Annotated in this window: 50 protein-coding genes, 1 pseudogene and 1 riboswitch (1 of these 52 running past the window's edge); of the genes and pseudogenes, 32 read left to right on the top strand and 19 right to left on the bottom strand. The window is 60.9% G+C overall.

Annotated features, from left to right (window positions below; genetic code table 11):
• From AD666_RS20925 to AD666_RS20910, 3 genes are all read left to right on the top strand, one after another.
• On the top strand, window positions 1-365 hold the 3' portion of the coding sequence (locus AD666_RS20925; RefSeq protein ID WP_053156116.1) for a thioesterase family protein. It extends 112 nt beyond the left edge of the window; 365 of the gene's 477 nt are visible here — the last part of the coding sequence; the start codon falls outside the window, past its left edge; it ends in the stop codon at window positions 363-365.
• Between the two features lie 14 nt (window positions 366-379).
• Window positions 380-1,543, top strand: a complete 1,164-nt coding sequence (locus AD666_RS20920) for a gamma-butyrobetaine dioxygenase (RefSeq protein ID WP_053156113.1) — start codon at window positions 380-382, stop codon at window positions 1,541-1,543.
• Between the two features lie 371 nt (window positions 1,544-1,914).
• Window positions 1,915-2,178, top strand: coding sequence for a hypothetical protein (locus AD666_RS20910; RefSeq protein WP_053156105.1), 264 nt, complete (start codon window positions 1,915-1,917; stop codon window positions 2,176-2,178).
• A gap of 111 nt (window positions 2,179-2,289) precedes the next feature.
• Here the strand turns inward: AD666_RS20910 and AD666_RS20905 are convergent, their stop codons facing one another.
• Both AD666_RS20905 and AD666_RS20900 read right to left on the bottom strand, forming a co-directional pair.
• Window positions 2,290-3,393 carry a GlxA family transcriptional regulator gene (locus AD666_RS20905; protein ID WP_053156102.1) on the bottom strand — a complete coding sequence of 368 codons (1,104 nt, stop codon included), beginning with the start codon at window positions 3,391-3,393 and terminating at the stop codon, window positions 2,290-2,292.
• A 460-nt stretch (window positions 3,394-3,853) separates the two neighbouring features.
• Window positions 3,854-5,230 carry an L-serine ammonia-lyase gene (locus AD666_RS20900; RefSeq protein WP_053156099.1) on the bottom strand — a complete coding sequence of 459 codons (1,377 nt, stop codon included), beginning with the start codon at window positions 5,228-5,230 and terminating at the stop codon, window positions 3,854-3,856.
• Window positions 5,231-5,646: 416 nt separating this feature from the next.
• On the opposite strand from AD666_RS20900, the gene AD666_RS20895 reads away from it, so the two are divergent.
• The 3 genes from AD666_RS20895 (at window position 5,647) to choV (ending at window position 8,678) form a co-directional block, all read left to right on the top strand.
• Window positions 5,647-6,594, top strand: coding sequence for a choline ABC transporter substrate-binding protein (locus AD666_RS20895; RefSeq protein WP_053156096.1), 948 nt, complete (start codon window positions 5,647-5,649; stop codon window positions 6,592-6,594).
• A gap of 63 nt (window positions 6,595-6,657) precedes the next feature.
• On the top strand, window positions 6,658-7,503 hold the full coding sequence (gene choW, locus AD666_RS20890; RefSeq protein WP_053156093.1) for a choline ABC transporter permease subunit: 846 nt from the start codon (window positions 6,658-6,660) through the stop codon (window positions 7,501-7,503).
• The gene (gene choV / locus AD666_RS20885) at window positions 7,500-8,678 is read left to right on the top strand and encodes a choline ABC transporter ATP-binding protein (protein ID WP_053156090.1); all 1,179 of its coding nucleotides are present in this window, start codon (window positions 7,500-7,502) and stop codon (window positions 8,676-8,678) included. Before choW ends, choV begins: the two co-directional genes overlap by 4 nt.
• A 69-nt stretch (window positions 8,679-8,747) precedes the next feature.
• Here choV and AD666_RS20880 read toward each other — a convergent pair whose 3' ends face one another.
• On the bottom strand, window positions 8,748-10,280 hold the full coding sequence (locus AD666_RS20880; RefSeq protein WP_172679661.1) for a BCCT family transporter: 1,533 nt from the start codon (window positions 10,278-10,280) through the stop codon (window positions 8,748-8,750).
• A 361-nt stretch (window positions 10,281-10,641) separates the two neighbouring features.
• On the opposite strand from AD666_RS20880, the gene betI reads away from it, so the two are divergent.
• From betI to yccS, 9 genes are all read left to right on the top strand, one after another.
• Window positions 10,642-11,262 (top strand): transcriptional regulator BetI, encoded by a 621-nt coding sequence (gene betI / locus AD666_RS20875; RefSeq protein WP_053156087.1) that lies wholly within the window; start codon window positions 10,642-10,644, stop codon window positions 11,260-11,262.
• Window positions 11,263-11,342: 80 nt separating this feature from the next.
• Window positions 11,343-12,815 carry a betaine-aldehyde dehydrogenase gene (gene betB / locus AD666_RS20870; RefSeq protein WP_053156084.1) on the top strand — a complete coding sequence of 491 codons (1,473 nt, stop codon included), beginning with the start codon at window positions 11,343-11,345 and terminating at the stop codon, window positions 12,813-12,815.
• A gap of 143 nt (window positions 12,816-12,958) precedes the next feature.
• Complete coding sequence (betA, locus tag AD666_RS20865; protein WP_053156081.1) at window positions 12,959-14,662, top strand: choline dehydrogenase; 1,704 nt, start codon at window positions 12,959-12,961, stop codon at window positions 14,660-14,662.
• Window positions 14,663-14,982: 320 nt separating this feature from the next.
• Complete coding sequence (locus tag AD666_RS20860) at window positions 14,983-16,425, top strand: TldD/PmbA family protein (protein WP_053156078.1); 1,443 nt, start codon at window positions 14,983-14,985, stop codon at window positions 16,423-16,425.
• The gene (locus AD666_RS20855) at window positions 16,425-17,762 is read left to right on the top strand and encodes a TldD/PmbA family protein (protein ID WP_053156075.1); all 1,338 of its coding nucleotides are present in this window, start codon (window positions 16,425-16,427) and stop codon (window positions 17,760-17,762) included. The genes AD666_RS20860 and AD666_RS20855 overlap by 1 nt, the downstream gene beginning before the upstream one ends.
• Before the next feature lie 121 nt (window positions 17,763-17,883).
• Window positions 17,884-19,311, top strand: a complete 1,428-nt coding sequence (gene mdtD, locus AD666_RS20850) for a multidrug transporter subunit MdtD (protein WP_053156073.1) — start codon at window positions 17,884-17,886, stop codon at window positions 19,309-19,311.
• A 138-nt stretch (window positions 19,312-19,449) separates the two neighbouring features.
• Complete coding sequence (gene dbpA, locus AD666_RS20845) at window positions 19,450-20,787, top strand: ATP-dependent RNA helicase DbpA (protein WP_256222748.1); 1,338 nt, start codon at window positions 19,450-19,452, stop codon at window positions 20,785-20,787.
• Between the two features lie 154 nt (window positions 20,788-20,941).
• Entirely contained in the window at window positions 20,942-22,120 is a 1,179-nt protein-coding gene (locus AD666_RS20840; RefSeq protein WP_053156070.1) for an NAD(P)/FAD-dependent oxidoreductase, read from the top strand.
• A 244-nt stretch (window positions 22,121-22,364) separates the two neighbouring features.
• Window positions 22,365-24,548 carry a YccS family putative transporter gene (gene yccS, locus AD666_RS20835; RefSeq protein ID WP_053156067.1) on the top strand — a complete coding sequence of 728 codons (2,184 nt, stop codon included), beginning with the start codon at window positions 22,365-22,367 and terminating at the stop codon, window positions 24,546-24,548.
• Between the two features lie 14 nt (window positions 24,549-24,562).
• Here yccS and AD666_RS20830 read toward each other — a convergent pair whose 3' ends face one another.
• A complete protein-coding gene (locus AD666_RS20830; protein WP_053156064.1) occupies window positions 24,563-25,300 on the bottom strand; it encodes an ABC transporter substrate-binding protein in 738 nt (245 codons plus the stop codon).
• A gap of 251 nt (window positions 25,301-25,551) precedes the next feature.
• On the opposite strand from AD666_RS20830, the gene AD666_RS20825 reads away from it, so the two are divergent.
• Entirely contained in the window at window positions 25,552-26,004 is a 453-nt protein-coding gene (locus AD666_RS20825) for a GNAT family N-acetyltransferase (protein WP_053156061.1), read from the top strand.
• Window positions 26,005-26,097: 93 nt separating this feature from the next.
• On the opposite strand, the gene AD666_RS20820 is transcribed toward AD666_RS20825, so the two are convergent.
• From AD666_RS20820 to AD666_RS20810, 3 genes are read right to left on the bottom strand one after another with little or no spacing between them, the layout of a single operon-like run.
• Window positions 26,098-26,394, bottom strand: coding sequence for a helix-turn-helix domain-containing protein (locus tag AD666_RS20820; RefSeq protein ID WP_053156058.1), 297 nt, complete (start codon window positions 26,392-26,394; stop codon window positions 26,098-26,100).
• Window positions 26,395-26,398: 4 nt separating this feature from the next.
• The gene (locus tag AD666_RS20815) at window positions 26,399-26,902 is read right to left on the bottom strand and encodes a M48 family metallopeptidase (protein WP_053156468.1); all 504 of its coding nucleotides are present in this window, start codon (window positions 26,900-26,902) and stop codon (window positions 26,399-26,401) included.
• 40 nt (window positions 26,903-26,942) lie between these two features.
• Window positions 26,943-29,066 (bottom strand): bifunctional diguanylate cyclase/phosphodiesterase, encoded by a 2,124-nt coding sequence (locus AD666_RS20810; protein ID WP_053156055.1) that lies wholly within the window; start codon window positions 29,064-29,066, stop codon window positions 26,943-26,945.
• A 319-nt stretch (window positions 29,067-29,385) separates the two neighbouring features.
• Here AD666_RS20810 and AD666_RS20805 point away from each other — a divergent pair, with 319 nt between their 5' ends.
• The 4 genes and pseudogenes from AD666_RS20805 (at window position 29,386) to AD666_RS20790 (ending at window position 32,422) form a co-directional block, all read left to right on the top strand.
• Entirely contained in the window at window positions 29,386-30,054 is a 669-nt protein-coding gene (locus AD666_RS20805; protein WP_053156052.1) for a polysaccharide lyase family 7 protein, read from the top strand.
• Window positions 30,055-30,304: 250 nt separating this feature from the next.
• Window positions 30,305-30,973 (top strand): polysaccharide lyase family 7 protein, encoded by a 669-nt coding sequence (locus AD666_RS20800; RefSeq protein WP_053156049.1) that lies wholly within the window; start codon window positions 30,305-30,307, stop codon window positions 30,971-30,973.
• 661 nt (window positions 30,974-31,634) lie between these two features.
• A pseudogene (locus tag AD666_RS20795) lies at window positions 31,635-31,920 on the top strand (fructose-bisphosphate aldolase).
• A 211-nt stretch (window positions 31,921-32,131) separates the two neighbouring features.
• Window positions 32,132-32,422, top strand: a complete 291-nt coding sequence (locus AD666_RS20790) for an I78 family peptidase inhibitor (protein WP_053156046.1) — start codon at window positions 32,132-32,134, stop codon at window positions 32,420-32,422.
• Window positions 32,423-32,482: 60 nt separating this feature from the next.
• Here AD666_RS20790 and fba read toward each other — a convergent pair whose 3' ends face one another.
• The 6 genes from fba to tkt all read right to left on the bottom strand — a co-directional run bounded on the left by fba (window position 32,483) and on the right by tkt (window position 38,844).
• The gene (gene fba / locus AD666_RS20785) at window positions 32,483-33,547 is read right to left on the bottom strand and encodes a class II fructose-bisphosphate aldolase (RefSeq protein ID WP_053156043.1); all 1,065 of its coding nucleotides are present in this window, start codon (window positions 33,545-33,547) and stop codon (window positions 32,483-32,485) included.
• A gap of 244 nt (window positions 33,548-33,791) precedes the next feature.
• Window positions 33,792-34,124, bottom strand: coding sequence for an MliC family protein (locus AD666_RS20780; RefSeq protein WP_053156040.1), 333 nt, complete (start codon window positions 34,122-34,124; stop codon window positions 33,792-33,794).
• Window positions 34,125-34,181: 57 nt separating this feature from the next.
• Entirely contained in the window at window positions 34,182-34,403 is a 222-nt protein-coding gene (locus AD666_RS20775; RefSeq protein WP_053156035.1) for a hypothetical protein, read from the bottom strand.
• A 31-nt stretch (window positions 34,404-34,434) separates the two neighbouring features.
• On the bottom strand, window positions 34,435-35,598 hold the full coding sequence (locus tag AD666_RS20770) for a phosphoglycerate kinase (protein ID WP_053156034.1): 1,164 nt from the start codon (window positions 35,596-35,598) through the stop codon (window positions 34,435-34,437).
• A 28-nt stretch (window positions 35,599-35,626) separates the two neighbouring features.
• Window positions 35,627-36,697, bottom strand: coding sequence for an erythrose-4-phosphate dehydrogenase (epd, locus tag AD666_RS20765; protein ID WP_053156031.1), 1,071 nt, complete (start codon window positions 36,695-36,697; stop codon window positions 35,627-35,629).
• A gap of 149 nt (window positions 36,698-36,846) precedes the next feature.
• Complete coding sequence (gene tkt, locus AD666_RS20760; RefSeq protein WP_053156029.1) at window positions 36,847-38,844, bottom strand: transketolase; 1,998 nt, start codon at window positions 38,842-38,844, stop codon at window positions 36,847-36,849.
• Window positions 38,845-39,110: 266 nt separating this feature from the next.
• Between tkt and AD666_RS20755 the strand changes: the two genes are divergently transcribed.
• Both AD666_RS20755 and metK read left to right on the top strand, forming a co-directional pair.
• Window positions 39,111-40,106 (top strand): metalloregulator ArsR/SmtB family transcription factor, encoded by a 996-nt coding sequence (locus AD666_RS20755; RefSeq protein WP_053156026.1) that lies wholly within the window; start codon window positions 39,111-39,113, stop codon window positions 40,104-40,106.
• A gap of 19 nt (window positions 40,107-40,125) precedes the next feature.
• The gene (gene metK, locus AD666_RS20750) at window positions 40,126-41,316 is read left to right on the top strand and encodes a methionine adenosyltransferase (protein WP_053156023.1); all 1,191 of its coding nucleotides are present in this window, start codon (window positions 40,126-40,128) and stop codon (window positions 41,314-41,316) included.
• Between the two features lie 91 nt (window positions 41,317-41,407).
• Here the strand turns inward: metK and AD666_RS20745 are convergent, their stop codons facing one another.
• Window positions 41,408-42,028, bottom strand: coding sequence for a LysE family translocator (locus tag AD666_RS20745; protein ID WP_053156020.1), 621 nt, complete (start codon window positions 42,026-42,028; stop codon window positions 41,408-41,410).
• 205 nt (window positions 42,029-42,233) lie between these two features.
• Here AD666_RS20745 and ligB point away from each other — a divergent pair, with 205 nt between their 5' ends.
• Together ligB and AD666_RS20735 are read left to right on the top strand one after the other, a co-directional pair.
• A complete protein-coding gene (gene ligB / locus AD666_RS20740; protein WP_053156017.1) occupies window positions 42,234-43,907 on the top strand; it encodes an NAD-dependent DNA ligase LigB in 1,674 nt (557 codons plus the stop codon).
• A gap of 101 nt (window positions 43,908-44,008) precedes the next feature.
• Window positions 44,009-44,404: a DUF1090 domain-containing protein gene (locus tag AD666_RS20735; protein ID WP_053156014.1), complete on the top strand. Its 396-nt coding sequence runs from the start codon at window positions 44,009-44,011 to the stop codon at window positions 44,402-44,404.
• Between the two features lie 10 nt (window positions 44,405-44,414).
• Here AD666_RS20735 and AD666_RS20730 read toward each other — a convergent pair whose 3' ends face one another.
• Window positions 44,415-44,864 (bottom strand): cytochrome c, encoded by a 450-nt coding sequence (locus AD666_RS20730; protein WP_053156010.1) that lies wholly within the window; start codon window positions 44,862-44,864, stop codon window positions 44,415-44,417.
• A 123-nt stretch (window positions 44,865-44,987) separates the two neighbouring features.
• Here AD666_RS20730 and AD666_RS20725 point away from each other — a divergent pair, with 123 nt between their 5' ends.
• Window positions 44,988-46,172, top strand: coding sequence for a murein transglycosylase A (locus AD666_RS20725; RefSeq protein ID WP_053156007.1), 1,185 nt, complete (start codon window positions 44,988-44,990; stop codon window positions 46,170-46,172).
• A 51-nt stretch (window positions 46,173-46,223) separates the two neighbouring features.
• Here the strand turns inward: AD666_RS20725 and AD666_RS20720 are convergent, their stop codons facing one another.
• Together AD666_RS20720 and AD666_RS26495 are read right to left on the bottom strand one after the other, a co-directional pair.
• Window positions 46,224-46,607: an MAPEG family protein gene (locus AD666_RS20720; protein ID WP_053156004.1), complete on the bottom strand. Its 384-nt coding sequence runs from the start codon at window positions 46,605-46,607 to the stop codon at window positions 46,224-46,226.
• Window positions 46,604-46,786 (bottom strand): hypothetical protein, encoded by a 183-nt coding sequence (locus AD666_RS26495; protein ID WP_156315971.1) that lies wholly within the window; start codon window positions 46,784-46,786, stop codon window positions 46,604-46,606. Before AD666_RS26495 ends, AD666_RS20720 begins: the two co-directional genes overlap by 4 nt.
• A gap of 203 nt (window positions 46,787-46,989) precedes the next feature.
• Here AD666_RS26495 and AD666_RS20715 point away from each other — a divergent pair, with 203 nt between their 5' ends.
• Window positions 46,990-48,159 (top strand): MFS transporter, encoded by a 1,170-nt coding sequence (locus tag AD666_RS20715; RefSeq protein WP_053156001.1) that lies wholly within the window; start codon window positions 46,990-46,992, stop codon window positions 48,157-48,159.
• Here AD666_RS20715 and AD666_RS20710 read toward each other — a convergent pair.
• Together AD666_RS20710 and AD666_RS20705 are read right to left on the bottom strand one after the other, a co-directional pair.
• Complete coding sequence (locus AD666_RS20710; protein ID WP_053155998.1) at window positions 48,110-48,991, bottom strand: formate/nitrite transporter family protein; 882 nt, start codon at window positions 48,989-48,991, stop codon at window positions 48,110-48,112. The two genes, AD666_RS20715 and AD666_RS20710, sit on opposite strands and share 50 nt — an antisense overlap.
• 97 nt (window positions 48,992-49,088) lie before the next feature.
• Entirely contained in the window at window positions 49,089-49,490 is a 402-nt protein-coding gene (locus AD666_RS20705; protein WP_003206420.1) for an acyl-CoA thioesterase, read from the bottom strand.
• 188 nt (window positions 49,491-49,678) lie between these two features.
• Window positions 49,679-49,784, top strand: a riboswitch (S-adenosyl-L-homocysteine riboswitch).
• Between the two features lie 23 nt (window positions 49,785-49,807).
• Here AD666_RS20705 and ahcY point away from each other — a divergent pair.
• From ahcY to AD666_RS20675, 6 genes are all read left to right on the top strand, one after another.
• Entirely contained in the window at window positions 49,808-51,217 is a 1,410-nt protein-coding gene (gene ahcY / locus AD666_RS20700) for an adenosylhomocysteinase (protein WP_053155995.1), read from the top strand.
• Window positions 51,218-51,390: 173 nt separating this feature from the next.
• Entirely contained in the window at window positions 51,391-52,236 is an 846-nt protein-coding gene (gene metF / locus AD666_RS20695; protein ID WP_053155992.1) for a methylenetetrahydrofolate reductase [NAD(P)H], read from the top strand.
• An 80-nt stretch (window positions 52,237-52,316) separates the two neighbouring features.
• Window positions 52,317-53,399 (top strand): hypothetical protein, encoded by a 1,083-nt coding sequence (locus AD666_RS20690; protein ID WP_053155989.1) that lies wholly within the window; start codon window positions 52,317-52,319, stop codon window positions 53,397-53,399.
• Between the two features lie 55 nt (window positions 53,400-53,454).
• Complete coding sequence (locus AD666_RS20685; protein ID WP_156315970.1) at window positions 53,455-54,207, top strand: ABC transporter substrate-binding protein; 753 nt, start codon at window positions 53,455-53,457, stop codon at window positions 54,205-54,207.
• A 261-nt stretch (window positions 54,208-54,468) separates the two neighbouring features.
• Entirely contained in the window at window positions 54,469-56,322 is a 1,854-nt protein-coding gene (locus tag AD666_RS20680; protein ID WP_053155985.1) for a DEAD/DEAH box helicase, read from the top strand.
• Between the two features lie 376 nt (window positions 56,323-56,698).
• Window positions 56,699-57,661, top strand: coding sequence for an IS110 family transposase (locus AD666_RS20675; protein ID WP_053147561.1), 963 nt, complete (start codon window positions 56,699-56,701; stop codon window positions 57,659-57,661).
• Window positions 57,662-57,671: the final 10 nt, after the last annotated feature.

Raw genomic sequence — 57,671 nt, 5'->3', positions numbered from 1 at the left:
TGATGGACCTGCTCGGCATGGATAGCCTGAACCGTGACGCCAGCGGCCATTCGCTGTTCACCCTCGAACTGCACCTTAACTACCTGCACGAAGTGAAGGTGGACGTCGACGTGGAAGTACGCACGCAAATCATCGGCCATGATGCGAAGCGCCTTCACCTCTACCACAGCCTGCACCTGGCCGGCGGGGATAAAGCGCTGGCGGGTAATGAGCAAATGCTGCTTCACGTCGACCTGGCCGGGCCGCACTCGGCGCCTTTCACGGAACCGACCCTGGGCAAACTCAAGGCGTTGCTCGAGGCTCAAGCCGACCTGCCGCCCCCGGCCTACATCGGTCGGGTTATCGCCCTGCCCCCTGCCCGATAGGACTGGAGACCGTCATGAACACCGCCGCCGCGTTTGCCGACTTCCGCCGTTACCCATTGGTTCAGGCACTGACCGCTGCAACGTCTCTGGCCGACCGGGTGCAGGTCACCTGGGCCGATGGCCGGATCAGTCCGTTTCACCATCAATGGTTGCGGGACAATTGCCCTTGCCCTCTATGCGTCTACACCGTCACCCGCGAACAGGTGTTGGAAATCGTCGATGTGCCTGAAGACCTGGCACCGACCGCGACACGCCTCGACGACGAAGGCTGCCTGTGCGTGGATTGGCAGGACGGTCACCAGAGCCGCTTCGATCCAGGCTGGCTGCGCGCCCATGCCTACGACGACCAGTCCAGGGCCGAGCGCCTGGCGAACAGGCCCCGGCGCCAGCTCTGGCAGCGCGATTTGCAAATACCGGTATTCGATTACCAGGCCCTGATGGACGATGCCGGCGCCTTGCTGCAATGGCTGCTGGCAGTACGCGACATCGGCCTGACTCAGGTGCGCGGCGTCCCTACCGAGCCCGGTTCGCTGAAACGGGTCGCCCAGAAAATCTCCTTCATTCGAGAGAGCAACTTCGGCGTGCTGTTCAACGTGCAATCGAAGGCCGACGCCGACAGCAATGCCTACACCGCTTTCAACCTGCCCCTGCACAGCGACTTGCCGACCCGCGAATTGCAGCCGGGCCTGCAGTTCTTGCATTGCCTGGTGAACAACGCCGAGGGCGGCGAGAGCATTTTTGTCGACGGCTTTGCCATCGCCGAGGCCTTGCGCCAGGAAGACCCGGAGGCCTTCGATGCGCTGTGCCGGATCCCGGTGGAGTTTCGCAACAAGGACCGCCACAGCGACTACCGCTGCCTAGCGCCCATCATCGCTTTGGATGCCCTGGGACAGGTTGCCGAAGTCCGTATGGCGAACTTCCTGCGCGGGCCGTTCGACACGTCGGTCGAGCAGATGCCGAGACTCTATCGCGCCTATCGCCGCTTCATCGCCCTGACCCGCGAATCACGATTCCGAGTCATGCAGCGCCTGGAGCCTGGCCAGCTCTGGTGCTTTGACAACCGCCGCACCCTTCACGCACGCAATGCCTTCGACCCGGCTACCGGAGGCAGGCATTTCCAGGGTTGCTATGTGGATCGGGATGAGCTGTTGTCGCGGATCCTGGTGTTGCAACGCTAGACCGCGTAACGGCGATTCGCGAGCAAGCCCGCTCCCACAGGAGTACGCTTTTCAATGTGGGAGCGGGCTTGCTCGCGAAAACGGTCTCAGCGACGCCACCTCAACACCTGATTCACCCAGGCAAAAAAATCCCCGATCAAGCCGTGACAGGATCGGGGCAGGTTGCGTTACTGGAGGAGCTTTCCCGCGAGGGTGACCAAACCATCGTGATCCAGCTTGAGGCCAGTGTGCCCCAGTCGCCGCCGTGAGGAGTTAACCGAAAACGACCTGTTCATAGGTATCCGTGCCATTGCGACAATCTACCCTTGCCGCCGCTTCGGGTGGCTACCAGAATCGAGGCAGACCCCAATCCCCGAACAAGGAAAAGCGTCATGATGTACGCCGATTTGATCGACCAGGAAGACCTGTTGGGCCACCTCAAGTCCCTGGGCCTGCAGATACCCAACGGCTACACCGCCGAGCAGGCCTGCCTGTGCGCCGTGCGCGGCCTGGACAACGCTCGCGCCAACGACCTGCGTCGTATGGTCAGGGACATGTACACCAGCAGCGCAACCATACTGCCGGCCGTTCGCCAGGCGATCGAAGAGCAGTTGTTGCCGGCATTGGCGGATTACCAGAAAAACCACAACACCTGAAACCAATCGCGAGCAGGCTCGCTCCCACAGGGGACTTTGCGGATGCAACAGATAGTGTGCACACCGCAGATCCTGTGGGAGCGAGCCTGCTCGCGATGAAAGCGCCTCGGTCTACAGCCTCACACTGGCAAACGTCGATTCATTACGCGCCTGGCTCAACGCCGACAGCGGGCCGGACAACGGCGATAGCACCATGGCCTGTGGCAGCGGCACCATGGCGACCTGTTGCGTGGTGTTGGAACCGACGCGCTCGTCCCGTGGCGGAATGCCGAAGTATTCGCGGTAGCACTTGGAGAAGTGCGGCGTGGAGACGAAACCGCACACCGAGGCCACTTCGATGATCGACATCGGCGTCTGCTTGAGCAGTTGCCGTGCCCGGATCAGCCGCAGCTTGAGGTAATAGCGCGACGGCGAGCAATGCAGGTATTTCTGGAACAAACGCTCCAGCTGACGCCGGGACACGGCGACATACACCGCCAGTTCATCGAGGTCGATCGGCTCTTCCAGATTGGCCTCCATCAGCGCCACGATTTCCTGCAGCTTCGGCTGGTTGGTGCCGAGCATGTGCTTGAGCGGCACGCGTTGGTGATCCTGTTCGTTGCGGATGCGCTCATAGACGAACATTTCGGAAATAGCCGCCGACAGCTCGCGACCATGATCGCGACTGATCAGGTGCAGCATCATGTCCAACGGCGCGGTGCCGCCAGAGCTGGTGAAGCGGTTGCGGTCGAGGGTGAACAGACGAGTACTCATCGACACCCGCGGGAAAGCTTCCTGCATCGCGGCCAGGCATTCCCAGTGCACGCTGCAATCGAAGCCGTCCAGCAGGCCGGCGCAGGCCAGGGCCCAACTGCCGGTGCAGACCGCGCCCAGGCGACGCGATTGGCGGGCCTGGCCTTGCAACCAGGACACGTGCTCACGGGTCACGGTGCGCTGGATGCCGATACCGCCACACACGATGACAGTGTCCAGGTGTGGTGCTTTGTGCATGGAGGCATCGGGGGTGATCTGCAGACCGTCACTGGCCCAGACTTGCCCGCCGTCGACGGTGAGGGTGGTCCAGCGATACAGCTCGCGACCGGATAACTGGTTGGCCATGCGTAGCGGTTCTACCGCGGACGCCAGGGAAATCAGCGTGAAATTGTCCAGCAGCAAAAAGCCGATGGATTGAGGCGCACGGTTCTGGGGTTGGGCCCCGGAGTTGGACGTCGTCATCGCGGTATCTCCTCACACAAAGCGGGTGATGGCCTCAGGCGGAGGCTCTTGTTATTGCCATCGTCCTGTTGCCAGAGACGGGCTTTTTGGTGATAGAGCAATTGCCGTGCCTAAAGTTGAATGTGTGTTCAATAACTCCTGAAAACGACATCGCGTCCCGTCTAAACAAGGCGCGCATCAAGTATGGATATCAGCACTATTCTCGGCTGGCGACGGCTGTCACGGTGGACGGTGAGCAGTTCGGTAGCACTTGTGGGAACTGGGCTGCGCCGCTTGCGCAACCGGTATCACCACAGGACGGGTGACGAACGGTCGGGCGCCGTAAAACGGCTGGCCCGACAAATGGCGTCTTGTCTGTTAGCGACGCGCTAAAAGGTGGCGTGTTTTCGACTTGCTGCTCATTTTTCGAGCGATTTGCAGATCACCATCAGGACCGGTGAAGGCTTTCTGTGGCGTGTTGTCAGCACTCCACCGCACTCACCGCCAACCCGCCCCGCGAAGTTTCTTTATATTTGTCATGCATGTCGGCGCCGGTATCACGCATGGTGCGGATCACCCGATCCAGGGAAATGAAATGCTGGCCGTCGCCGCGCAGGGCCATCTGCGCAGCGTTGATAGCTTTCACGGCGGCAATGGCGTTGCGCTCGATGCACGGCACCTGCACCAGACCACCCACCGGATCGCAAGTCAGGCCAAGGTTATGCTCCAGGCCGATTTCCGCCGCGTTGCACAGTTGTTCCGGCGTAGCGCCCAGCACCTCCGCCAGCCCTGCCGCGGCCATGGCGCAGGCCGAGCCCACTTCCCCCTGGCAGCCGACTTCGGCGCCGGAGATCGACGCATTCTTCTTGCACAGAATGCCCACCGCCGCCGCACCGAGGAAATAATCCACCACGTTGGCGTCGGTGACGTCCTCGCTGAACTTCATGAAGTAATGCAGCACCGCCGGAATGATACCCGCCGCGCCATTCGTCGGCGCCGTTACCATGCGCCCACCGGCAGCGTTCTCCTCGTTGACCGCCAGGGCGTACAGGTTGACCCATTCCATCGCGCTCAAAGTCGAGCCGATGACATTGGGCTTGTTCAGCTCCTGCAAACTGCGGTGCAATTTGGCCGCACGCCGACGCACGTTCAAACCGCCGGGCAGAATGCCTTCGTGCTTGAGGCCATGCTCGACGCATTCCTGCATGGCTCGCCAGAGTTTCATCAGGCCGCTGCGAATTTCTTCTTCCGAACGCCAGACCTTTTCGTTGGCCATCATCAACTCGGCTACGCGCAGGTTGTGGGTGCGACACAGCTCAAGCAACGCTTCGGCACTGGAAAAATCGTAAGGCAACTCGGTAGTGTCCAGGTCCACCACGCCGCTGGACGCTTGGGCCTGATCGACCACGAAGCCGCCGCCAACCGAATAATAAGTGTCACGGTGCAACTCGCCGTCGTCGCCTTCGGCCACCAGCGTCATCGCGTTGGGGTGGAACGGCAGGTTTTCATCGATCAGGCGCATGTCCCGTGCCCAGACGAATGGCACCGACAGGCGATTATCCAGCAGCAGGGTTTCGGTTTCGCGCAGCCGCTCGATGCGCGGGCCGATCTGCGACGGGTCGATTGCGTCCGGCCACTCTCCCATCAAGCCCATGATCACCGCGTTGTCGCTGCCATGGCCAATACCGGTGGCCGACAACGAACCGTATAACTGCACTTCGATCCGGCGCACTTTCTCCAGAAGCGACATACCACGCAGCGCCTCAACGAACAGCGCCGCGGCGCGCATGGGCCCCACGGTGTGGGAACTGGACGGACCGATACCGATTTTAAACAGGTCGAAAACACTGATTGCCATTGCCTAGAACCTCCAGAACGGGCACCGGAGCGCCCAGTGACGGAGCTGCTACGCTCAACGCCGGGATGGCCGCATCATCCGGCTTTTGCCTTGGGGTTCGACGTCTGACACCGACGCAATCATGCCCACCAACGTCGCCCGGTTTACGACAGGCTCCTGCGCCGTTTTTTTGCGTGTCAGAGGCCGACCAAGGGCGGAAAAAATCTGTAAACGACGTCACCGACACTGGATGCGACCATCCCTGTACTGGATACGACCCACCCTGTAGGCGACAGATTTGCACTGGTACATGATCGGTTACGGCTCGTTTTCAAGGCCGCGTGTCGAGACAGTGTTCACGCGCCACCAACCGCAACACTCATACAAAGCGCGGATGTCCGACCGGACACCGCCGATAAAACACCAGGAGTCCACTCATGAAAGGTTCCAAGCCGTTGTTGTTGGCCGCCATGCTGAGTCTTCCGATGCTGGCCAACGCAGCTGAACCCGAGCAATGCAGCACCGTCAACTTTTCCGACGTCGGCTGGACCGACATCACCGTGACCACCGCTACCACCAGCGTGATTCTCCAGGCCCTGGGCTACAAGACCAAGACCACCATGATTTCCGTACCGGTGACCTACAAGTCCCTGGCCGACGGCAAGAACATGGATGTATTCCTCGGCAACTGGATGCCGACCATGGAGAACGACATCAAGGCCTACCGCGATGCCGGCACCGTGGAAACCGTGCGGACCAACCTCACAGGCGCGAAGTACACCCTGGCGGTTCCCGAAGCCTTATATGAAAAAGGGCTCAAGGATTTCAAAGACATCGCCAAATTCAAGAAAGAACTCGACGGCAAGATCTACGGCATCGAGCCGGGCAACGATGGCAACCGTCTGATCCAGAGCATGATCGACAAGAACGCCTTCGGTCTGAAGGACGCCGGCTTCAAGGTCGTCGAATCCAGCGAAGCGGGCATGCTGTCGCAGGTTGAGCGGGCGTCGAAACGCGGCACCGACGTGGTGTTCCTCGGCTGGGCACCGCACCCGATGAATACCCGCTTCAAGATCCAGTACCTGACCGGCGGCGATGATTTCTTCGGTCCGGACTTCGGCGCGGCCACTGTAGCGACCAACACCCGCAAGGGTTACACCCAAGAATGCAGCAACGTCGGCCAATTGTTGAAGAACCTCGAGTTCACCGTCGACATGGAAAGCAAACTGATGGGCAACGTGCTCGACGACAAGATGAAGCCGGAGGCCGCCGCCAAGGCCTGGCTGCAGAAAAACCCACAAGTACTCGATACCTGGCTCGCTGGCGTGACCACCATTGACGGTAAACCTGGCCTGGAAGCCGTGAAAGCCAAGCTCGCCCAGTAATCGTTATGCCGGGCAGGTTCGCCCGCCCGGGCTGTTTATCCCTTGCATGCGGACGTTCATACCATGCTGATTGATCAGAAAATACCATTAGGCCAGTACATCGCGAGCTTCGTCGAATGGCTGACGCAACACGGTGCCAGTACCTTCGATGCCATCGCCGCGTCACTTGAAGCGATGATCCACGGCGTGACATTTGCGCTGACCTGGTTCAACCCGCTGGCGTTGATCGGCCTTATCGCCCTGCTGGCACACTTCATCCAGCGCAAATGGGGCCTGACGGTATTCGTCATCGCGTCGTTTCTACTGATCCTGAACCTGGGTTACTGGCAGGAAACCATGGAAACCCTCGCTCAGGTGATGTTCGCCACCCTGGTTTGCGTAGTGATCGGCGTGCCGCTGGGCATTGTTGCCGCGCACAAGCCGATGTTCTACACGATGATGCGTCCGGTGCTCGATCTGATGCAGACCGTACCGACCTTCGTGTACCTCATTCCTACCCTGACCCTTTTCGGTCTGGGTGTGGTCCCGGGCCTGATCTCAACGGTGGTGTTCGCGATTGCCGCGCCCATCCGCCTGACCTACCTGGGCATCTGCGACGTTCCGGAAGAACTGATGGACGCCGGCAAGGCCTTTGGCTGCTCCCGTCGCCAGCTCCTGTCGCGCATCGAACTGCCCCATGCGATGCCCAGCATCGCGGCCGGTGTCACCCAGTGCATCATGCTGTCGTTGTCGATGGTGGTGATCGCCGCGCTGGTGGGCGCCGATGGCCTGGGCAAACCCGTGGTCAACGCACTGAACACCGCCGATATCGCCCTGGGCTTCGAAGCAGGCCTGGCAATCGTACTGCTGGCGATCATGCTCGACCGAATCTGCAAACAACCCGACGCAAAAGCAGGGGGTGACGCATGAGCATCATTCGTTTCGAAGACGTCGATGTCATTTTCTCCAACCGCCCCAAGGCCGCACTGGACCTGCTGGACAAAGGTTTTTCGCGTCCTGAGATCCTGCAGCAGACCGGCCTGATCGTCGGCGTGGAAAAAGCCAGCCTGTCCATCGAGAAAGGTGAGATCTGCGTCCTGATGGGCCTTTCCGGGTCCGGCAAATCCAGCCTGCTGCGCTGCATCAACGGCTTGAACACCGTCAGTCGTGGCAAGCTGTTCGTCGAGCACGAAGGGCGACAGATCGACATCGCCTCCTGCTCCCCCGCCGAACTGAAGATGATGCGCACCAAGCGCATCGCCATGGTGTTCCAGAAGTTCGCCCTGATGCCTTGGCTGACAGTGCGCGAGAACATCAGCTTCGGCCTGGAAATGCAGGGTCGTCCCGAGAAGGAACGGCGCAAGCTGGTGGATGAGAAACTCGAGCTGGTGGGCCTGACCCAGTGGCGCAACAAGAAACCCAACGAGCTGTCCGGCGGTATGCAGCAACGGGTCGGCCTGGCCCGTGCCCTGGCGATGGACGCCGACATCCTGCTGATGGACGAACCCTTCTCGGCCCTCGACCCGCTGATCCGCCAAGGCCTGCAGGATGAGCTGCTGGTACTGCAACGCAAACTGCAGAAGACCATCGTGTTCGTCAGCCATGACCTGGACGAAGCCCTGAAACTGGGCAGCCGTATCGCGATCATGAAGGACGGCAAGATCATCCAGTACAGCAAGCCGGAAGAGATCGTGCTGAACCCGGCGGACGACTATGTGCGCACCTTCGTCGCCCATACCAACCCGCTCAACGTGCTCTGCGGTCGCAGCCTGATGCGCACCCTGGACAACTGCAAGCGCATCAACGGTTCGGTGTGCCTGGATCCGGGCGGCGACTCCTGGCTCGATCTGGCCGAAGGCAACACCATCAAGGGCGCACGGCAGAATGGCGCCACCCTGGACCTGCAGAATTGGGCGCCGGGCCAATCGGTCGAGGGCCTGGGCCGTCGCCCGACGCTGGTGGATTCCAACATCGGTATGCGCGATGCCCTGCAGATCCGCTACCAGACCGGCAACAAACTGGTGCTCCACGACAACCAGAAAGTGGTCGGGATCCTCGGCGACAGCGAGCTGTACCACGCGCTGCTCGGCAAGAACCTGGGCTGAGCCCGCCACCAACAAAAACGCCGCGAGAGATCGCGGCGTTTTTGTTAGTGCTGAAGATGGGCCGATGCCTCAGGCAGCGGCACGGCTCCCTTGCAGTACCACGGAGTCCTGCTCGATCTGCACGTCCCGGCGCATAGCCTTGTGCAAGCCAAACATGAAGAACACCAGCACCACCGAGAACGGCAATCCGGCCAGCACCACCATGGTTTGCATGGCTTCGAAGTTACCGGCAAACAACAGACCGATGGTCACCAGCGTAATCACCACCGACCAGAAGATCCGCAGCCAATGTGGCGCATCTTCATCCACGGTGCCGCCCTTGCACGAAAGGTTGGCCATCATCACTGCACCGGAGTCCGCCGGTGTCAGGAACAGTACGAAACCCACAAAGATCGACACACCGATCACCACTTTCGACGCCGGGTAATGTTCGAGCAATTGGTAGATCGCCATGGACGGCTGTTCCAATGCCGTCTTGCCCAGTTCCACGGCGCCCTGGTTCATCACCAGGTCCAGGGCCGAGTTACCGAAGATCGACAGCCAGGCCAAGGTAAAACCCAGGGGAATCAACAACACGCCGGCCACCAGTTCGCGCACCGTGCGGCCACGGGAAATACGCGCAATGAACATGCCCACGAATGGCGCCCAGGAAATCCACCAGGCCCAGTAGAACAGGGTCCACAGGCCCAGCCAGCGGTCGGCCTCGGCGCCGTCGCCCTGATACACATACAGGTCGAAAGTCTTCAGTACCACGCCGTTGAGGTAATCGCCGATGTTCTGCACGAAGCCGTTGAGCAGGTGCAGGGTCGGACCGAACAGCAAGACGAAGATCAGCAAGCAACTGAACAGCACGATGTTCAGGTTGGACAGCCGGCGGATGCCGTTTTCCACGCCGGACACGGCCGCGATGGTCGCCACGGTGCTCATGACGATGATCACGATCAGCAGGTTGGTGTTGCTGTGTGCCATGCCGAACAGGTTTTCCAGCCCGGACGCGACCTGCAGGGAGCCGATTCCCAGGTTAGTCACCAACCCCAGCAGGGTCACGAACATGCCGAAACCGTCCACGGCGTGTCCGGCAGCGCCCTTGACCCAGCGCTCGCCCACCAGCGGATACAACGCCGAACGCAAAGCCAGTGGTTGGTGATGCCGGTAGGCGAAATACGCCACGGCCAGGCCGACCAGGGCGTAGATCGCCCAGCCGTGCAGGCCCCAATGCAGGAAGGTCAGCTGCACCGCCTGACGCGCCGCCTGATGAGTACCGGCCGCACCCTCCGGCGGATTGAAGAAGTGATCCAACGGCTCAGAGGCGCCGAAGTACAGCAGCGAAATGCCGATGCCCGACGAAAACAGCATCCCGGCCCAGGCCCCGTAGCTGAAGTCCGGCGTATCGTCCCGGCTGCCCAGCTTGAGCTTGCCGTAGGAAGAAAAGGCCAGGCCGACCACGAAGACCAGATAGGCCGCAATCACCACCATGTAGTACCAGCCGAAGCTGCGGGACAACCACGCCTGGGCGATGCCGAGCAACCGACCGGCCTCCTGCGGCGTGGCGATCAGGACGGCGGTCAGCAGCAGGATCAACACGGTGGAGGTGTAGAACACCCAACCGTTGACCGTCACCTTCTGCGGTGGGTTTTTTATTAGAGAGGCAGAACTCATTGCACGGATGCTCCAGGCAGTGCGAGAGAAGGACAGGACACGCAATCCCCGACCAATCGGTAAGTGGGCAGCCGACCGGCGGGTGTTATAAAGACACCCACAAAGCTCCTGCCCCGCAAATCGTGGGTCACAGGCTTCGGATGTCTTGTTTCTGCGCCATTTACTCGTAGGAAATTTCGGTAAATCGCGACGAATTGTCGCAGAGCTTATTCTTTGTTGATTGAACGTTCAATCAAAACAAAATAGACTGGCCCTCGATGGCTGGACGTGACCCGTCCGCCGGATGGCCTAAGGAGATGTGCAGATGCCCAAGGTCGGTATGCAACCCATACGCCGCCAGCAATTGATCGAAGCCACGTTGCAGGCTGTCGATCAGGTCGGGATGGGGGACGCCAGCATTGCGCTGATTGCCCGCTTGGCCGGTGTCTCGAATGGCATCATCAGTCACTACTTTCAGGACAAGAATGGCCTGATCGCGGCCACGGCCCAGTACCTGATGACTGTCCTGAGCGAGAACGTCACCGCACGCCGTCAGGCGCTGGAGGATACGAGCCCGCGGGCGCACCTCAAGGTGATCATCGAAGGCAACTTCGACGCCAGCCAGGTCAACGGCCCGGCAATGAAAACCTGGCTGGCCTTCTGGGCCACCAGCATGCATCACCCGTCTTTGCACAGGTTGCAGCGGATCAACGATCACCGTCTGTATTCCAACCTGTGTTGCCAGTTCCGTCGCGTGTTGCCCGTCGATGAGGCGCGCAGTGCGGCACGGGGCCTGGCCGCTCTGATCGACGGGTTGTGGCTGCGCGGCGCGCTGTCGGGAGACGCGTTCGACACCGCCCAGGCACACCGGATCGCTTACGAATACATGGATTTCCAACTGGCCAAGTCAGGGGCGCCAGAGCACACAGAACCGCTCGGCTCCTGAACCGCCACCGACCCGCGTAGTCAGCTGTAAAGGACGCGCCCGGTGGATACGCCAACCACTTATGCACTTGCGAGGACTTTATGGCCCGTTTCGAACTGCAAAAACTCTACATCGATGGCGCGTACAGCGATGCCAGCGGCGACGCCACTTTCGAAGCCATCAACCCGGCCAACGGTGAAGTGCTCGCCCTGGTGCAACGCGCGACCAAGGAAGACGTCGAGCGCGCCGTGGTCAGCGCCGAAAAAGGTCAGAAAGTCTGGGCGGCCATGACCGCCATGCAGCGCTCGCGCATCCTGCGCCGCGCCGTGGACATCCTGCGCGAGCGCAACGATGAGCTGGCTGCCCTGGAAACCCTGGACACCGGCAAGGCTTATTCCGAAACCCGTTACGTGGACATCGTCACCGGTGCCGATGTGCTGGAGTACTACGCCGGCCTGGTACCCGCCATCGAAGGCGAGCAGATCCCGCTGCGCGACACTTCGTTCGTCTACACCCGTCGCGAACCCTTGGGCGTGGTGGCCGGCATCGGCGCATGGAACTACCCGATCCAGATCGCCCTGTGGAAATCCGCTCCGGCCCTGGCGGCCGGCAACGCGATGATCTTCAAGCCAAGCGAAGTGACCTCGCTGACCACCCTGAAACTGGCCGAGATCTATACCGAAGCGGGCGTCCCGGCAGGTGTGTTCAACGTCCTGACCGGCAGCGGCCGTGAAGTCGGTACCTGGCTGACCGAACACCCACGCATCGAGAAAGTCTCCTTCACCGGCGGCACCGACACCGGCAAGAAAGTCATGGCCAGCGCTTCGAGCTCTTCGCTCAAGGACGTGACCATGGAACTGGGCGGCAAGTCGCCGTTGATCATCTGCGACGACGCCGACCTGGATCGCGCCGCCGACACCGCGATGATGGCCAACTTCTACAGTTCCGGCCAGGTCTGCACCAACGGCACCCGCGTGTTCGTACCGAGCCATCTCAAGGCTGCATTCGAAGCCAGGATCGCCGAACGCGTGGCGCGCATCCGCGTGGGCAATCCAGAGGACGAAAACACCAACTTCGGCCCGCTGGTGAGCTTCGCCCACATGGAGAGCGTGTTGGGCTACATCGAGAAAGGCAAGGCCGAAGGCGCACGCCTGCTATGCGGCGGCGGTCGCCTGACCGACGGCGAGTTTGCCAAGGGCGCGTTCGTCGCTCCAACGGTGTTCACCGACTGCACCGACGACATGACCATCGTGCGCGAAGAAATCTTTGGCCCGGTGATGAGCATCCTCACCTATGACACCGAGGAAGAAGTCATCCGCCGCGCCAACGATACTGATTTCGGCCTGGCTGCCGGTGTCGTGACCCGCGACCTCAACCGCGCCCACCGCATCATCCATCAACTGGAAGCCGGTATCTGCTGGATCAACGCCTGGGGCGAATCCGACGCCAAGATGCCGGTCGGTGGCTACAAGCAATCGGGCGTGGGCCGCGAGAATGGGATCAGCTCGCTGAACAACTTCACGCGCATCAAATCGGTACAGGTCGAGTTGGGCGATTACGCGTCGGTGTTCTGAATCGGCGTCGCCCATGCGGCCGTCATCGCGAGCAGGCTCGCTCCCACGGGAGTCCCCATTCAATGTGGGAGCGAGCCTGCTCGCGATGGAGTGCAAAGCACTCCTCGGCCCTGACCTGAACCCATTAACAGAGGGTGCATTTCATGTCCCAAGAATTCGATTACATCATCATCGGTGCCGGCTCGGCCGGTAACACCCTGGCAACCCGCCTGACCGAAGACGAAGGCGTCACCGTCCTGCTGCTCGAAGCCGGCGGTCCGGACTATCGCCTGGACTTCCGCACCCAGATGCCCGCCGCCCTGGCGTTCCCACTGCAAGGCCGGCGCTACAACTGGGCCTACGAGACCGACCCGGAGCCGCACATGAACGGTCGCCGTATGGAATGCGGTCGCGGCAAGGGCCTGGGCGGCTCTTCGTTGATCAATGGCATGTGCTACATCCGGGGCAACGCCCTGGACTATGACAACTGGGCCAAGCTACCCGGCCTGGAAGACTGGACCTACCTGGACTGCCTGCCGTATTTCCGCAAGGCGGAAACCCGTGACATCGGCCCGAACGACTACCACGGCGGCGACGGTCCGGTCAGCGTGACCACGCCCAAGCCCGGCAACAACCCGTTGTTCCAGGCCATGGTCGAAGCCGGCGTCCAGGCCGGTTACCCACGCACCGAAGACCTCAACGGCTATCAGCAGGAAGGCTTCGGCCCGATGGACCGCACGGTCACGCCGAACGGTCGTCGCGCCAGCACCGCCCGCGGTTACCTGGACGTCGCCAAGAAGCGCTCGACCCTGACCATCATCACCCATGCCCTGACCGACAAGATCCTGTTCGAAGGCAAGCGTGCCGTGGGCGTGCGTTACCTGGTAGGTGCCGCTGAAGAGCGCGTCGAGGCCCGCGCCCGCCGGGAAGTGCTGCTGTGTTCCGGCGCCATCGCCTCCCCGCAGATTCTGCAACGCTCTGGCGTCGGTCCCGCCCAGTTGCTCAAGAGCCTCGACATCCCGGTGGTCCACGACCTGCCGGGCGTCGGTGAGAACCTGCAGGATCACCTCGAGCTGTACCTGCAATACGCCTGCACCCAACCGGTCTCGCTGTACCCCTCGCTGCTCTGGTACAACCAGCCGGCCATCGGTGCCGAGTGGCTGTTCAACGGCACCGGCATCGGCGCCAGCAACCAGTTCGAGGCCGGCGGTTTCATCCGCACCCGCCCGGAATTCGATTGGCCGAACATCCAGTACCACTTCCTGCCGGTGGCGATTAACTACAACGGCAGCAACGGTGTGAAGGAACACGGCTTCCAGGCGCACATGGGCTCCATGCGCTCGCCGAGCCGCGGGCGGATCCGACTGAAGTCCAAGGACCCGCGCCAGCATCCGAGCATCCTGTTCAACTACATGGCCACCGAGCAGGACTGGCAAGAATTCCGCGACGGCATCCGCCTGACCCGCGAAATCATGCAACAGCCGGCGCTCGATGCGTTCCGCGGCCGCGAGATCAGCCCGGGCATCGACGTGCAGACCGATGAACAACTGGACCAGTTCATCCGCGAACACGCCGAAACCGCGTTCCACCCGTCCTGCTCGTGCAAGATGGGCACCGACGACATGGCCGTGGTAGATGGCGAAGGTCGCGTGCACGGTCTGCAAGGCTTGCGTGTGGTGGATGCTTCGATCATGCCGATCATCACCACTGGCAACCTGAACGCGCCGACGATCATGATGGCCGAGAAAATCGCCGACAAGATTCGCGGCCGCCAGCCCCTGCCCCGCAGCACCGCGCCGTACTACGTGGCCGGCGACGCCCCCGTGCGTGGCAAGCCATTGCGGGAAGTCGGCCCTACCGCGCAGTAACTGTCACACCGCCATCGCGAGCAGGCTCGCTCCCACAAGGAATGGTGTCGGGTACAAATCTTGTGTCCGACACCGATCAAAATGTGGGAGCGGGCTTGCCCGCGAAGAGGTCAGCACATTCAACGTCTTCACCGCCTGTCACACCGCCCTTCGCGAGCAAGCTCGCTCCCACAGGGATCTGCGGTGAACACTAATCCGGTGCCGCCCTGACATCCACACCCCCTTGCTCCTTGATCCCTCCCCCACCCCAGGCCTAATCTAGAGCCGCCGCGTCAATGCGCCACACCTCGCTGCACCGTCACTTCCAACAAGGAGGTTCCATGTTCGACTTCCACCCCCAGCTCAAGCAGCGCTTCGCTGCCTTGCGCACGGGCGCCGAATTTTTTTCCCTGCGTTATGTGCGCGAGTCCGGCCAGCATCTGTCGGTACGCAAGAACATCGCCGAACCGCCCAGCCTGAACCGTGACGAAGGCGCGATGCTTACCGTCCGGGTGAACGGTGTCGAGGCTTACGCGGCCACCAACGACTTGTCCCAGGCCGGCCTGCAAGCGGCGCTGGAGCGGGCCGAGCAGCAAGCCCGCCGACTCAAGCCCCATGCCTTGCTCGATCTGCGCGAACAAAGGGCGTCCACCGATCGCGCCGATTACTTCTCGCCCCATTTCGACCAGGCGTTCCCCTCGCTGAGCGATTGCTTCCAACTGCTGGGCGACGAATCGGCAGCGGTCCCCCGGGACGAGCGCCTGGTGAACTGGCAAGTCAGCATCGGCCTGACCCAGGTCGAGCAGATCTACCTCAACAGCGCCGGCGCCGAACTGCGCCAGGCCCAACGTTTCATCTACCCGGCCCTGGCAGTCACCGCCTTCGACGGCCATGACAGCCAGACCCGCACCCTGGGGCGCGAGAACTTCGGCCAGCAGGGCGGCTTCGACGTCATCCAGCGTTGCGGCCTGGTCGGCGCCGGACCGAAGATCGCCGACCAGGCCCTACAACTGCTGCTGGCACCGAACACCCCGCAAGGCCCTCGGGACCTGTTGCTGATGCCCGACCAGATGATGCTCCAGATCCACGAATCCATCGGCCATCCACTGGAGCTGGACCGGATCCTGGGAGACGAGCGCAATTACGCCGGCACCAGCTTCGTCAAGACCAGTGATTTCGGGCACCTGCAATATGGCTCCAGCCTGCTGAACGTGACTTTCGACCCGGACATTCCCGAGGAACTGGCCAGCTACAGCCATGACGATGACGGCAGCCCCGCCAGCAAACAGTTCCTGATCCGCGAAGGCCTGCTGCTGCGTCCATTGGGAGGTGCGCTGTCGCAATTGCGTGCTGGCCTGGACGGTGTCGCCAACAGCCGCGCCTGTGGTTGGAACCGCCCGCCCATCGATCGCATGGCGAACCTCAACATCGAGCCGGGCGATCAGACTCTGGAGCAACTGATCCAGGGCATCGAGCACGGCGTGCTGATGCGCACCAACCGTTCCTGGTCCATCGACGATGCGCGGAACAAATTCCAGTTCGGTTGTGAATGGGGACAGTTGATCGAGAACGGCGAACTCAAGGGCGTGGTGAAAAACCCCAACTACCGGGGCATTTCCGCGCAGTTCTGGAAGAGCCTGCGGGCCGTGGGCGATGCCGCTACTCGACAGGTCCTCGGCACGCCGAACTGTGGCAAGGGTGAGCCGAACCAGGTCATCCGCGTCGGCCATGCATCGCCGGCGTGCGTGTTCAGCAACGTTGATGTGTTTGGGGGGGACGCCTGATGAGTACCGTCAATAATCAGGCCGAGGCGTTCAAGACGCTGGTCGACTGGCTGCACGGTGCACTGCGTGCGCCCGAACAGTTCACCCTTGGCTACGCCGCCGAATCCTCGGCCTTCGTGCGCTTCAACCATGGCAAGGTCCGTCAGGCCGGGCAGGTGCAGCAGGCCAACGTAAGTTTCAAACTGATCGACGACGGTCGCCATGCCGATTTGCAGATCACCTTGTCCGGCGACACCGCAACGGACCTGCAACGCCTGTCCGAAGGGCTGCAACAGCTGCGCGATACCCTGCCGCTGCTGCCAGCCGATCCGTACCTGCTGCTCAACCCCAACCACTGGCAAAGCGACAACACACAGGCCCATCCGCTACCGGACACCGAACAGGCCGTTGCCGAAATCACTGGCGCCGCCCAGGGCCTGGATCTGGTGGGAATCTATGCCGCCGGGCCCATCAGTCGTGGCTTCGCCAGCTCTGCGGGCGCGTTCGGCTGGCATCAAGCCAACAGCTTCAACTTCGACTTCAGTCTGTTCCACGAAAACGGCCAGGCCGTGAAAGCCAGCTACGCCGGACACCAGTGGAGCACCGAAGGATTTGCCCAGCGCTTCGAACTGGCACGCCAGCAACTGGCGTTCCTGGGTCAACCGCTGCGTACGCTGCCACCCGGCGAGTACCGCGCCTATCTGGCGCCGGCCGCGTTGGAAGAAATCATGGGCATGCTCAGTTGGGGCGGTTTCTCGGCCCAAGCGATTGGCAGCAAGCAGAGCCCGTTGCAGAAGTTCTATGCCGGCGAAGCGCATTTCAGCCCCAATGTGTGGCTGCGCGAGCAGGTCAGTGGCTCACTGAGCCCGGCGTTCTCCGATGAAGGTTATCCGCGCGACGACCTGGCATTGATCGCCAGAGGCACGGCGCTCGATCGCTTGGTCAACTCCCGCAGCGCCGCCGAATATGGCCTCGCCGCCAACGGTGCAAGCAGCTACGAGTACCCCACGGCGCTGGACATGAAAGAAGGTCAGCTGGCCCAGAAGGACATTCTTGAGCAGCTCGGCACCGGGTTGTACATCAGCAATCTCTGGTACCTGAACTACTCGGATCAAGCCGCCGCCCGCCTGACCGGCATGACCCGCTTCGCCACGTTCTGGGTCGAGAATGGCCGGATTGTGGCGCCGGTCAGCACCATGCGCTTCGACGACAGCGTCTACAGCCTGCTGGGTTCGCAGCTCGAAGGCCTGACCCGGGAGCGGGAACTTCTGCTCTCGGCCAGCACCTACAGCCAACGGGCCACGGCCTCGATGCTGTTGCCCGGAGCCTTGATCAAACGCTTGACCCTGACCCTGTAAAAAAGCATCGCGGGCAAGCCTTGCTCCCACAGACGGAATGCAAGGCCATGTTCAAACACCTGTGGAGCAAGGCTTGCCCGCGATGAAGCCACCACCCATCCTCTGACACCCAAGAGGCCCCATGCCCAACCGCGCCCCGCTTGATGCCGTCACTGCCCGCTGGCTCCCCTGGGTAGTGGCGATCGCTTTCTTCATGCAGTCCCTGGACGGGACCATTCTCAACACGGCCCTGCCCGCCATGGCCACTGACCTGGCGGAGAACCCGCTGCGCATGCAGGGCGTGATCATCGCCTACATGCTCACCGTGGCGTTGTTGATCCCGGCCTCGGGCTGGATCGCCGACCGCTTCGGCACGAAGAAGATTTTCTTCGGGGCGATCCTGCTGTTCAGCTTCGGCTCGCTGCTGTGTGCCCTGTCCAATTCGTTGAGCATGCTGATTGGCGCCCGGGTCATCCAGGGACTGGGCGGCGCGCTGATGCTGCCGGTCGGCAGGCTGGTGGTGCTGCGCGCCTACCCGCGCTCGGAACTGGTGCGGATCATGGGCTTCATCACCATCCCCGGCCTGCTAGGCCCGTTGATCGGCCCGACCATGGGCGGTTGGATGGTGCAATACCTGACCTGGCATTGGATCTTCCTCATCAACCTGCCGGTGGGCGTGATCGGCTGTTATGCCGTATGGAAGTTCATCCCGGACCTGCGCGGCTCCGAACGCACGCGGTTCGACGGGCTGGGCTTCTTGCTGTTCGGCGCGGCGATGGTATTGATCACCATCGCCATGGAAGGCTTGGGTGAACTGCATTTGCCGCACCTGCGGGTGATGCTGCTGCTGTTTGGCGGCATGGCCTGCCTCGCCGCCTACTGGGTGCGGGCCGGACACGTCGAAAACGCCCTGTTCCCGCCCTCGCTGTTCAAGACCCGGACCTTCGCGGTGGGCATCCTCGGCAACCTGTTCGCACGCCTGGGCAGCGGCGCCTTGCCGTTCCTGGTGCCGTTGTTGCTGCAAGTCGCCCTGGGTTATTCGCCATCCCAGGCCGGGATGAGCATGCTGCCCCTGGCGGCCGCGGCGATGGTCGCCAAGTCGGTCGCTCGACCGTTGATTGAGCGTCTGGGCTACCGCATCGTCCTGACCGGCAATACCCTGGCCTTGGGCATCATGTTGGCGAGCATGGGCCTGGTGAGCGAACAGACGCCGTACTGGCTGCTCCTGGCGCAACTGGCGGTGCTGGGGGCGATCAACTCGTTGCAATTCACGGCGATGAACACCGTGACCCTGATCGACCTCGACGACGCCAGCGCCAGCAGCGGCAACAGTTTGCTGTCCGTGGTGGCGCAACTGTCCCTGAGCCTGGGCGTGGCCTGTGCCGGTGCCCTGCTCGGTGGTTTCACGGCCCAGGTCGGTAATGACGGCGTGGACACAGTACTGGGCGCGTTCCAATTGACCTTCGTGACGGTGGGGATCATGGCGATGTTGGCGGCGACGATTTTTTCCCAGTTGTCGAAGGAGGATGGCCGGCGGCGCAAGCGTCCCGATGAGCATATCGAGCACTAGAATTTTGAATGCACAGCTCGTCCAGAAGGTTCGAAGGAAGTGGCACGAGGCTGCTACACTGCGCGACATTTTGTTTTGCAGGCCCGCCCCGTGACCACCATCGCCACCGCTTTCAATACTTTGCCGCTGTCCGCCGCCATGCTGGCTAACCTCGAATCGCTCGGTTATGCCCAGATGACGCCGATCCAGGCACAAAGCTTACCGGTGATCCTCAAGGGCATGGACCTGATCGCCCAGGCCAAGACCGGCAGCGGCAAGACCGCAGCCTTCGGCATTGGCTTGCTGAACCCGATCAACCCGCGCTACTTCGGTTGCCAGGCGCTGGTGATGTGCCCGACCCGTGAGCTGGCCGACCAGGTCGCCAAGGAACTCCGTCGCCTGGCCCGGGCTGAAGACAACATCAAGGTCCTGACCCTGTGTGGCGGCGTGTCCTTCGGCCCACAGATCGCCTCCCTCGAGCACGGTGCCCACATCATCGTCGGCACCCCGGGTCGTATCCAGCAGCACCTGCGCAAGGGCTCGCTGGTGCTCGACGGCCTGAACACGCTGGTGCTCGACGAAGCCGACCGCATGCTCGACATGGGCTTCTACGACGCCATCGAAGACATCATCCAGCAGACTCCGGAACGCCGTCAGACGTTGCTGTTCTCCGCCACGTACCCGGTGGGCATCAAGCAGCTGGCCTCCAAATTCATGCGCGATCCGCAGCAAGTAAAGGCCGAGGCCCTGCACTCCGACGCACAGATCGAGCAGCGCTTCTACGAAATATCCCCTGAAGCGCGCATGGAGGCCGTGATCAAGGTGCTGGCGCATTTCCGCCCGGCCTCTTGCGTGGCGTTCTGCTTCACCAAACAGCAAGTGCAGGAAACCGTCGATCACCTGACGGCCAAGGGTATTTCCGCCGTTGGCCTGCATGGCGACCTGGAGCAGCGCGACCGTGACCAGGTGCTGGCGATGTTCGCCAACCGCAGCACGTCGGTGCTGGTGGCCACCGACGTGGCGGCCCGTGGCCTGGACATCGATGCCCTGGACATGGTCATCAACGTCGAACTGGCCCGGGACCCGGAAATCCACATCCACCGCGTCGGCCGCACCGGACGCGCCGGTGAAAAAGGCATCGCTATCAGCCTGGTATCGCCGTCCGAAGCACACCGCGCCCAGGCCATCGAACAGTTACAGAAGTCTCCGCTGAATTGGGATCAACTGGACAACCTCAAGCCCCAGGGCGGCGGCCCGCTGCTGCCGGCCATGAGCACCTTGTGCATTGCCGCCGGACGCAAGGACAAGGTCCGCCCCGGCGACATCCTCGGCGCCCTGACCGGTGAAGCCGGCATTCCCGGCACCCAGGTCGGCAAGATCGCGATCTTCGACTTCCAGGCCTATGTGGCCGTGGAACGCGGCATCGCCAAGCAGGCGCTCAAGCGCCTGAACGAAGGCAAGATCAAGGGGCGGTCGTTGCGGGTGCGGATTTTGTAGAAGCGATCTTCAATCCACCGAAGATCCTCTTGTGGGAGCGGGCTTGCCCGCGAAAGCGGTGCATCAGTCTATTCAATGCTGACTGGCACGCCGCCTTCGCGAGCAAGCCCGCTCCCACCTATTTAGTTGTGTGGCGATTTGAGAGGACACCGTTTTGCGCTCTACCGAAGTCGTGATCATTGGCGCTGGCGCCGCAGGGTTGATGTGCGCGATGACCGCCGCCGGGCGCGGTCGACAGGTCATGTTGCTGGACCACGCCAACAAGGCCGGCAAGAAAATCCTCATGTCCGGTGGCGGACGTTGCAATTTCACCAACATGTACACGGAACCGGGCAATTTTCTTTCGCAGAACCCGCATTTCTGCAAATCAGCCCTGGCTCGCTACACCCAGTGGGATTTCATCGCCCTGGTGGCCAAGCACGGCGTGCCCTATCACGAGAAGAAACTCGGTCAGTTGTTCTGTGACAACAAGTCCAGCGACATCCTCGGCATTCTCCTGGATGAATGCGACCAGGCCGGTGTGAACCTGCACCTGGACACCTCCATCGAGCAGATCGAAAAAACCGACGGCGGCTATCTTTTGCAAACCACCCTCGGCGCCGTCGCCTGCCAATCCCTGGTCATCGCCACCGGCGGGCTGTCGATCCCGACCCTGGGGGCCACCGGTTTCGGTTATCAGGTGGCCAGGCAGTTCGGCCACCAACTGCTGCCGACCCGTGCCGCACTGGTGCCTTTCACCATTACCGATCAGCTCAAGACGCTGTGCACCGAACTTTCCGGCACGTCGGTGGACTGCCTGGTGAGCTGCAACGGCCAGAGCTTTCGCGAGAACATTCTGTTCACCCATCGTGGTCTCAGCGGCCCGGCGATCCTGCAGATCTCGTCGTTCTGGGAGCCAGGCGACACGGTGCAGATCAACCTGCTGCCGGATCACGACGTGCCGCAGTGGCTGCAACAACAGCAGGCCGAGCGCCCCAACAGTGAGCTGAAAACCCTGTTGGGCGAGTTGTTCACCAAAAAAATGGCCAACCTGCTGGCCGACACCTGGTTCGTCTCCAAGCCCATGAAGCAGTACACCCACGCGGAGCTGGCGGACATCGCCGAGAAGGTGGCGAGCTGGAACGTCATCCCGGCCGGCACCGAAGGCTACCGCACCGCCGAGGTTACGCTGGGCGGCGTCGACACGCGGGAAGTGTCCTCCAAAACCATGGAATCGCTGAAAAGCCCTGGCCTGTATTTCATTGGCGAAGTGCTGGACGTCACCGGCCACCTGGGCGGGTTCAACTTTCAGTGGGCGTGGGCATCGGGGTATGCGGCGGCGCAGTACGTCTGAATGCTGGCGAATATCTCCTGTGGGAGCGGGCTTGCTCGCGAAGGCGGTGTATCAGCCAATTCAGATGCCGGCTGACACACTGCATTCGCGAGCAAGCCCGCTCCCACAAGGGGGCCGGTAGTGCTTTAGAAATCGTATCCACACGCACCGGAACACTTTTTGCTGTCGGATGTGATCGCCCCCATTGCGTCGGCGTCATTACTGCCTCAATTTAGTGTCATTGCCCGTCAGGCCTGTGCATTTCATGTCATCGACCTCGTTCCGTCAGTCTCTGCGTCGCCTTTGGGCGTTGGATAAATTCAGCTACAGCGTGCGGGTATTCATCGCCCTGACCGGCAGCATGGCGCTGTGCTGGTACCTGGACGAAATGACCCTGCTGATCCCCTTGTTCCTGGGCATCATCGCCAGCGCCCTGGCCGAGACTGATGACAACTGGCAGGGCCGCCTCAACGCACTTGCCGTGACCCTGGTCTGCTTCAGCGTCGCCGCGTTGTCCGTGGAACTGCTGTTTCCCTACCCCGTTCTGTTCATCTTCGCCCTGGCCCTGGCGAGTTTTGGCCTGACCATGCTCGGCGCCCTGGGGGAACGCTACGGCGCGATTGCCTCGGCCACGTTGATTCTTTCGGTCTACACCATGATCGGCGTGGACCAGCGTGGCGGCGCGGTCAATGACTTCTGGCACGAGCCCCTGCTGCTGGTGGCCGGTGCCGCGTGGTACGGCATGCTGTCGGTGCTGTGGCACGTGCTGTTTTCCAATCAGCCGGTGCAACAGAGCCTGGCGCGGTTGTTTCGCGAGCTGGGTCGCTACCTGAAACTCAAATCGTCGCTGCTCGAACCGATTCGCCAACTGGACATCGAAGCCCGTCGTCTGGAGTTGGCCCAACAGAACGGCCGGGTAGTGGCGGCTCTCAACACGGCGAAGGAAATCATCCTGCACCGTGTCGGCAATGGCCGGCCGGGTTCGAAGGTCAGCCGCTATCTGAAGCTGTATTTCCTCGCCCAGGATATCCACGAACGCGCCAGCTCATCCCACTACCCTTACAACGCGTTGGCCGAGGCGTTCTTCCACAGCGACGTGCTCTTTCGCTGCCAACGCCTGTTGCGCCAGCAAGGCAAGGCCTGCCAGGCCCTGGCCGAGTCGATTCAGATGCGCCAGCCGTTCATCTACGACGACACGTTTGCAGAAGCCCTCAACGACCTGCACGCGTCCCTCGAACACTTGCGTATCCAGAGCAACCCGGCCTGGCGTGGCTTGTTGCGTTCGTTGCGGGCACTGGCGGCGAACCTCGGCACCATGGACCGTTTGCTCAGCGATGCCAGCAACCCCGACGCTCTGGCCGATGCCACCGATAGCAGCCTGCTCGACCGCTCGCCGCGTAACCTCAAGGATGTCTGGCTACGCCTGCGTACCCAGCTCACGCCCACCTCGTTGTTGTTCCGCCATGCTCTGCGCCTGCCTCTGGCGCTGAGCGTCGGCTACGCCATGGTGCATCTGATCCACCCTTCCCAGGGCTACTGGATCATCCTCACCACCCTGTTCGTCTGCCAACCCAACTACGGCGCGACCCGACGCAAGCTCGGCCAGCGGATCATCGGCACCGCCATCGGTCTGACCGTGGCCTGGGCGCTGTTCGACCTGTTTCCCAACCCGTTGGTGCAATCGTGCTTCGCCATTGCCGCCGGGGTGGTGTTCTTCACCAATCGCACGACCCGCTACACCCTGGCGACGGCCGCGATCACCATCATGGTGCTGTTCTGCTTCAACCAGGTCGGCGACGGCTATGGGCTGTTGCTGCCGCGTCTGTTCGATACCCTGCTGGGCAGCCTGATCGCCGGGCTGGCGGTGTTCCTGTTCCTGCCGGACTGGCAGGGTCGCCGGTTGAACAAGGTGTTGGCGAATACGCTGACCTGCAACAGCATTTACCTGCGCCAGATCATGCAGCAATACGCCGCCGGCAAGCGCGATGACCTGGCATACCGCCTGGCCCGCCGCAACGCCCATAACGCTGACGCCGCGCTGTCTACCACCCTGGCGAACATGCTGATGGAGCCGGGGCATTTCCGTAAGGAGGCCGACGTCGGGTTCCGCTTCCTGGTGCTGTCGCACACGCTGCTCAGCTACCTCTCGGGCCTGGGCGCCCACCGGGGCACGGAGTTGCCGGGCGACGTGCGCGAACACTTGATCGAGGGGGCCGGGGCGAAGCTGGCCTCCAGCATCGACGAGATCGCCCAGGGCCTGACCAGCAAGACGCCCATCGCGATCCAGAGCGATGAGGAAGAAGCCCTGGCCAATGAGCTCGAACAGATGCCCGACGAAATCGATGAAGGCCAGCGACTGGTGCAGACGCAACTGGCGCTGATCTGCCGCCAGCTCGGCCCGTTGCGCACCTTGGCGGCGCACCTGATCAAGGATGCGGCTGAGGCTTGAGGCCGGAACAGCCTCTACATCCCATGCTGCCTCAGTAACCGCGCATAACTTCCATCCGCCTTCATCGCAGCAATCGCCCGATCGAACCCCGCGACGATCTGCTCATGTTCCGGGTTCTTCAGGCTGACCAGGATATGCAGGCTGTTTTCGCTCAGGGGCTTGGGCAGGAACTCTACGGAATTGCGCACCTTGGCCGACTCTCGGGCCAGGTAGTAACGAGCCACGTACTCATCTTCCAAAGTCAGCTTCACCCGGTCGGCGGCGAGCATGCGTACCGCCATTGCAAAGTTATGCACAGGGACTTTCTGCAACTGCTGGTCCTCATCAAATGCCTTGGAATAGGCATAACCGCGAACCACGGCGATGGGATAAGCGTACAGCTGTTGCAAATTGTCGAACTCGACGGCGGCATCCTTGCGTTTGAGAAAGCGCACGCGGTTGAGCAGGTATTCGGCCGAGAACTGGCCTATATGGGTGCGCTCCTCGCTGTACCAGGCATTGACCAGCACGTCATAACGGCCTTCGCTGATCCCCAGCATCGCTCGGGCCCAGGGTACCTGCTCGAACTCACTGGCATAACCCGCCCGCGCCAGCGCGGTACTGACGATGTCGGTCGCCAGCCCTCCATTGACCAGCGTCGAATCGGTAAAGGGTGGCCATCCATCGCCCACCAGACGCAATTTCTGCGCGCAGGCGTCGTAGCCCCATAACAGCAACCCGATCAAAACAAGAGCTCGATGCAATCGCGGCATGCCAAACATCCTTGAAGGGTGCAAAGCCCGTGTTTTTAGCCGAAACTCAGGCACAGCCCAAAATCTGCGTCCTAACATTAGCTCATTGAAGCCACTGCGCAGCGCCTGCCAACAGATTACATAAAGGCGACAGCACCGTGACAAATGAATGATGGCATTTTGGCCTTTTCCAGGTTTTTCCGGTCGCGGCAAAAGAGACATGTGATGACAGGGCGCTTAATATCGGCATCGGTTTTTTCAGGAAATTCAAAATGGACATCGATTGGGTCTGCAAACACCACAGTGACCTGAGCAGGGAACAGCTGTACGCCATTCTGAAATTGCGCGCCGAAGTATTCGTCGTCGAGCAGAACTGCGCCTATCCGGACGTCGACGGCCTGGATCTGGCGGGCGACACCTGCCACTTGATGGCTTGGCAGGATGATCACCTGGTGGCCTACCTGCGCTTGCTCGACCCCCATTCGCAAAACAGCGACGTGATCATCGGACGCGTAGTGATCGCGCCACAGGCTCGGGGGCAGGGCCTGGGCCACGCGCTGATGGAACAGGGACTCAAACACGCCGAAAAGCATTGGCCCGGCACTGCGATTTCACTGTCCGCACAGGCGCATTTGCAGGGGTATTACGGACGCTACGGCTTTCAAGCAGTAGGTGTCGAATATCTGGAAGATGGGATTCCGCATATAGGCATGCATCGTCCCTGAGTACACCATCGCGAGCGGGCTCGCTCCCACACCGCGTGTTTTTGGTGGGAGCGGGCTTGCCCGCGAAGAGGCAAGTCCAGACAAAGCCCAAAGTCAGGGATACTCGAGCACCGCCTTGATCCGCTCCAGATTTCCCTCGATCCACCTCCGGTCAATCGCCCCCCAATCGCGAATCCGATAACACCCGGCATGGTGACGAGCCCCTTCCTGCTGCTCGAACTCGCACACGATATCCAGGTCCGCCAGCGCCGCGACGGTGTCCTGGGCGGTACGCCGAGGCATGCCGGTGGCTTCGGTGAGTGCCGGAACGTTGCGGGCCACGCCACTGTCGATCAGATAGGCCACGTACAAGCGGCGATAAAAGCTGCTTTTTGTCTTGCTGACATCCATCCGGTCATTCCTTTTGTGATTGCAGATCGCGCCAGGTCAGGTAAACCCGCAAGTCGAATTCCAGTTGGTGGTACCCCGGCAGCATGTGCTCACAGAGTTGATAGAACGCCTTGTTGTGGTCCGACTCCTTGAAGTGAGCCAGCTCGTGCACCACGATCATTTTCAGGAATTCGGGCGCCGCCTCCTTGAACAGCGATGCGATGCGGATCTCTTTCCTGGCCTTGAGTTTGCTGCCCTGCACACGCGACACCGTGGTGTGCAGCCCGAGGGCCCGATGCGTCAGGTCAAGGCGGTTGTCGAACACCACCTTGTCGATGGCCGGTGCGTTGCGCAGATGCTGTTGCTTGAGATCCAGCGCATAGCCGTACAAGGCCTTGTCGCTCTGGATCGGATGTCGACCGGGATAACGCTGGTGCAGGTAATCGCCCAGGCGGTCCTGGGCAATCAATTGCCGCACCTGGGCTTGCAGGGCGGCGGGGTACGCCTGGAGGTATTTGAGCGCGGTCATCGGCACGGGAACGTCGAAAAAGGCAGACAGTGTAGCGAATTCAAGCCTGAACCGCGCTCCAGTCAAACGGTTTGGCGAAGGCATCGGTGTCTTCGGCCATCAGGGGGTGAGCCACGAGAAAACCCTGCACATATTCGCAGCCGTGTGCTTGCAGCCATTGATACTGCTCCACGGTTTCTACCCCTTCGGCAATCACCCGCAAGCCCAATTGCGAGCACAGGTCGATCACCGAGGCGGCCAGCGCTGCGTCCCGGGGCGAATCCGGTAATCGGGCAATCAGGTGCCGGTCGAGCTTGAGCGTATCGAGCTCAAGGTCACGCAAGTGCGTTAACGAACACGGCCCCGAACCGAAATCATCCAGCGCGACCCGCACCCCTAGATGACGCAGCAAGCGCAACTGCTTGTGAGTTTCGTCAGGGTTGCGCATCAGCGCATCTTCCGTCACCTCGACCTCCAGCTGTCGAGGTTTCAACGCATGACGCTCCAGCACCTGGCGCAGCTCGGTCACCAGGTTGGGCATACCGAACTGGGTGCTGCTCAGGCTCACGCCCAATACCAAATCATCGGAGAACAACCGCTCCCAGACTTTGCGCTGGGCCGCGCTGCGATGATAGATCCAACTGCCCAGCCGACTGATCAATCGCGCCTCCTCCAGCAACGGCAGGAACAGGCCCGGTGGAACATCGCCGACGCTCGGATGCTGCCAGCGCAATAACGCCTCGAACCCACGGATACGTCCATCGCCAATGCTCACCTGAGGTTGGTAGACCAGATTGAAATCGCGGTTCTCGATGGCCGAGCGCACACTCTCTTCGAGCATCAGCCGGGAACGGGCCCGACCGTTCATTTCGTGGTCGTAGAAACGGTATTGCTGGCGACCGGCACGCTTGGCCTCGTACATGGCGATATCCGACGCGCGCAGCAGGCCGTCGAGATTGGCACCGCAATCCGGATACGTCGCGATACCGATGCTGGCCCCCAGCGTGACATCCATGCCCTCGATCTGCTGGCAGATCGAGACACGCTCGATCAGCATCTCGGCAATCTTGGCGGCCTGCTCCGGATGCTCCAGGTCCAGCAGGGCCGTGAACTCGTCACCACCGAGCCGCGCCAGGATGTCGAACGGTCGCAGGCAGGCCTTCAACTGCTCGGAAACCCAGCGCAACACCCGGTCGCCAGCATCATGGCCCAGCGAATCGTTGACTCGCTTGAAGCCATCAAGATCCAGGTACAACAGCACCCAGTTGCTCTCCAGCCGCTCGCTGCGCATCAGCAGGTTCTCGGCGGTCTGATAGAAGCCCCTGCGATTGAGCAAACCGGTCAACGGGTCCGTGACAGCCTGGAATTCGAGTTGCTGATGCAAGTGGCGAACCACCGACATGTCCTGGAGAGTCACCACCATGGCTTTCTGCTCCGAAGGCAACGGTGCACAGGACAACGCCACCGACACCTGCTGGCCGGGCGCTGTGCGCAACACCGCATCGTGCAGGCGCCAGGTCTGGCCACGGCAATAAGCGACGTGGATATCGGAATCGGTCCACTGGGGAATGTGCGGCTTCTGCAGATAGTCCAGGAAGGGCGTGCCCTGCAATTGCTCGGCGGTGGCATTGAGCAGGCGACAAGCCGATGGATTGACGAAGCGGATGCAGCCGTCTTCATCCACCACCAGGATACCTTCCGCGGCGTTATCCAACACCGAGGCGTTGAAAGCCCTGGCCGCTTCCAGATCCTGACTCAGGCGCTGCAAGGCCCGGCGATTGCGCTGGTGCTCCAGCAAGGCATGGACCTTGGGCTTTAGGATCTGCGGATCGAAGGGCTTGAACAGGTAATCCACGGCACCACTGGCATAGCCCTTGATCACCGCATCCTGGGATTGCTCATTGGCGGTCAGGAAGATGATCGGCGTGAGCCGCGTCCGCTGGCTACCACGCATCAGACGGGCCACCTCGAACCCGTCCATGTCCGGCATCTGCACGTCCAACAACACCAGGTCGATGTCATGTTCGAGCAGCAGATTAAGGGCCTCGACACCCGAGGACGCGGTCATGACCTGCCAATCCTGACGCTGCAACAACGCACGCATGCTGAGCAGGTTTTCAGGGTAATCATCAACAACCAGAAGGACGGAGCTGTCTTCACCAAGCGTAGGTTGCACGCATTCCATGCTGCTTCTCTTATCGGGGCGCCATGTCCGGTTTTTAAGTAGCAAAACGGACAAATTACTGTGATCTCACTCTAGACCGGGTTTCCAAAAAGCAGTAGCTGTCATCGCGCCATCATCCTGACAAAGCCCGAAATAGCCGACTAACGGTCACCCGCCTCAGGCACAGAAACTGCAATAGACCTCAGCGACGCACCATTGACGTCAAACATCCGCCGAACAAACCACAAAAAGCTCATTCCGGTGTTATCAGGGCGCCCCGAACGCGCGGGTTAGAGCCTTCGCGGTGGCGTGCACATTTTTTTCACGACAGGATCTGAACATGATTGACCTTAACACCTGGAACCTGAGCATTCCCGAAGGTAGCCCAGCTATCACCATCGAAACCCCACGCCTGGCACAAGGGTTCAAGGACCAGTACTTCAACGCCGAAACCGGTGTTGCCTTCTTCTGGGCCCCGGTCACCGGCAGCACGACCGCCAACGCGATCTACCCGCGCAGCGAACTGCGGGAAACCTACAGCGATGGCTCTTTGCGCAACTGGCTGTACTCGGCGGCGGATAACAAGCTGCGCGCGACCCTGGCCGTCAACCAGGTGCCCAGCACCGGCAAGATCGTGATCGGCCAGATCCATACCAAGGACAGCAACAGCCCCATGGTCAAGCTGGAATACCAGTACAAGACCTACAGTTCCACGGGCAACATCGTCGCCAAGGTCCGCATGCGTCCCGACGACGAAACAGGCCAGGTCATCACCATTGCCACGGGTGTGAAGCTCGACCGCAACTTTTCCTACCAGATTCACCTCAGCCCGAAGGGTGCACTGGGGATCAGCGCAGCGGGCTATAGCTGGCGAACCACCATCGACCCGAGCTGGAAAGTCAAACCGCTGTATTTCAAGGCGGGCGCCTATGTACAGGACAACACCGGCTACACCACCGAAGGCGGAAAAGTGACGTTCAGCCTGCTGGAAATCCAACACAACATCTGACTTTCACGGGCACAGCAGCAGGGACCGCTGCCTGTGCGAGGCGCTCAAACGACAGATGCCCATAGGGCCATCGTTCAAAATATTTTCAGCCTGGCCGACCAACGGTCATGCTCCTCGGGCACAAAATCGACCAGGGCCACTCTGACGGACAGGAAAAAGTTCACTCCACGCATCATCCAGTCGTCTGAAAAGCTCGAACTAGAGGCTTCGGCTAGGTTTTGCAACTTTTTACTCTGTAGAGGGCCCGCACATGGTCGATCTTGCAACCTGGAACTTGAGCATCCCCGAAGGCAGCCCGCCGAAAACCATTGAAACGTCTCAACTGGTGGATGGTTTCAAGGATAAATATTTCAACTCCGAAGGCAGCACGGTGTATTTCTGGGCGCCGGTCACCGGTACAAAGACTGAAAACGCGATCTATCCGCGCAGCGAATTGCGCGAGACCTACAAAGACGGCACGTTGCGTAATTGGTTGTACCCCGAGGCCGACAACTTTCTGAATGCCACCTTGACCGTCAACCAAGTGCCCAGCAGTGGCAAGGTGGTGATCGGTCAGATCCATACCAAAGACAGCAACAAACCCATGGTGAAACTGGAGTACCAGTATAAGGACGCCAACGACCTCGGTGACATCGTGGCCAAGGTCCGCATGCGTCCCGATGACAGTAAGGCCCGGATCATCACGGTTGCCAGCGGGGTAAAGCTTTCCCAGGCGTTTTCCTACCGTATTCATCTGGATCGTACCGGTGATTTGGGCATTACGGCGGCGGGTCGGAGCTGGTATACCACCATCAGTTCCACCTGGCGGGTCAAGCCGCTGTATTTCAAGGCTGGGGCGTATGTGCAGGACAACACCGGCTACACCACCGAAGGCGGGAAAGTGACGTTCAGTCGGTTGGATATTGATCACAACACTTGATACTCGCTTAGGCGCTCGAACTGATGTCAGCTTTCATGGCGCTATCAGAAAGGGGTGTATATCCGTTTCTTCGGTAACGGCGGCTTAGGGTTCCGCCCTTACGGCGGGTTACTTTTGAAAAGGCGCCAAAAGTAACCAAAAGCGCCTTGCCCCACCACTGGGCACCTCGCTTACGCGAGGTGTTCCCTCACTCCGGCATTGCTCCGTGGGCCCGCCGCGAAGGGCCATCCATGGCCCAGCGCGGCTAACCCGGCATCCATGCCGGGTTGCCCACTGCGCAATGCCTGCGTTCGGCCCTTGTGGTTAATGGGGCGCCCAAGATCAAAAGCAAAAGCAAAAGCAAAAGAAAGGCGGCCTAAAGGACGACCTGTTTCTTGCCGGTGTACCCGATCCAAAATCCGCTCTGAATTCGCTTTATAGTTAGGTCGTCACTGGCTTTGGTCGGTGACGGGGTTTCGCAGCCCCCGGTGAGTTAGAATCACAACCGTCAAAAAACGACTTGGCAACATTTGCCTGAGCTCGGCTTTTCATGGCGGCTGTGTGTGGGAGATCTTCGGGTCTGCCGGGTCCTAACTCCTCGGTCTGCGAACCCGCACGCGGCTGCCACCCATTTGTTTCGCAGCAAAGCAGTGGTCACTTTTCTTCTGAGTTAGGAAATGCCATGACAACCGAACGATCTTTTCGCCGTTTCACACCACTTACCCCAATCGCCACCACCCATCCCACGTTGTTCATCGACAGCGCAGCCCCCCCTGTCCGAACTCCACGCCTGCGCCAGCGAACGCCTGCACGCCACCCTCGACTACCTGACCCTCATGGCCTGCACCACCCTGCGCGACTCGGCCGAGAACGACATCAATACCGTCACCAATGTCGCCCGTATCATGGTCCAGGACGTGGCGGATGTTTTCGGAGTGATCGAACAACGCGGACTTGAAGAACAATAAAGTGCTCGCGATGCGCCGGGTCAGCAGAATAAACAACTATAAAAATTGGCAATCCTTATGGCCGGGTGCTTATACGAATTGACAGCAACAAAAAAATGGGCAACCCCGTAAAGTTCTAAAGAACTGTTACTTATTACAGTAGGCAAAAATTCAACATTCTCCAGACTGAGCTTACCCATATGGGTAAACCTCAAAAACAGGGAGTTAGGACATGATCAGCAAACCTTTATTTTTGGCGCTGCCGCTGTTGCTTGGCGCCGCCGCCCAAACGCATGCAGCCTGCGACAGCTCTTTGGTCCAAAGCTTCGTGGGCAAGGCAGCAGACGCCACAACCGTGGAAGAAGCCGTTAAAACCGCGAACGCAAGCCTTGCCAGGACAATCCCACCGCCAGGCATAGCAACAAAGGACTTCGTTCAGGATCGTCTTAACATCTACACTGACAAGGACAATAAAATCACATCATTAAGTTGCGACAAAGGCTCGGCAATTAAACTTCAGTAACTGAACACGCTGCCATAAAAAAAACCCGCATCACTGCGGGTTTTTTATGGCCCCTGAAACTCAGTTGACCTTAGCGTTCAACTCACCCTTCAGATATCGCTGATACATGCCTTCCAACGAGATCGGCTTGATCTTCGAAGCATTACCCGCAGTGCCGAACGCTTCATAACGCGCGATGCATACATCACGCATGGCGGTCACGGTGGCGCCGAGGAATTTGCGTGGGTCGAATTCGCTCGGGTTGGTCGCCATCAGGCGGCGCATGGCGCCGGTGGAGGCCAGGCGCAGGTCGGTGTCGATGTTGACCTTGCGCACGCCGTGCTTGATGCCTTCGACGATTTCTTCAACCGGTACGCCGTAGGTTTCCTTGATGTCGCCACCGTACTGGTTGATGATCGCCAACCACTCTTGCGGCACCGAGGACGAGCCGTGCATCACCAGGTGGGTGTTGGGGATGCGTTTGTGGATTTCCTTGATGCGGTCGATGGCCAGCACGTCGCCGGTAGGCGGCTTGGTGAACTTGTAGGCGCCGTGGCTGGTGCCGATGGCGATGGCCAGGGCGTCGACCTGAGTCTTCTTCACGAAGTCGGCGGCTTCTTCCGGGTCGGTCAGCATCTGGCTGTGGTCCAGCACGCCTTCGGCGCCGATGCCGTCTTCTTCACCGGCCATGCCGGTTTCCAGCGAGCCCAGGCAACCCAATTCGCCTTCCACCGAAACGCCGCAGGCGTGGGCCATGGCAACGGTCTGCTGGGTGACGCGCACGTTGTATTCGTAGTCGGTCGGGGTCTTGCCGTCTTCGCCCAGGGAGCCGTCCATCATCACCGAGCTGAAGCCCAGTTGAATGGAGCGCTGGCAGACGTCCGGGCTGGTGCCGTGGTCCTGGTGCATGCACACCGGGATGTGCGGGAATTCTTCGATCGCCGCCAGGATCAGATGACGCAGGAATGGCGCACCGGCGTATTTGCGCGCACCGGCCGAAGCCTGGACGATCACCGGAGAGTCAGTCTTGTCAGCGGCTTCCATGATGGCGCGCATCTGCTCGAGGTTGTTGACGTTAAAGGCTGGAACGCCGTAGCCGAACTCGGCTGCGTGGTCCAGCATCTGACGCATGCTGATAAGTGCCATTGTGTGTCTCTCCCGGTCGAGGGTCGTTAATCGTGCCAGCCTGCCGGAGCGGCGGCGGCTCTTCAAGTCATTGCGGATCGGGGGGTGTCCCCGGCCCGGGTGTTCGGTGAAGCAAAATTCTCGAAACTACAGGGCGCCCTGTGGGAGCGGGCTTGCTCGCGAATGCGGTTTCACATTCAACGAATGTGCAAGCTGATCCACTGCATTGGCGAGCAAGCCCGCTCCCACACTGGATCTCTGTGAGTCAATCGGCCTTGCAGCCACGCCCGATCAGGTCATTGGTCGCGACCCAGTACGCCAGGCCTTCCTCGCCCTTGATGTGGAACGCCAGCATGTCGTCGCTGTACAGCGCACCCGACGCCCCCGGTTCCAGTTTCAGGCGATAGACCTGCTCGGCGCCGCCGAGGCGGACATCGACGGTCTTGTGGGCGTCATCGGTGTAGCGCCAGATCACCTTGGCTTCGCTGTCGCAAGTCCAGGTGGTCCAGCCCGCCACAGGCTCGGACGGATGCAGCAGATTCAACTGCGCGCAACCGGCCAGCAATGCCAACGCCATGACGGCGATAAAGCCTTTCATCCGTGTTCCTCGACTGACGACACACGCCGCCAGCCCTGAGTTAAAGGGTCAGACCCGTCAAGGACAACCATGTTCCTTGGCCGGGGTTTGCGTTTCGTATTTGTCCAGACCGTCCGGCCCCGAACGCTTGTTCAGGACCGGGTTGGTTTCCGCTTGCCAGTCCGCCTGGTAGCAGCCCGACGCGGGCTCACTGGGGGCCGGCTCCGGGGTGGCTTGCGGCTGACTGCCGCAAGCGGTCAGGGCCACGGTCAGTGACAAAAGCATCCACGTTTTGACCATCGGAACACTCCCTTGCCTGGTCATCGGAATCTCAGGCCTTGGCCCGGCTTTCCAAGACTTCTACCGCCGGCAGCACTTTGCCTTCGACGAATTCGAGGAACGCACCGCCGCCCGTCGAAATGTAGGAAATCTGCTCGGCCACGCCGTACTTGTCGATGGCCGCCAGGGTGTCGCCACCACCGGCAATGGAGAACGCAGCGCTTTCAGCGATGGCCTGGGCCAAGACCTTGGTGCCGTTGCCGAACTGGTCGAACTCGAATACACCGACCGGACCGTTCCACAGAATAGTCTGGGAAGATTTCAGCAATTGGGCGAAGTTGGCCGCGGTTTGTGGGCCAATGTCCAAAATCATGTCGTCTTCGGCTACATCGGCGATGGCCTTGACGGTGGCGGCAGCGCTTTCAGCAAATTCCTTGGCAACCACTACATCCACGGGCAACGGCACGCTGACCTTGGCGGCGATTTCACGGGCGGTGTCCAGCAGATCCGGTTCGTACAGGGACTTGCCGACCGGATGACCGGCCGCCGCGAGGAAGGTGTTGGCGATACCGCCACCTACGATCAATTGGTCGCAGATCTGGCTCAGGCTGTTCAGCACGTCGAGCTTGGTAGAGACCTTGGAACCGGCCACGATGGCGGCCATCGGCTTGGCGGGGGCGCCCAGGGCCTTGCCCAGCGCATCCAATTCGGCGGCCAGCAATGGGCCCGCCGCCGCGATCTTGGCGAACTTCGCCACGCCATGGGTCGAACCCTCGGCACGGTGCGCGGTACCAAAGGCGTCCATCACGAACACGTCGCACAGGGCAGCGTACTGCTGGGCCAGTTCGTCGGCGTTCTTTTTCTCGCCCTTGTTGAAGCGTACGTTTTCGAACAGCACGACGTCGCCGGCCTTCACGTCCACGCCGCCCAGGTAATCTGCCACCAGCGGCACTTCGCGGCCCAGGGCGCGGCTCAGGTAGTCGGCCACCGGCTTGAGGCTGTTCTCGGCCGAGAACTCGCCCTCGGTTGGACGGCCCAAATGCGAGCAGACCATCACGGCCGCGCCTTTTTCCAGGGCCAGCTTGATGGTCGGCAGCGAAGCCAGGATACGCGCGTCGCTGGTGACGACACCGTCCTTGACGGGGACGTTGAGGTCTTCGCGGATCAGTACGCGCTTACCTTGCAGATCGAGGTCGGACATCTTCAACACGGTCATGGGTCGCAATTCCTGGATAACTGTTTAGTTAGAGAGCAGGTTTGTTGGAAGCAGAACGCGAAGTCGCTGCTTGCAGATAATGTTCGGCAACGTCCAGCATTCGATTGGCAAAACCCCATTCGTTGTCGAACCAGGCCAGGATGTTCACGAGCCGTGGCCCGGAGACACGGGTCTGGCTGGCATCGACGATGGCCGAATGTGGGTCATGGTTAAAATCACAACTGGCATGGGGCAACTCGGTATAGGCCAGAAGGCCTTTGAGCGGGCCGCTGGTGGCGGCATCGCGCAGGATCCGGTTGACCTCGGTGGCGTCGGTATCGCTCACGGTCTGCATCGTCATGTCGAGGCAAGACACGTTCACCGTCGGCACCCGCACCGCTTTGGCCTGAATTCGCCCAGCAAGTTCCGGCAGCAGCCGTTCGATGCCCCGCGCCAGACCAGTGGACACCGGAATCACCGACTGGAACGCCGAACGGGTGCGGCGCAAGTCTTCATGGTGATAGGCATCGATCACAGGTTGGTCGTTCATCGCTGAGTGGATGGTGGTGATCGATACATACTCCAGGCCGATGGCCTGGTCCAGCAGACGCAACAGCGGAACGCCGCAGTTGGTGGTGCAGGAGGCGTTGGACACCAGCAGCTCATGTCCGGTCAGGCAATCCTGGTTCACGCCGTAGACGATGGTGGCATCCACATCCGCTTCGCTGGCCATCGGCTGGGAGAACAGCACCCGTGGCGCACCGGCCGCGAGGAAACGCTGACCATCTTCGCGGGTGTGGTAGGCACCGGAACACTCGAGCACCAGATCGACACCCAGGGACGCCCAATCGATGCCTTCGGGGGTAGCGCTGCGCAGGACTTTCACGCAGTCGCCATTAATATGCAGACAATCGCCGTCGACCCGCACGTCACCGGGAAACCGACCGTGGGTGGAGTCGAAGCGTGTCAGGTATTCGATACTGGCCATGTCGGCCAGATCGTTGATCGCCACAATTTCGAACCCGGCCTTCGCCCCTCGCTCGAACAACGCACGCAAGACGCAACGACCAATCCGGCCGTAGCCGTTGAGTGCAACTTTGTAGGGACGCGGTTGGGGCATGGGATTCTCTGACCAGGGTGAATCCATCAGGGCAGCGTTGGCTGAACCGACGCTATCGCGAGCAGGCTCGCTCCCACAGGGTCGGTGAAGATCCTTGTGGGAGCGAGCCTGCCCGCGATGGCGTCAGAACAGGCGATGCATGCCTGGACTTAGTCTTCCAGCAATTCTTCAGCCTGACCCAAGATATTTTCCAGGGTGAAACCGAACTCCTCGAACAACGCCGACGCAGGCGCGGACTCACCATAGGTGGTCATGCCGATCACGCGGCCTTCCAGGCCCACGTACTTGTACCAATAATCGGCGTGAGCGGCCTCGATGGCGATCCGGGCGCTGACTTGCAGCGGCAGCACCGACTGCTTGTAGCCGGCGTCCTGGGCATCGAACACGCTGGTGCACGGCATGGACACCACGCGTACGTTGCGGCCCTGTGCGGTCAGCTTGTCGTAAGCCTGGACGGCCAGGCCGACTTCCGAACCGGTGGCGATCAGGATCAGCTCAGGCTCGCCAATGCAGTCCTTGAGCACGTAGCCGCCACGGGCGATTTCGTCGATCTGACCCGCTTCGCGGGGCTGGTGCTGCAGGTTCTGACGGGAGAAGATCAGCGCCGATGGGCCATCGTTGCGCTCGATGGCGTATTTCCAGGCCACCGCCGATTCCACGGCGTCGCATGGGCGCCAGGTGTCCAGGTTCGGGGTGCAGCGCAGGCTTGCCAGTTGCTCGATCGGCTGGTGAGTCGGGCCGTCTTCGCCCAGGCCGATGGAGTCGTGGGTGAACACATAGAGCACGCGCTTTTTCATCAGCGCCGACATGCGCACGGCGTTGCGAGCGTACTCCATGAACATCAGGAAGGTGGCGCCGTAAGGCACCAGGCCGCCGTGCAGGGCTACGCCGTTCATGATGGCGCTCATGCCGAACTCACGCACGCCGTAGTACATGTAGTTGCCGCTGGCGTCTTCGGCGCTGACACCTTTGCAGCCTTTCCACAGGGTCAGGTTGGAACCGGCCAGGTCGGCCGAACCGCCCAGCAGCTCCGGCAACAGCGGGCCGAAGGCGTTCAGGGTGTTCTGGCTGGCCTTGCGGCTGGCGATGGTTTCGCCCTTGGCAGCCACTTCGGCGATATAGGCCGAGGCTTTTTCGGCGAAGTCGGCCGGCAGCTCGCCGCTGAGACGACGCACCAGCTCGTTGGCCAGCTCAGGGAATTCGGCGGAATAGGCGGCGAAACGCTGATCCCAGTCGGCTTCCAACGCACGACCTTTTTCCTTGGCGTCCCATTCGGCATAGATGTCGGCCGGGATTTCGAATGGACCGTGTTCCCATTTCAACGCGGCACGGGTCAGAGCGATTTCCTCGGCACCCAGCGGGGCGCCGTGGCAGTCTTCCTTGCCTTGTTTATTGGGCGAGCCGAAACCGATGGTAGTCTTGCAGCAGATCAGGGTCGGCTGGGCGCTTTTACGAGCCGTTTCGATGGCGGTCTTGATCTCTTCCGGATCGTGGCCGTCGACGTTACGAATCACCAGCCAGTTATAGGCTTCGAAGCGTTTCGGGGTGTCGTCGGTGAACCAGCCTTCGACTTCGCCGTCGATGGAAATGCCGTTGTCGTCGTAGAAAGCGATCAGCTTGTCCAGGCCCAGAGTACCGGCCAGGGAGGCGACCTCATGGGAAATGCCTTCCATCATGCAGCCATCACCCAGGAAAACGTAGGTGTGATGGTCGACGACCTTGTGCCCCGGACGGTTGAATTGCGCCGCCAGGACTTTTTCCGCCAGGGCAAAGCCCACGGCATTGGCCAGGCCCTGGCCCAGCGGACCGGTGGTGGTTTCCACGCCTGGGGTGTAGCCGTATTCCGGATGGCCCGGGGTGCGGCTATGCAGTTGGCGGAAGTTCTTCAGGTCGTCGATCGACAGGTCATAACCGGTCAAATGCAACAGCGAGTAGATCAACATCGAACCATGGCCGTTGGACAGCACAAAGCGGTCACGGTCAGCGAAAGCCGGATTGGCCGGGCTGTGCTTGAGGTAGTCGCGCCACAGCACCTCGGCGATATCCGCCATGCCCATCGGGGCACCGGGATGGCCGCTGTTGGCTTTCTGCACGGCATCCATGCTGAGGGCACGAATGGCATTGGCACGCTCACGACGGCTGGGCATCGCTGTTCTCCTGCGGGAATTGAGTAAGTGAATAACGAAACTGAAAAAAGGCGTGCATTTTCCCTCACCCACCCCCTGGGAGCAATGACAGATAGACGTCCAGAGCGGTTTTTCGGGTGGATAAAGTCGCTTTCGCCAGGTGAAACCTGTCCACTGGAAGCTTGTAGAGTCCATAAAGACCAGCGAAGTGCCATTTATCGAGCAATATCAAAAGTTTTTGATATTGAACTTGCGGTGATGCCACCCCCTGTCTAGACTGCCGCGTTATGAACTTACGTGCGCCCTCCATCCAGCATCACCCTAGCGACGAACTGGCGGCCCTTTGCAAGGCCGGTGGCGACCCGTTGCGGCTCAATGTATTGCGCGCCCTGGCCAATGACTCATTCGGCGTGCTGGAACTGGCGCAGATCTTCGGCATCGGTCAGTCCGGCATGAGCCATCACCTCAAGGTCCTCGCCCAGGCCGACCTGGTGGCGACCCGTCGTGAAGGCAACGCCATTTTCTACCGCCGCGCCCTGCCCCACACCGATCTTATGGGTGGCAAGCTGCACGCTGCATTGCTTGAGGAAGTGGACGAACTGAGCCTGCCGACGGACGTTCAGGCTCGTATCGCCCAGGTGCACGGGCAACGAGCCGCGGCCAGCCAGGATTTTTTCGCACGTGTGGCGGAAAAGTTTCGTGCCCAGCAAGACCTCATCGCGGGCTTGCCGCAGTACCGCGAAAGCGTCCTGGCGCTGCTCGACAAACTGAGCTTCGAGCCTACAGCCACGGCCATCGAGGTCGGCCCCGGCGACGGTGCGTTCCTGCCGGAACTGGCACGACGTTTCAGCCAGGTCACGGCGCTGGATAACAGCCCGGCCATGCTCGATCTGGCTCGCCAGGTGTGCGAACGTGAAAACCTGACTAATGTCAGCCTGCGTTTGGCCGATGCCTTGGGTGGCGTGCACCTGCAAGGCGACTGCGTCGTGTTGAACATGGTACTTCATCATTTCGCCGCTCCGGCCGATGCACTCAAGCACATGGCCGGCCTGTTGCGACCGAGCGGAAGCCTGTTGGTGACAGAGTTATGCAGCCACAATCAGAGCTGGGCCAGGGAGGCCTGCGGTGATCTCTGGCTGGGGTTCGAACAGGACGACCTGGCCCGTTGGGCCACCACTGCGGGCCTCGTGCCCGGGGAAAGCCTCTATGTAGGCTTACGAAATGGTTTCCAGATCCAGGTCCGCCATTTTCAGCGGCCGGCTGGTGACACTCACCATCGGTAACTTGTAGGAAAACATCGAGATGAGCGAATACTCCCTTTTCACCTCCGAGTCCGTGTCTGAAGGGCATCCGGACAAAATCGCCGACCAGATTTCTGATGCGGTGCTGGACGCCATCATTGCTGAAGACAAGTTCGCCCGCGTGGCGTGCGAGACTCTGGTGAAAACGGGCGTGGCGATCATTGCCGGCGAAGTGACCACTTCGGCCTGGGTCGACCTGGAACAGATCGTCCGCGACGTCATCCTGGGCATCGGCTACAACAGCTCCGACGTCGGTTTCGACGGCGCAACCTGCGGCGTAATGAACATCATCGGCAAGCAGTCGGTGGACATCGCCCAAGGCGTTGACCGCAGCAAGCCTGAAGACCAGGGCGCCGGCGACCAGGGCCTGATGTTCGGTTATGCCAGTAACGAAACCGACGTGTTGATGCCGGCGCCGATCACGTTCTCGCACCAACTGGTGCAGCGCCAGGCCGAAGCCCGCAAGTCCGGCTTGCTGCCGTGGCTGCGTCCGGATGCCAAATCTCAGGTCACTTGCCGTTACGAGAATGGCAAGGTGGTTGGCATCGACGCCATCGTGCTGTCGACCCAGCACAACCCGGAAGTGTCCTACAAAGACCTGCGCGAAGGCGTGATGGAGCTGATCGTCAAGCACGTGCTGCCTGCCGAGTTGCTGAACAAGGACACCCAGTTCCACATCAACCCGACCGGCAACTTCATCATCGGTGGTCCGGTGGGTGACTGCGGCCTGACCGGACGCAAGATCATCGTCGACAGCTACGGCGGCATGGCCCGTCACGGCGGTGGCGCGTTTTCCGGCAAGGATCCATCGAAGGTCGACCGTTCGGCGGCCTATGCCGGCCGCTACGTGGCCAAGAACATCGTCGCCGCCGGCCTGGCCGAACGCTGCGAGATCCAGGTGTCCTACGCCATCGGTGTCGCCCAGCCTACGTCGATCTCGCTGAACACCTTCGGTACCGGCAAGATCGGTGACGACAAGATCATCAAGCTGGTCCGCGAAGTGTTTGACCTGCGTCCATACGCCATCACCACCATGCTTGACCTGCTGCACCCGATGTACCAGGAAACCGCAGCCTATGGCCACTTCGGCCGTACGCCGCAGACCAAGACTGTCGATGGTGATACCTTCACCACCTTCACCTGGGAAAAAACCGACCGCGCCGACGCCCTGCGCGCTGCTGCCGGCCTGTAATACCCGTTGAGATAAAAAGCCCCTGGCGACCCGTTCGCCAGGGGCTTTTTCATTCCGGATGTTTCTCCCTCCACCGAGGGGGGGAGATAAGCTACGTCCGCCGGGCCACCAGTAAAAACGAAGCCGCACTGGCCAACAAGCCAGCACACAGCCGGTTGAACAGACGCTTGCCGCTGGGGTGGGCGAATAGTCGCCGCGCGTAGATCCCCATGTAGCAATACAAACCGATGGCGATGCACTCCAACGCCAGGAACAGCCCGCCCAATACAGAGAACTGCTGGACGACGGTGCCGGAACGGTCGACGAATTGGGGCAGGAACGCCGTGAACAGCAGGATCGCCTTCGGGTTGCCGATGGCCACCAGAAACTCCTGGCGCGCCAGACGCCCCATGCCCATCGAGCCGACCGTTGTCTCTTCACCGGCCTGAGGTTGCGCACGCCACAGCTGTACGGCGAGATAGAACAGATAGCCGGCGCCAACAACCTTGATCCCCAGGAACAACAGTTCCGAGGTGTGCAGCACTGCGGTCAGTCCGGCCGCGGCCAGGGCAATCATGATCGCAAATGCCAACAGCCGACCGATGCCACCACTGCACGCCCGCACAAAGCCATAACGCGAGGCGTTGCTGATGGACAGCAGGTTGTTCGGCCCAGGCGCCATGTTCAACGCAAAGCAAGCCGGAATAAAAACGGCAAGTGTCGTCAGGTCCATCGCGGGCACTCCTGGCAGGGTGGATCTAAACGCCATTCTGCCCGGCCCGACGACAGGTTCAAGGGACAGTTGCACGGCTAAATCACGCTGCACTGTACCGCCACGACGTTGCCATCAGCACCGCAACGTTCGGTAACGCTCCAGGCCTCGCAGCTTGCGCAACCGTGGCTAGCCTTGAAAGACCTGACCAAGCAAGGATGCTTCAATGCCATCGTTATTTCACGCGCTGCTCTTTTCACTTTTCATCGCTGCCCCTGCTATCGCGGCGCCCTGTCCTGACTGGCCGGTCGAACGTACCCAGGCAGAAATCGAAGCCCGGCAACAGCAGATCGACGCCTGGGACGACAGTTATCATCGCCTCGGCCAATCGCTGGTGGCCGACGAGCTTTACGATCAGTCCCGCGCAAAACTGGAGCATTGGCGCAGTTGCTTTGGCCTGGAGTCGCCGGCCGGCCCTTTGCGCACGGCACGCGGGAAGGTACCGCACCCGGTCATTCACACGGGCCTGGAAAAACTCAAGGGTGCCGACGCCGTGCGGAGCTGGCTGGATGGCCGGGACGATGTCTGGGTCCAGCCCAAGGTCGATGGTGTAGCGGTGACCCTGATTTACCGAGACGGTCATCTTTACCAGGCAATCAGCCGCGGCGATGGAATCCAGGGGCAAGATTGGACCTCCAACGCGCGCAAAATCGGCGCCATCCCGCAACGGCTGCGCCAACGTCGGAACCTGCTCGTACAGGGCGAGCTGTATTGGCGCCTGGGCACCCACGTCCAGGCCGAAACCGGCAGTCTCAACGCCCGCGCAACCGTGGCGGGCCTGATAGCACGCAGCAACCTGACCGCGCAGGAAGCGTCGGACATTGGTCTTTTTGTCTGGGAATGGCCGGAAGGGCCTGACACCCTGCCCGGACGAATGGCCGCGCTGGCTGAGCTGGGTTTCGCCGGCACCCTCGACTACAACCAACCTGTCCGGGCATTGGCCGATGCCGAACATTGGCGCGACCACTGGTATCGCACTCCGCTGCCCTTCGCCAGCGACGGGATCGTCCTGCGCCAGAGCCGCCGCCCACCGGCCAACCGCTGGCAAGCCCGGCCGCCGTCCTGGAGCGTGGCCTGGAAATACCCTTATGCCCAGGCCCTGACCGGGGTGAGGAAGGTGCGCTTCAACATCGGTCGAACCGGGCGCATCACCCCAGTACTGGAACTTGAGCCCGTCCTGCTGGACGACCGTAGGATCCGCCGAGTGAGCGTCAGCTCCCTCAAGCAATGGGAGGAAATGGACATCCGTCCCGGCGACCAGGTCGCCATCAGCCTGGCCGGACTGACCATTCCGCGCCTCGACAGCGTCGTGCTGCGCAGCATCGTGCGGGAGGACGTCAATGTCCCGGTGGCAGCCGACCATCACTTGCTGAGTTGCTGGCAACCGACACCAGGCTGCGAGAGCCAATTTCTTGCGCGCCTGAACTGGCTAAGCGGCAAGCAGGGACTTGCCCTGCCCCATGTCGGCCCCGGCACCTGGGAAAAACTCCTGACTGCGGGTCGACTCGACGGATTGCTGGATTGGATGACACTCGATGCCGCCGAGCTTGCTAACATGACCGGCTTCGGCGAACGCAGCGCAGCCCGCCTGCTCGAAGGCCTGCACAGTGCCCGCCAACGGCCGTTCGGACAATGGCTCAAGGCGCTGGGCCTGCCGCCTGTCGGCGAAGCCCGGCTGGAAGGACCATGGCACGCGCTGGCCGAGCGTGACACCGAACAGTGGCAAGCCGAGGCCGGTATCGGGCCGGGACGTGCTGCGCAATTGAGCGCTTTTTTCCGCGACCCGCAGGTACGGGCGTTGAGCGAAGTATTGCGGGCTGCCGGGATCGACGGTTTTTGATCGGCCCGTGCGGTTGAACCCAAGGGGCACGCGTGCGTTCCAACAGCGCACCTGAGCCGGATGACTCGCGCGTTTTCACGGATTTGTTTTTTGGAGTTGCTATGAATTTCCTGCCACACGCTATCCTGCTGGCCTTATGCAGCGTCATGGCCGCCCCCCTGTGGGCGGACGAGCAAGCACCGGAACTCACTGGCTGCGCCGCCAAGCGTCAAGGCATCGTCAACCAGATCGAACTGGCCAAGTCCCAGGGCAACCAGGACCAGCAGGCCGGCCTGGAAACCGCGCTGAACGAGGTTACCACCCATTGCACCGACGCCTCCTTGCGCAAGGAGCGTGAAAACAAGGTGCTCGAAGCCAAGCACGAGGTCAGTCGTCGCCAGGAGGACCTGGAGAAAGCCATGAAGAAAGGTGATCCGGAGCGGATCAACAAGCGCAAGGATAAACTGGCGGCTTCCCGCAAGGAATTGCAGGAAGCCGTGGAGGAGCTGGATAAATGAACGAACGCCTTCAGTAATCCCGAAACTCTTTATGGCAGGCACTGCAGGCGTCTTCCACTTTCTGCACCGCCGGGCCCAGGTAACTGGCCCTGTAGGGCTGAACCTTGCTGGCAGCCACCAACTCAGCGGTGGCCACCTCCAGGCTACGGGCCAGTTCCTGGAAGCGCGCCTGCTTTTGCCAGACCTCATCCCGGGCGCTGGTGTGATCCTCCTCGCGTACTTGCGGGAAATGCTTCCACGGCTCGCGGGACAGTTGATCCAGTTGCACCGCGCCTTCGGCGAAACGCGGACCATCGAACGGAACGCGACCGCGCAACATACCGCCCAGTTCTTCATTGGTCTTGAGCATCTGCTTGAAAATAGCCTTGCGCTGGCCCAATGGAGAGTTGGGGTCGACACCGCCGCAAGCGGAGAGCATCAGGCAGGCCAGCACAGCCACAGAAAAACGTTTTGCAAACATCTTGGCCTCGGGTCGGGAAACGGCAGCCAGTATCCTCGTGTCGCCGGCAAAGACCAATAGCCCTATTCACAATGCGGTTGTCTGCATGCCCTGAACATGCACGCCATCCGCGAAGGACATTTCATGAACCGCTTCAAGACCTGGCATAAAAGCCTGGCGCTGTCCCTCTCGCTCATTGCCTTGTTGAGCGCCTGCAACCGCGGCGAAAAAACCGAGGAGCCCAAGACTCATGCACTCGCCACTTATGTCAGTGCACCGTGGGAAGCGTTGCCGACGGTCTCCAATGAAGACCTGCTGGCCGGTTTCGGTTCCTGGCGCAGTGCATGCACCCGGCTCAAGGCCGATGCGACCTGGGGCGCGACCTGCGCGGCAGCGGCCAATGTGCCGCTGGTGGCCGCCGATGTGCGCAAATTTCTGAAGCAACACCTGGACGTCTATGGCCTGCGTTCCGGGGATAACAGCCCCAACGGTCTGATCACCGGTTATTACGAGCCGGTTTACCCCGGCAGCCTGACCCGAACCGCCGCTGCCAACGTGCCAGTGTACGGCGTACCTGACGACATGATCATTGTGTCGCTGGACAGCATCTACCCCGAGCTCAAGGGCAAACGCCTGCGCGGCCGCCTCGAGGGCCGGGTGCTCAAGCCCTACGACGACGCTGCCACCATCGAAAACAACGGCGTGAAGGCGCCCGTGATCGCCTGGCTGACCGACCCGATGAACCTGCAATTCCTGCAAATCCAGGGCTCGGGCCGCATTCGACTCGATGACGGTCGCCTGTTGCGCATCGGCTATGCCGACCAGAACGGCCACCCTTACCGCCCCATCGGCCGTTGGCTGGTGGAACAGGGCGAGTTGAAGAAAGAAGAGGTGACCATGGGCACCATCAGCGCCTGGGCCAAGGCCCACCCGACCCGGATTCCCGAGTTGCTGGGCAGCAATCCCAGCTACGTATTCTTCAACCGCAACCCCGACAGCAATGAAGGGCCACGCGGCTCGCTGAACGTACCGTTGACTGCCGGCTACAGCGTGGCGGTGGACCGCAAGGTGATCCCGCTGGGGAGCCTGTTGTGGTTGTCCACCACTCGACCCGATGGAACCCCGCTGAATCGACCGGTCGCCGCCCAGGACACCGGTGGCGCCATTGCCGGCGAGGTCCGGGCGGACCTGTTCTGGGGTACCGGCGAAGCCGCGGGGGAACTGGCTGGGGACATGAAGCAACAGGGCCAGATCTGGATGCTCTGGCCCAAGGGCATGCCATTACCGCAAGTGCCGCAGGTGTCGAATACCGTGACAGCTAATCCTTGAGCGTCGTGTTGCCTGTGGGGCCCCCACAGGCAACAACGAAATCAGGCAGGCTCAGATCGAAACAAAGAAGAAACTGGCGATGAGCCCCAGCCCCACCAACCACACCAGAGAACGCAGGATTGCCCAGTCCGCCAGGTAGCAAATGATGTAGAGCAGACGACTGGTGATGAACAGCACCGCCAGCACGTTGATGGTCACCAGTTCGGCATTGCCGGCCAGGTGCGCAACGATCACAGCGGCGGCGAATGCCGGGGTGATTTCAAAGCTGTTCAGATGCGCGGCATAGGCACGCCGGGGTGCGCCTTCGAGACTCTCCAGGAAATCCCGGGGGTCGTGGTTATCCTGCAACCGGTATCTTCCGCCGATCTTGGCGATGGCAATGCACACGTAAGGCAGGATGATGGCGATCAAAATACACCACAGGGCAACCGTCATGACGCAGTTCCTTCTTTGGGTTTCATGGATAAATCAGGGATCCGGTCTCCGGTCAGCGCTTCATCACCAGCATGCCGACCAACACCAGTGCGCAGGCTAAGAGCCGCAGCCGACCAAAAGGTTCTTTCAAATAGCGCGTACAACAGCGCCGCCACCAACATCAGGACCGTTGCAAGCACAGCACACTCCTTTTCGTACCCGTCAAACGACCGATGTTTTTTTCGCGATCCGTCGACAGCTGTTTATACTGCAAACGACCACGCCGCATTCAGTTGCGCATAAATCAATTCCAATAATTTCGCTGCTGCCCCCGTTTGCTCGAAGGGCATCGGCATGCGTATGCCTGATCAGAGCGTCAAGACTACAGACAGAGACCTTGCGCATGCCACTCGCCTTGCTTGCCCTGGCCGTTGCCGCTTTCGGCATCGGCACCACCGAATTCGTCATCATGGGGCTGCTACCGGATGTCGCCCGCGACCTGGCCGTGAGTATCCCCCAGGCCGGGCTGCTGATTACGGGCTATGCCCTGGGCGTCGTGTTCGGCGCGCCGGTGCTCGCGGTCGGCACCGCCAACATGCCGCGCAAGGCCACGCTGCTGGGCATGACATTGATGTTCATTCTGGGCAACGTGCTCTGCGCGCTGGCCCCGAACTACCTCACCCTGATGGCTGCGCGGGTCATCACCGCTTTGTGTCACGGCGCATTTTTCGGTATCGGCTCGGTGGTAGCTGCCGGGCTGGTGGCGCCGAACAAACGGGCCCAGGCCATCGCGATGATGTTTACCGGTCTGACCCTGGCCAATGTCCTGGGCGTACCGCTGGGCACGGCATTGGGACAATACGCCGGCTGGCGCTCGACGTTCTGGGCGGTGTCGGTGATCGGCGTGATCGCTGCCATTGCCCAATGGGCCTGGCTGCCCAGGGAGATACCCATGGAAAAAGCCAACCTCGCCAGCGAGTTCAAGGTCCTGGGCAAGGCGAACGTGCTGCTCGCTCTGGGCATGAGCGTGCTGGCGTCCACCAGCCTGTTCAGCGTTTTCACCTACATCGCGCCCATCCTGCAGGACATCACCGGCGTCAGCCCCCACGGCATTACGATCATGTTGCTGTTGTTCGGGGTCGGATTGACGGCGGGCAGCTTTCTTGGCGGGCGCCTGGCGGACCGACGCCTGCTGCCGTCACTGGTAGGCATGGCCCTGGCCGTGGTGCTGGTACTGGCGGCGTTCAGCCAGACCAGCCAATCCGTGATCCCGGCGGCGATCACGCTGGTGTTGTGGGGGATATTCGCCTTCGCCCTGTGCCCGATCCTGCAATTGCTGATCATCGATCAGGCCCACGAAGCGCCGAACCTCGGTTCGACCCTGAACCAGAGCGCGTTCAATCTTGGCAACGCGACCGGTGCCTGGATCGGCGGCCTGGTGGTGTCCAGCGGGGTCAACCTGGCCGACCTGCCGTGGACCGGCGCCCTGGTCGGCGGATTGACCGTGCTGACCGCCGTGTATTTCATTTATCGCCAGCGTCGCCAGGAGATCCCGCTGGGTGCGGCCGACTAGGCGTGCCGCTCTCGCTGCGCACCTGTGCGTGACTGATCAGCGCGAAGATGCAACTGCCGCCGATGATATTCCCCGTCAGGGTCGGCGCGGCGAACACCAGCCAGAAGTCCTCCCATGACAACTGGCCGGCGAAGACCAGGTAGGACACCTCGGCCGAGCCGACGACGATGTGGGTGAAGTCCCCGAGCGCCATCAGGTAGGTGATGAGAATGATGATCCACATCTTGGCGCTTTCCATGGAGGGGATCATCCAGACCATGGTGGCGATCATCCACCCGGAAATGATGCCCTTGGCGAACATCTGGCCCGTGTCGTTTTCCATGACCTTGCGGCCGATTTCCAGGAAAGCCAGGTCGGTGCGGCGGTCGAAGATCGGCAGGTGCAACATCACGTAGGCCACCAGCAGGGTGCCGCACAGATTGCCCACCAGCACCACCCCCCACAGCCGCAACAAACGGCCGAAATTGCCCAGGGTGGGCTTGCTCATGATCGGCAGCACGGCGGTCAGGGTGTTTTCAGTGAAGAGCTGCTGGCGCGCAAGAATGACCGCGAGAAAACCGGCGCAGTAGCCGAAACTGGCGATCACCTTGAAGCCTTCGTGATCCGGCAGTCGGGAGTTGAGCAGCCCCATCGCCATCAACGACAGGCCCATGGTCAATCCGGCTGCCAGGGCCGACCACCAGAGCGCGGCGACACTGCGTTCCAGCTCCTGGTTGCCCTGGGTGCGGATGATTTCGTGCAGCACCGCCGCCCGCGGGGGCTGGTTGCGGTCCACATCGTGTTGCTCCTGAGCCGACAGGTCAGGGGTCTTGCCTTCTTCGTGGGTGTTCATACAGCTCCTGAACCGGTGGCGTGATGTAGCTACGACACGCGGCGCCCGGAGCTGTTCAGTGGTGCACTGAAGTTCCTGGGCCTTGAAACCGCCCCCCTCACTCGACAACAGCATCCTTGAACTGATCCTTGACGTACTTGATCTCGGTCCGGCCATGGGGCGCTGGCAAGCCATCTTCGCCGAGATTGACGAAGACCATCTTCTCGACGGTCAGGATGCTCTTGCGGGTGATTTTGTTGCGCACTTCGCAGGTCAGGGTGATGGAGGTGCGGCCGAACTCGGTGGCGGTGATACCCAGCTCGATGATGTCGCCCTGGCGAGAGGCGCTGACGAAATTGATCTCGGAGATGTATTTAGTCACCACACGCTGGTTGCCGAGCTGGACGATGGCATAGATCGCCGCCTCTTCGTCGATCCAGCGCAACAGGCTGCCACCGAACAGCGTGCCATTGGGGTTGAGATCTTCGGGCTTGACCCATTTGCGGGTGTGGAAATTCATGATCACTCCTGAGTATCGACCGCTGAATAGCCGCATCATGGCAGACCCGGCGGGCAGGCTCTACGTCGCTGTTTCAATAACGTCCATCGGCATTTTTGATTTGCCGACAGAAACCCTTTGGAAGATCCGATTAGCCCGTTATAATCGGCCCGTTTTATCCGGCCCTCCCATAGGGCCGTTCCCGCCACCTGTCCGAGGGGCGCTGCAGCAGGCTCGACCTGTCAGGCTCGGATGGGGCGTTGTTCGTACGGGTTACCCGCACGGACACTAAACGCACAACGGCGCCCATTCGCATACATTACGAATGGAGGCTCTTCATGAGCGCTGTCATCACGCCTGCCGCTTTTACCGATTACAAAGTCGCCGACATGTCCCTGGCTGCCTGGGGCCGTCGCGAGATCATCATCGCCGAATCCGAAATGCCTGCCCTGATGGGTCTGCGTCGCAAATACGCCGGCGAGCAACCGCTCAAGGGTGCAAAGATCCTTGGCTGCATCCACATGACCATCCAGACTGCCGTGCTGATCGAAACCCTGGTTGCCCTGGGTGCCGAAGTGCGCTGGTCGTCCTGCAACATCTTCTCGACCCAGGACCAGGCCGCTGCCGCCATCGCCGCCGCCGGTATCCCGGTATTCGCCTGGAAAGGCGAGACCGAGCAGGAATATGAATGGTGCCTGGAGCAGACCATCCTCAAGGATGGCCAGCCATGGGACACCAACATGGTTCTCGACGATGGCGGCGACCTGACCGAGCTGCTGCACAAGAAATACCCGGCCGTGCTGGACAAGGTCCACGGCGTGACCGAGGAAACCACTACCGGCGTGCACCGCCTGCTGGACATGCTGGCCAAGGGCGAGCTGAAGATCCCGGCCATCAACGTCAACGACTCGGTGACCAAGAGCAAAAACGACAACAAGTACGGCTGCCGCCACAGTCTGAACGACGCCATCAAGCGCGGCACCGACCACCTGCTGTCGGGCAAGCAGGCCCTGGTGATCGGCTACGGCGACGTGGGCAAGGGTTCGGCCCAGTCCCTGCGCCAGGAAGGCATGATCGTCAAGGTGTCCGAAGTCGACCCGATCTGCGCCATGCAGGCCTGCATGGACGGCTTCGAGGTGGTTTCGCCGTTCATCGATGGTAACAACGACGGCTCCGAAGCCAGCATCGACAAGGCACTGCTGGGCAAGATCGACCTGATCGTGACCACCACCGGCAACGTCAATGTCTGCGACGCCAACATGCTCAAGGCCCTGAAGAAGCGCGCCGTGGTCTGCAACATCGGCCACTTCGACAATGAAATCGACACGGCTTTCATGCGCAAGAACTGGGCGTGGGAAGAAGTGAAGCCACAGGTCCACAAGGTTCACCGCACTGGCGCTGGCAGCTTCGACCCACAGAACGATGACTACCTGATCCTGCTGGCCGAAGGCCGCCTGGTGAACCTGGGCAACGCCACCGGTCACCCAAGCCGCATCATGGACGGTTCGTTCGCCAACCAGGTCCTGGCCCAGATCTTCCTGTTCGGCCAGAAATACGCCGACCTGCCACCGGCCCAGAAGGCCGAGCGCCTGACCGTGGAAGTACTGCCCAAGAAACTCGACGAAGAAGTGGCCCTGGAAATGGTCCGCGGTTTCGGCGGTGTGGTCACCAAGCTGACCAAGCAACAGGCTGACTACATCGGCGTCACCGTCGAAGGCCCGTTCAAGCCGCACGCCTACCGGTACTGACAGCAGCTGCAAGCCTTGAGCTTCAAGCTGCAAGTAAAAGCTGTTTGTTTACTTGCGATTGAAGCTTGGGGCTTACCTCTTCATCGCTATTACGCAGCCGCGGGTTACAAGCCAAGCACAAGAATCGGCATACCGAACGCTTGTGGCTTGAAGCTCGCAGCTGGAGGCCCTCCATGTCCCAAGACCGTCGCTACAGTTTCGAGTTCTTCCCGACCAAGACCGATGCTGGACATGAAAAACTGATCGCCACTGCTCGTCAGCTGGCCAGCTACAACCCCGACTTCTTCTCCTGCACCTATGGTGCTGGTGGTTCGACCCGTGACCGCACCCTGAACACCGTGCTGCAGCTGGAAAGCGAGGTCAAAATTCCCGCCGCTCCGCACTTGTCCTGCGTGGGTGACAGCAAGGACGATCTGCGCAACCTCCTGACCCGTTACAAGGCCGCCGGCATCCAGCGCATCGTTGCCCTGCGCGGTGACCTGCCGTCGGGCATGGGCATGGCCAGCGGTGAGCTGCGCCACGCCAATGACCTGGTGAGTTTCATTCGCGAGGAAACCGGCGATCATTTCCACATTGAAGTAGCCGCCTATCCGGAAATGCACCCCCAGGCGCGCAATTTCGAAGATGATCTGCTCAATTTCGTACGCAAGGCCAACGCTGGCGCGAACAGTGCCATCACCCAGTATTTCTTCAACGCCGACAGCTATTTCTACTTCGTCGAGCGTGTGCGCAGGCTGGGTGTGGACATTCCTGTCGTACCGGGAATCATGCCGATCACCAACTACAGCAAGCTGGCGCGCTTCTCCGACGCCTGCGGTGCCGAGATCCCGCGTTGGATCCGCAAGCAACTGGAGGCCTATGGCGATGACTCCACCAGCATCCAGCGCTTCGGTGAAGAGGTCATCACACAAATGTGTGAGCGTTTGTTGCAGGGTGGTGCACCAGGGCTGCATTTCTATACCCTGAATCAGGCCGAGCCCAGCCTTGCGGTCTGGAACAACCTCAAGCTGCCGCGTTAACGCTTAATGTGGTGGTAGATCAAGGCCTTGGCGAAAACCAAGGCCTTTTTACTATCCGAGAACACCAAGGATTGCAGCCGATGCCAAACGGTCAAAGGTCAACGACCCCACAACTCATTTATCTGGTCTACGGGGCCGAGACCTATCACCAGGAAGCAGTATTCAGCATCGCCAGTGCCATCGCCGGCCTGCGCGAGACGCCGGATGAAAAGCTGGACATCCAGGTATTTACCGACAACCCGATGCCTTACACCGGGCTGCCGGTGCGCTTGCGCGCCCTGGACAACGAAACCCGCCAAACCTGGATCCAGCCCCACGGCTATCACTTTCGCGCCAAGCATGTGGTCATGCAGAAGGTACTCGAAGAAGCTGAACTGGCCCTGCTGATCGATACCGATACCTTCTTCCATTGCTCGCCCCTGGAGCTGTTCCGGCGCGTCCAGCCAGGTACGCTGCTCTGTAACGCAATCACTCTGAACTATGGCGCCAACAAGGACGCCGAGCTTTACGTGACCCTGTCGCAAGCCCTGCGGCAACGGCACCTGGCGGACGATGACATGCCCTTGCTCAACTCCGGAGTGATCGGCATGCATTGCAGCGATGCGCACGTGCTGGACCGCTCCATCGCCCTGATGGATGAGTTTTATCCAATGGCAAAAGGTGCCTACACCCTGGAAGAGTTCTGCCTGTCAGTGGCGGCCTATCGCCAAGCGCAGGTACGCGAGTGTCCGGACCTGATCCATCACTACTGGAGCCGCAAGCAGCTGTTCCGCGCCAAGACAAAGGCGTGGCTCGATAAACACCATGCTGCGCCTGTATGTCAGCGAGCCCTGGATGAAACACGGCAGGTCACCGCAACCCTTCCCCGTCCCCCAACCATGCAGCGCCTGCTCTATAAGCTCGTCACTGTGGCATTGCCGGGTCAAAAGCGGCAGTTCATGCGCGAAATTCTCTACGGTTGCTATCGCCACGCCAATCAGTTCGACCAGGCCTGCGCCCCGGTCTGGTGGGAAAAGGCCCTGGAAAACGTTGAGCACCGCCTGAAAAAACCGTTGGAAGATCATGAACTCAAACGCTGGCTCAACCACCCGTTGATCCGCCTGGTATTGGGCCGGCGGCGCGAAGCGATCTACCAGCACCTGATGCAGGCAAAAAGCAACTGAACCGCAAGCCAGAGCGCTCTGGCTATTTGTAGTGCACTCGTCGTAACCTCCGGCCATGCTCATCATTGCCCGGTTACTGACTGTCTTTCTTCTCTTGTGCCTGAGCATGGCTGCCCGGGCCGAGAAGTTGCGCATCGTCACCGAGCCCTGGGCACCTTACGTCTACGAGGAAGGCGGCAAGATCATGGGCCTTGACTACGAAACCGCGGTCATTGTCTTCAAGCGGTTGGGAATCGATGTCGAATGGCAGCTCCTGCCCTGGAAACGTTGCCTTGCGATGCTGGAGCAAGGCCTGGCGGATGGGGCTCTGGATATCTTTCGCAGCGACGAGCGCGAAGCCCTGCTGCTCTACCCCAGCGAACCGTTGTCGGAAGTCGAATTCGTGCTGTTCCATGCCAACGCACGGCCCCATCCGTTTCGCACGCTCGACGACCTGAACGGCCTGACCGTCGGTACATCCCCCGGCTACCTGTACAGCCAGGCCTTCCGGGAATCGACCTTGTTCAAGCGCGAAACGGCGCCCACCCATGAAGCCAACTTCGGCAAGCTGCAACTGGGTCGGATCGACCTGCTCATCACCGATCGACGAGTGGGCCGGCAATTGCTCAAACAGATGCAACTGGACGACCAGATCACCGAAAACCCGACGGTTGTGAGCCGCCAGAGCCAATATCTGGCGGTACGACGCAAGGCCGGAATGGATTTGCTGGCACAACGCTTCAGCGCCGAACTCAAACGGTTCAAACGTGAACCAGCCTATGCCGAGCTGAGCGCTCGCTATGACAGCGCCCCAGCGGCGCGACGCTGAAATCAGCCGTTGAGCAGCAGGAAAGCAACGCAAGGCGATTGCTCTGTTATACTCGCCCCTTCCCGCCAGGCTCACGCCCGGACGCCCGGTCTTGCAAAAGGCACCCCGACACCGCTACAGCGCAGCTTTCAGCCCGCGCGAGCCTTGTCCGGCCCCGCCTTCCAGACCCGGCAGGACCGGACGGGATGACGTCTTGTTGAACGTCATTCGCGCCAGGCAAGACATCCCTTGGGCCAGGCCCTCACTAAAACAGGATTACTCATGTCCTTTGCTTCCCTCGGTCTCTCCGAGGCTTTAGTCGGCGCCATCGAAGCCGCCGGCTACACCGAGCCTACCCCGGTGCAACAGCGGGCCATCCCCGCCGTGTTGCAAGGTCGCGATCTGATGGTCGCAGCACAGACAGGTACTGGTAAGACTGGCGGTTTCGCCCTTCCGATCCTGGAGCGGCTATTCCCCAACGGTCACCCGGACAAATCCCAGCGTCACGGCCCGCGCCAGCCGCGCGTACTGGTCCTGACGCCAACCCGCGAACTGGCCGCCCAGGTGCACGAGAGCTTCAAGGTCTACGCTCGCGACCTGAAATTCGTCAGCGCCTGCATTTTCGGCGGCGTCGGCATGAACCCTCAGGTCCAGGCCATGGCCCGTGGCGTCGACGTGCTGGTGGCCTGCCCGGGTCGCCTGCTGGATCTGGCCGGTCAAGGCAGCGTCGATCTGTCCCACGTCGAGATCCTCGTGCTGGACGAAGCCGATCGCATGCTGGACATGGGCTTTGTCCATGACGTGAAGAAAGTCCTGGCCCGCCTGCCCGCCAAGCGCCAGAACCTGCTGTTTTCGGCGACGTTCTCCAAGGACATCACCGACCTGGCCAGCAAACTGCTGCACAACCCGGAACGCATCGAAGTCACGCCGCCGAACACCACGGTCGAACGTATCGAACAGCGTGTATTCCGCCTGCCGGCCAGCCACAAGCGTGCGTTACTGGCACACCTGATCACCACGGGTGCCTGGGAACAGGTTCTGGTGTTCACCCGTACCAAGCACGGCGCCAATCGCCTGGCCGAGTACCTGGACAAGCACGGCCTGCCGGCCGTCGCGATCCACGGCAACAAGAGCCAGAACGCCCGTACCAAAGCCCTGGCCGACTTCAAGGCCGGTGAGGTGCGCATCCTGGTTGCCACCGACATCGCCGCCCGCGGCCTGGACATCGACCAGTTGCCCCACGTGGTCAACTTCGAGCTGCCGAACGTCGACGAAGACTACGTACACCGTATCGGCCGTACCGGCCGGGCCGGTCGTTCGGGCGAGGCAATCTCGCTGGTCGCGCCGGATGAAGAGAAGCTGCTCAAAAGCATCGAGCGCATGACCAAGCAGAAGATCCCGGACGGCGATCCGATGGGCTTCGATGCCAGCACGATCGAGGCCGAAAAGCCTGAAGTGCGTGAGCGTCCGGACGTGCGTAACCCACGCAATGCCCGTGGCCCACGCGGCGACGGCCCGAACGGCAGCGGCGGCGGTCGCAAGGACAAAGGCAAGGACAAGGGTAAGGAAAAACCGGCCGGCAACGGCCGTGGCGAACGTCCGGCCCGTGAACACAAGCCTCGCGAAGGTACCCCGGCCCGCGAAGCGCAGCGCCAGACACCTCCTCGCCCTCCCGCCGATCGCGCCCCGGATGAGTTCCTGGATGACGATATCGACAACTTTGGCAACCGCGTCGATTACGTGCCACAGCAGAAACCCTCTCAAGGTCGCGGTCGCCGTCCAGGCGCCCCGGCCCAGGGCTCGGGTGCTCCGCGCGGTGGTCAGTCCCAGGGTCGTCAGAATGGCCCGCGCAACGGCGGCGGCTCCGCCAACGGCAGCCCATCGGGCAAGCGCAGTGGTCCACGTAGCGGTGGCGCTCGTGACGGTCAGGCTCGCCGCGAGGACTCCCGCCCTCGCCGCCCGGCCCGTGACGACCAGGCGCGCCAGGAACCAGCAGTGCAGAGCCCACGCGGCAACCAGCCGAAAATCATGCACAAGGAATCGAAGCTCGATCGTTTCCCGACGCCTGAACAGCTGGATCAACTGCCCAGCCGCCCACGGGGCGAGAAACCAGCGCTGCTGACCCGCAATCGCTGAGTTTTCCAAGCCGTAGAAAATGCCCCTGATCCCGCCATCAGGGGCATTTTTATTGGAACAGCCCATATATCCCTATGGGACACATTCCTGATGTGGGAGCGAGCCTGCTCGCGATGGCGGTGCATGGATGAACATCTCTGTTGGCTGATCCGACGCTATCGCGAGCAGGCTCGCTTGTATGTTTAGACTTGAAGGGGTGGGCGGGACTAAAAGCTCGATTCCGACTCTAGCCAGTACGGACCGTGGGAGACTTCTCGTCCCGCCCCTTCTACCCAAAGCGCCAATATGGAATTCATCGACAAGATCGACGATAGATGCAAGCCAGCGCAAAGGTAGACCCCGACAAGCACCTAAACCCTAGCCCCGAGGATTTGTTATGACAATCCTTACCTCGCAAACGGTTGTTGGCATTGATGTCGCTAAGGCCGAAATCGCTGTATATCGCTCTGATCTGCAAACGATAGATACCGTTAAGAATGATCGAACAACCCTAAAACGCTGGCTTAAAACGTTGCCCGCCCAAAGCGCCATTGCCATTGAAGCTACCAACATTTATCACCTGGACACCGTCGACTTGGCTCATGCGATGGGGCATCAGGTTTATGTCGTGGATGCTTATCGGGTAAGTAACTATCGTCGCGGCATTGGGCAGCGAGCCAAGAACGATCCTTGTGATGCTCGTTTGTTAGCGCGGTATTTGACCAATGAACAGCACGAGCTGCGGCTCTGGTGTCCCCCTCCAAAGGCCTACACAACGCTAAAGAGCTTGCTTCATAGACGTGCGACGCTGGTCAGAAATCATACCGCTCTGATGTTGAGCTGGATCGACGAGCCTCTGCTGAAGGAAGCGCTGGCCACTCAGCAAACAGCCTTTGAGCAAGCGATCAAGGCTATTCAGAAACTGCTACGAAAGGTCAGCAAAGACTCAGGAATTGCAGAAAACATCGTCCGTTGTAAAGCCATCGAAGGCGTAGGCGAGCTGGTCGCAACCGGACTGGCCACCAGTTACATGCGGGGCAATTTTGCGAACAGCAATGCATTTATTGCGTTTTTGGGAATGGACCTGAGGGTGGATGACTCTGGCAAAAAGAATGGCCCCCGGTATCTAACCAAGAAAGGCGATCCAGAGATAAGGCGCTTAGCTCACATCGCTGCGATGACGGCCTCTCGCTCGCCTAGATGGAAACCCTTCTACGAGTCATACCTGGCAAGAGGCTTTTCAAAAACTCAGGCATTGGTGGTGCTTGCCCGTAAGCTCTGCCGAGTTGCATTCGCTCTGATGAAAAATCAGAGCGAATACCAGCCGAAGCCGATGTTGCAGGGTTGCCCTGCAACATAGAATCTCCCAC

This window comes from Pseudomonas sp. Pf153, from assembly GCF_001269775.1.
Classification (GTDB): Bacteria; Pseudomonadota; Gammaproteobacteria; order Pseudomonadales; family Pseudomonadaceae; genus Aquipseudomonas; species Aquipseudomonas uvaldensis.
Note: the sequence above shows the minus strand (reverse complement) of the source record. Positions and strands in the feature narration are given on the sequence as shown.

Excerpts from the sequence above, each read along its gene's own strand:
- AD666_RS20920 (WP_053156113.1), top strand. The coding sequence starts at position 380 with ATGAACACCGCCGCCGCGTTTGCCGACTTCCGCCGTTACCCATTGGTT.
- AD666_RS20910 (WP_053156105.1), top strand. The coding sequence starts at position 1,915 with ATGATGTACGCCGATTTGATCGACCAGGAAGACCTGTTGGGCCACCTC.
- AD666_RS20905 (WP_053156102.1), bottom strand. The coding sequence starts at position 3,393 with ATGACGACGTCCAACTCCGGGGCCCAACCCCAGAACCGTGCGCCTCAA.
- AD666_RS20900 (WP_053156099.1), bottom strand. The coding sequence starts at position 5,230 with ATGGCAATCAGTGTTTTCGACCTGTTTAAAATCGGTATCGGTCCGTCC.
- AD666_RS20895 (WP_053156096.1), top strand. The coding sequence starts at position 5,647 with ATGAAAGGTTCCAAGCCGTTGTTGTTGGCCGCCATGCTGAGTCTTCCG.
- choW (WP_053156093.1), top strand. The coding sequence starts at position 6,658 with ATGCTGATTGATCAGAAAATACCATTAGGCCAGTACATCGCGAGCTTC.
- choV (WP_053156090.1), top strand. The coding sequence starts at position 7,500 with ATGAGCATCATTCGTTTCGAAGACGTCGATGTCATTTTCTCCAACCGC.
- betI (WP_053156087.1), top strand. The coding sequence starts at position 10,642 with ATGCCCAAGGTCGGTATGCAACCCATACGCCGCCAGCAATTGATCGAA.
- betB (WP_053156084.1), top strand. The coding sequence starts at position 11,343 with ATGGCCCGTTTCGAACTGCAAAAACTCTACATCGATGGCGCGTACAGC.
- betA (WP_053156081.1), top strand. The coding sequence starts at position 12,959 with ATGTCCCAAGAATTCGATTACATCATCATCGGTGCCGGCTCGGCCGGT.
- AD666_RS20860 (WP_053156078.1), top strand. The coding sequence starts at position 14,983 with ATGTTCGACTTCCACCCCCAGCTCAAGCAGCGCTTCGCTGCCTTGCGC.
- AD666_RS20855 (WP_053156075.1), top strand. The coding sequence starts at position 16,425 with ATGAGTACCGTCAATAATCAGGCCGAGGCGTTCAAGACGCTGGTCGAC.
- mdtD (WP_053156073.1), top strand. The coding sequence starts at position 17,884 with ATGCCCAACCGCGCCCCGCTTGATGCCGTCACTGCCCGCTGGCTCCCC.
- dbpA (WP_256222748.1), top strand. The coding sequence starts at position 19,450 with ATGCTGGCTAACCTCGAATCGCTCGGTTATGCCCAGATGACGCCGATC.
- yccS (WP_053156067.1), top strand. The coding sequence starts at position 22,365 with ATGTCATCGACCTCGTTCCGTCAGTCTCTGCGTCGCCTTTGGGCGTTG.
- AD666_RS20830 (WP_053156064.1), bottom strand. The coding sequence starts at position 25,300 with ATGCCGCGATTGCATCGAGCTCTTGTTTTGATCGGGTTGCTGTTATGG.
- AD666_RS20825 (WP_053156061.1), top strand. The coding sequence starts at position 25,552 with ATGGACATCGATTGGGTCTGCAAACACCACAGTGACCTGAGCAGGGAA.
- AD666_RS20820 (WP_053156058.1), bottom strand. The coding sequence starts at position 26,394 with ATGGATGTCAGCAAGACAAAAAGCAGCTTTTATCGCCGCTTGTACGTG.
- AD666_RS20815 (WP_053156468.1), bottom strand. The coding sequence starts at position 26,902 with ATGACCGCGCTCAAATACCTCCAGGCGTACCCCGCCGCCCTGCAAGCC.
- AD666_RS20810 (WP_053156055.1), bottom strand. The coding sequence starts at position 29,066 with ATGGAATGCGTGCAACCTACGCTTGGTGAAGACAGCTCCGTCCTTCTG.
- AD666_RS20805 (WP_053156052.1), top strand. The coding sequence starts at position 29,386 with ATGATTGACCTTAACACCTGGAACCTGAGCATTCCCGAAGGTAGCCCA.
- AD666_RS20800 (WP_053156049.1), top strand. The coding sequence starts at position 30,305 with ATGGTCGATCTTGCAACCTGGAACTTGAGCATCCCCGAAGGCAGCCCG.
- AD666_RS20790 (WP_053156046.1), top strand. The coding sequence starts at position 32,132 with ATGATCAGCAAACCTTTATTTTTGGCGCTGCCGCTGTTGCTTGGCGCC.
- fba (WP_053156043.1), bottom strand. The coding sequence starts at position 33,547 with ATGGCACTTATCAGCATGCGTCAGATGCTGGACCACGCAGCCGAGTTC.
- AD666_RS20780 (WP_053156040.1), bottom strand. The coding sequence starts at position 34,124 with ATGAAAGGCTTTATCGCCGTCATGGCGTTGGCATTGCTGGCCGGTTGC.
- AD666_RS20775 (WP_053156035.1), bottom strand. The coding sequence starts at position 34,403 with ATGGTCAAAACGTGGATGCTTTTGTCACTGACCGTGGCCCTGACCGCT.
- AD666_RS20770 (WP_053156034.1), bottom strand. The coding sequence starts at position 35,598 with ATGACCGTGTTGAAGATGTCCGACCTCGATCTGCAAGGTAAGCGCGTA.
- epd (WP_053156031.1), bottom strand. The coding sequence starts at position 36,697 with ATGCCCCAACCGCGTCCCTACAAAGTTGCACTCAACGGCTACGGCCGG.
- tkt (WP_053156029.1), bottom strand. The coding sequence starts at position 38,844 with ATGCCCAGCCGTCGTGAGCGTGCCAATGCCATTCGTGCCCTCAGCATG.
- AD666_RS20755 (WP_053156026.1), top strand. The coding sequence starts at position 39,111 with ATGAACTTACGTGCGCCCTCCATCCAGCATCACCCTAGCGACGAACTG.
- metK (WP_053156023.1), top strand. The coding sequence starts at position 40,126 with ATGAGCGAATACTCCCTTTTCACCTCCGAGTCCGTGTCTGAAGGGCAT.
- AD666_RS20745 (WP_053156020.1), bottom strand. The coding sequence starts at position 42,028 with ATGGACCTGACGACACTTGCCGTTTTTATTCCGGCTTGCTTTGCGTTG.
- ligB (WP_053156017.1), top strand. The coding sequence starts at position 42,234 with ATGCCATCGTTATTTCACGCGCTGCTCTTTTCACTTTTCATCGCTGCC.
- AD666_RS20735 (WP_053156014.1), top strand. The coding sequence starts at position 44,009 with ATGAATTTCCTGCCACACGCTATCCTGCTGGCCTTATGCAGCGTCATG.
- AD666_RS20730 (WP_053156010.1), bottom strand. The coding sequence starts at position 44,864 with ATGTTTGCAAAACGTTTTTCTGTGGCTGTGCTGGCCTGCCTGATGCTC.
- AD666_RS20725 (WP_053156007.1), top strand. The coding sequence starts at position 44,988 with ATGAACCGCTTCAAGACCTGGCATAAAAGCCTGGCGCTGTCCCTCTCG.
- AD666_RS20720 (WP_053156004.1), bottom strand. The coding sequence starts at position 46,607 with ATGACGGTTGCCCTGTGGTGTATTTTGATCGCCATCATCCTGCCTTAC.
- AD666_RS20715 (WP_053156001.1), top strand. The coding sequence starts at position 46,990 with ATGCCACTCGCCTTGCTTGCCCTGGCCGTTGCCGCTTTCGGCATCGGC.
- AD666_RS20710 (WP_053155998.1), bottom strand. The coding sequence starts at position 48,991 with ATGAACACCCACGAAGAAGGCAAGACCCCTGACCTGTCGGCTCAGGAG.
- AD666_RS20705 (WP_003206420.1), bottom strand. The coding sequence starts at position 49,490 with ATGAATTTCCACACCCGCAAATGGGTCAAGCCCGAAGATCTCAACCCC.
- ahcY (WP_053155995.1), top strand. The coding sequence starts at position 49,808 with ATGAGCGCTGTCATCACGCCTGCCGCTTTTACCGATTACAAAGTCGCC.
- metF (WP_053155992.1), top strand. The coding sequence starts at position 51,391 with ATGTCCCAAGACCGTCGCTACAGTTTCGAGTTCTTCCCGACCAAGACC.
- AD666_RS20690 (WP_053155989.1), top strand. The coding sequence starts at position 52,317 with ATGCCAAACGGTCAAAGGTCAACGACCCCACAACTCATTTATCTGGTC.
- AD666_RS20685 (WP_156315970.1), top strand. The coding sequence starts at position 53,455 with ATGCTCATCATTGCCCGGTTACTGACTGTCTTTCTTCTCTTGTGCCTG.
- AD666_RS20680 (WP_053155985.1), top strand. The coding sequence starts at position 54,469 with ATGTCCTTTGCTTCCCTCGGTCTCTCCGAGGCTTTAGTCGGCGCCATC.
- AD666_RS20675 (WP_053147561.1), top strand. The coding sequence starts at position 56,699 with ATGACAATCCTTACCTCGCAAACGGTTGTTGGCATTGATGTCGCTAAG.